The sequence below is a fragment of the Micromonospora sp. D93 genome, assembly GCF_018070365.1.
GTDB lineage: Bacteria > Actinomycetota > Actinomycetes > Mycobacteriales > Micromonosporaceae > Micromonospora > Micromonospora ureilytica.
In genome coordinates, this window is sequence record NZ_JAGPXW010000041.1 from 1 (window position 1) to 56,017 (window position 56,017).

General features: G+C 71.6%; 55 protein-coding genes and 2 pseudogenes (1 of these 57 cut by a window edge). 28 read left to right on the forward strand and 29 right to left on the reverse strand.

Going from position 1 to position 56,017, the window contains the following annotated elements; genetic code table 11:
* A pseudogene (locus KBX71_RS30765) lies at positions 1–589 on the forward strand (serine/threonine protein kinase); the annotation flags it as partial.
* 33 nt (positions 590–622) lie between these two features.
* Positions 623–1,264, forward strand: a complete 642-nt coding sequence (locus tag KBX71_RS30770) for a histidine phosphatase family protein (protein WP_210821249.1) — start codon at positions 623–625, stop codon at positions 1,262–1,264.
* On the opposite strand, the gene KBX71_RS30775 is transcribed toward KBX71_RS30770, so the two are convergent.
* The 4 genes and pseudogenes from KBX71_RS30775 to KBX71_RS30790 all read right to left on the reverse strand — a co-directional run.
* Positions 1,254–1,778, reverse strand: a complete 525-nt coding sequence (locus KBX71_RS30775) for a GNAT family N-acetyltransferase (protein WP_210821250.1) — start codon at positions 1,776–1,778, stop codon at positions 1,254–1,256. The genes KBX71_RS30770 and KBX71_RS30775 overlap by 11 nt on opposite strands.
* 9 nt (positions 1,779–1,787) lie before the next feature.
* Entirely contained in the window at positions 1,788–2,288 is a 501-nt protein-coding gene (locus KBX71_RS30780; protein WP_210821251.1) for a DinB family protein, read from the reverse strand.
* Between the two features lie 44 nt (positions 2,289–2,332).
* On the reverse strand, positions 2,333–2,692 hold the full coding sequence (locus KBX71_RS30785) for a VOC family protein (protein ID WP_247684394.1): 360 nt from the start codon (positions 2,690–2,692) through the stop codon (positions 2,333–2,335).
* Between the two features lie 250 nt (positions 2,693–2,942).
* A pseudogene (locus tag KBX71_RS30790) lies at positions 2,943–3,554 on the reverse strand (nitrilase-related carbon-nitrogen hydrolase); the annotation flags it as partial.
* Between the two features lie 100 nt (positions 3,555–3,654).
* On the opposite strand from KBX71_RS30790, the gene KBX71_RS30795 reads away from it, so the two are divergent.
* The 5 genes from KBX71_RS30795 to KBX71_RS30815 all read left to right on the forward strand — a co-directional run bounded on the left by KBX71_RS30795 (position 3,655) and on the right by KBX71_RS30815 (position 8,518).
* Complete coding sequence (locus KBX71_RS30795) at positions 3,655–4,437, forward strand: DedA family protein (protein WP_210821253.1); 783 nt, start codon at positions 3,655–3,657, stop codon at positions 4,435–4,437.
* A gap of 87 nt (positions 4,438–4,524) precedes the next feature.
* Positions 4,525–5,706, forward strand: coding sequence for a sensor histidine kinase (locus KBX71_RS30800; protein ID WP_247684395.1), 1,182 nt, complete (start codon positions 4,525–4,527; stop codon positions 5,704–5,706).
* Complete coding sequence (locus KBX71_RS30805; protein ID WP_210821254.1) at positions 5,697–6,341, forward strand: response regulator transcription factor; 645 nt, start codon at positions 5,697–5,699, stop codon at positions 6,339–6,341. The genes KBX71_RS30800 and KBX71_RS30805 overlap by 10 nt, the downstream gene beginning before the upstream one ends.
* 657 nt (positions 6,342–6,998) lie before the next feature.
* Positions 6,999–7,553, forward strand: coding sequence for a hypothetical protein (locus KBX71_RS30810; RefSeq protein WP_210821255.1), 555 nt, complete (start codon positions 6,999–7,001; stop codon positions 7,551–7,553).
* A 545-nt stretch (positions 7,554–8,098) separates the two neighbouring features.
* Positions 8,099–8,518 (forward strand): protein-tyrosine phosphatase family protein, encoded by a 420-nt coding sequence (locus KBX71_RS30815; RefSeq protein WP_210821256.1) that lies wholly within the window; start codon positions 8,099–8,101, stop codon positions 8,516–8,518.
* A gap of 125 nt (positions 8,519–8,643) precedes the next feature.
* Here the strand turns inward: KBX71_RS30815 and KBX71_RS30820 are convergent, their stop codons facing one another.
* Positions 8,644–10,926 carry an excinuclease ABC subunit UvrA gene (locus tag KBX71_RS30820; RefSeq protein ID WP_210821257.1) on the reverse strand — a complete coding sequence of 761 codons (2,283 nt, stop codon included), beginning with the start codon at positions 10,924–10,926 and terminating at the stop codon, positions 8,644–8,646.
* A 167-nt stretch (positions 10,927–11,093) separates the two neighbouring features.
* Between KBX71_RS30820 and KBX71_RS30825 the strand changes: the two genes are divergently transcribed.
* From KBX71_RS30825 to KBX71_RS30835, 3 genes are all read left to right on the forward strand, one after another.
* A complete protein-coding gene (locus KBX71_RS30825) occupies positions 11,094–11,822 on the forward strand; it encodes a MerR family transcriptional regulator (protein WP_210821258.1) in 729 nt (242 codons plus the stop codon).
* A gap of 47 nt (positions 11,823–11,869) precedes the next feature.
* Complete coding sequence (locus KBX71_RS30830; protein ID WP_210821259.1) at positions 11,870–13,078, forward strand: D-alanyl-D-alanine carboxypeptidase family protein; 1,209 nt, start codon at positions 11,870–11,872, stop codon at positions 13,076–13,078.
* A 70-nt stretch (positions 13,079–13,148) separates the two neighbouring features.
* Complete coding sequence (locus tag KBX71_RS30835) at positions 13,149–13,994, forward strand: peptidylprolyl isomerase (protein WP_374102669.1); 846 nt, start codon at positions 13,149–13,151, stop codon at positions 13,992–13,994.
* Between the two features lie 120 nt (positions 13,995–14,114).
* Here KBX71_RS30835 and KBX71_RS30840 read toward each other — a convergent pair whose 3' ends face one another.
* Entirely contained in the window at positions 14,115–15,152 is a 1,038-nt protein-coding gene (locus tag KBX71_RS30840; protein WP_196926983.1) for a LacI family DNA-binding transcriptional regulator, read from the reverse strand.
* 240 nt (positions 15,153–15,392) lie between these two features.
* On the opposite strand from KBX71_RS30840, the gene KBX71_RS30845 reads away from it, so the two are divergent.
* A complete protein-coding gene (locus KBX71_RS30845; RefSeq protein WP_307847403.1) occupies positions 15,393–16,241 on the forward strand; it encodes a M15 family metallopeptidase in 849 nt (282 codons plus the stop codon).
* On the opposite strand, the gene KBX71_RS34100 is transcribed toward KBX71_RS30845, so the two are convergent.
* Both KBX71_RS34100 and KBX71_RS34105 read right to left on the reverse strand, forming a co-directional pair.
* On the reverse strand, positions 16,242–16,634 hold the full coding sequence (locus tag KBX71_RS34100) for a spore photoproduct lyase family protein (protein WP_247684397.1): 393 nt from the start codon (positions 16,632–16,634) through the stop codon (positions 16,242–16,244). It abuts the gene before it with no gap.
* Entirely contained in the window at positions 16,631–17,230 is a 600-nt protein-coding gene (locus tag KBX71_RS34105; protein WP_247684398.1) for a spore photoproduct lyase family protein, read from the reverse strand. Before KBX71_RS34105 ends, KBX71_RS34100 begins: the two co-directional genes overlap by 4 nt.
* Positions 17,231–17,388: 158 nt before the next feature.
* On the opposite strand from KBX71_RS34105, the gene KBX71_RS30855 reads away from it, so the two are divergent.
* Positions 17,389–18,696 (forward strand): RICIN domain-containing protein, encoded by a 1,308-nt coding sequence (locus tag KBX71_RS30855; protein ID WP_307847404.1) that lies wholly within the window; start codon positions 17,389–17,391, stop codon positions 18,694–18,696.
* A gap of 5 nt (positions 18,697–18,701) precedes the next feature.
* Here KBX71_RS30855 and KBX71_RS30860 read toward each other — a convergent pair whose 3' ends face one another.
* Complete coding sequence (locus KBX71_RS30860) at positions 18,702–18,842, reverse strand: hypothetical protein (RefSeq protein WP_210821301.1); 141 nt, start codon at positions 18,840–18,842, stop codon at positions 18,702–18,704.
* A gap of 365 nt (positions 18,843–19,207) precedes the next feature.
* Here KBX71_RS30860 and KBX71_RS30865 point away from each other — a divergent pair, with 365 nt between their 5' ends.
* A complete protein-coding gene (locus KBX71_RS30865; protein ID WP_210821260.1) occupies positions 19,208–20,407 on the forward strand; it encodes an RtcB family protein in 1,200 nt (399 codons plus the stop codon).
* 41 nt (positions 20,408–20,448) lie between these two features.
* Here KBX71_RS30865 and KBX71_RS30870 read toward each other — a convergent pair whose 3' ends face one another.
* The 6 genes from KBX71_RS30870 to KBX71_RS30895 form a co-directional block, all read right to left on the reverse strand.
* Positions 20,449–21,237 carry a maleylpyruvate isomerase family mycothiol-dependent enzyme gene (locus KBX71_RS30870; protein WP_210821261.1) on the reverse strand — a complete coding sequence of 263 codons (789 nt, stop codon included), beginning with the start codon at positions 21,235–21,237 and terminating at the stop codon, positions 20,449–20,451.
* A 110-nt stretch (positions 21,238–21,347) separates the two neighbouring features.
* Positions 21,348–22,841: an MFS transporter gene (locus tag KBX71_RS30875; protein WP_210821262.1), complete on the reverse strand. Its 1,494-nt coding sequence runs from the start codon at positions 22,839–22,841 to the stop codon at positions 21,348–21,350.
* 34 nt (positions 22,842–22,875) lie between these two features.
* Positions 22,876–23,505 carry a TetR/AcrR family transcriptional regulator gene (locus tag KBX71_RS30880; protein ID WP_124821018.1) on the reverse strand — a complete coding sequence of 210 codons (630 nt, stop codon included), beginning with the start codon at positions 23,503–23,505 and terminating at the stop codon, positions 22,876–22,878.
* A 137-nt stretch (positions 23,506–23,642) separates the two neighbouring features.
* On the reverse strand, positions 23,643–24,542 hold the full coding sequence (locus KBX71_RS30885; RefSeq protein ID WP_247684399.1) for a Gmad2 immunoglobulin-like domain-containing protein: 900 nt from the start codon (positions 24,540–24,542) through the stop codon (positions 23,643–23,645).
* On the reverse strand, positions 24,539–25,942 hold the full coding sequence (locus KBX71_RS30890; RefSeq protein WP_210821263.1) for a cell wall metabolism sensor histidine kinase WalK: 1,404 nt from the start codon (positions 25,940–25,942) through the stop codon (positions 24,539–24,541). The genes KBX71_RS30885 and KBX71_RS30890 overlap by 4 nt, the downstream gene beginning before the upstream one ends.
* 12 nt (positions 25,943–25,954) lie before the next feature.
* Complete coding sequence (locus KBX71_RS30895) at positions 25,955–26,635, reverse strand: response regulator transcription factor (protein ID WP_210821264.1); 681 nt, start codon at positions 26,633–26,635, stop codon at positions 25,955–25,957.
* A gap of 164 nt (positions 26,636–26,799) precedes the next feature.
* Here KBX71_RS30895 and KBX71_RS30900 point away from each other — a divergent pair, with 164 nt between their 5' ends.
* The 4 genes from KBX71_RS30900 (at position 26,800) to KBX71_RS30915 (ending at position 29,295) form a co-directional block, all read left to right on the forward strand.
* On the forward strand, positions 26,800–27,114 hold the full coding sequence (locus KBX71_RS30900; RefSeq protein ID WP_225855080.1) for an L-rhamnose mutarotase: 315 nt from the start codon (positions 26,800–26,802) through the stop codon (positions 27,112–27,114).
* Between the two features lie 148 nt (positions 27,115–27,262).
* Entirely contained in the window at positions 27,263–27,682 is a 420-nt protein-coding gene (locus tag KBX71_RS30905; RefSeq protein WP_210821265.1) for a DUF6069 family protein, read from the forward strand.
* 39 nt (positions 27,683–27,721) lie between these two features.
* Complete coding sequence (locus KBX71_RS30910; protein ID WP_210821266.1) at positions 27,722–28,075, forward strand: YciI family protein; 354 nt, start codon at positions 27,722–27,724, stop codon at positions 28,073–28,075.
* 20 nt (positions 28,076–28,095) lie between these two features.
* On the forward strand, positions 28,096–29,295 hold the full coding sequence (locus tag KBX71_RS30915; protein WP_210821267.1) for an RNA polymerase sigma factor: 1,200 nt from the start codon (positions 28,096–28,098) through the stop codon (positions 29,293–29,295).
* Positions 29,296–29,302: 7 nt separating this feature from the next.
* Here the strand turns inward: KBX71_RS30915 and KBX71_RS30920 are convergent, their stop codons facing one another.
* From KBX71_RS30920 to KBX71_RS30930, 3 genes are all read right to left on the reverse strand, one after another.
* The gene (locus tag KBX71_RS30920; RefSeq protein WP_210821268.1) at positions 29,303–30,037 is read right to left on the reverse strand and encodes a VOC family protein; all 735 of its coding nucleotides are present in this window, start codon (positions 30,035–30,037) and stop codon (positions 29,303–29,305) included.
* A 101-nt stretch (positions 30,038–30,138) separates the two neighbouring features.
* Entirely contained in the window at positions 30,139–30,702 is a 564-nt protein-coding gene (locus tag KBX71_RS30925; protein WP_210821269.1) for a hypothetical protein, read from the reverse strand.
* Between the two features lie 130 nt (positions 30,703–30,832).
* Entirely contained in the window at positions 30,833–32,095 is a 1,263-nt protein-coding gene (locus tag KBX71_RS30930; RefSeq protein ID WP_247684400.1) for an MFS transporter, read from the reverse strand.
* Between the two features lie 109 nt (positions 32,096–32,204).
* Here KBX71_RS30930 and KBX71_RS30935 point away from each other — a divergent pair, with 109 nt between their 5' ends.
* From KBX71_RS30935 to KBX71_RS30945, 3 genes are all read left to right on the forward strand, one after another.
* Positions 32,205–33,152, forward strand: coding sequence for a helix-turn-helix transcriptional regulator (locus KBX71_RS30935; protein ID WP_210821270.1), 948 nt, complete (start codon positions 32,205–32,207; stop codon positions 33,150–33,152).
* A gap of 216 nt (positions 33,153–33,368) precedes the next feature.
* A complete protein-coding gene (locus KBX71_RS34900; RefSeq protein WP_374102670.1) occupies positions 33,369–34,484 on the forward strand; it encodes a snapalysin family zinc-dependent metalloprotease in 1,116 nt (371 codons plus the stop codon).
* Positions 34,485–34,611: 127 nt separating this feature from the next.
* Positions 34,612–35,265 (forward strand): hypothetical protein, encoded by a 654-nt coding sequence (locus KBX71_RS30945; protein ID WP_210821272.1) that lies wholly within the window; start codon positions 34,612–34,614, stop codon positions 35,263–35,265.
* A gap of 17 nt (positions 35,266–35,282) precedes the next feature.
* Here KBX71_RS30945 and KBX71_RS30950 read toward each other — a convergent pair whose 3' ends face one another.
* On the reverse strand, positions 35,283–36,113 hold the full coding sequence (locus tag KBX71_RS30950) for a DUF3152 domain-containing protein (protein ID WP_307847406.1): 831 nt from the start codon (positions 36,111–36,113) through the stop codon (positions 35,283–35,285).
* 138 nt (positions 36,114–36,251) lie between these two features.
* On the opposite strand from KBX71_RS30950, the gene KBX71_RS30955 reads away from it, so the two are divergent.
* Together KBX71_RS30955 and KBX71_RS30960 are read left to right on the forward strand one after the other, a co-directional pair.
* Entirely contained in the window at positions 36,252–36,752 is a 501-nt protein-coding gene (locus tag KBX71_RS30955) for a SigE family RNA polymerase sigma factor (RefSeq protein WP_210821273.1), read from the forward strand.
* Positions 36,749–37,507: a hypothetical protein gene (locus KBX71_RS30960; RefSeq protein ID WP_210821274.1), complete on the forward strand. Its 759-nt coding sequence runs from the start codon at positions 36,749–36,751 to the stop codon at positions 37,505–37,507. The genes KBX71_RS30955 and KBX71_RS30960 overlap by 4 nt, the downstream gene beginning before the upstream one ends.
* Before the next feature lie 14 nt (positions 37,508–37,521).
* On the opposite strand, the gene KBX71_RS30965 is transcribed toward KBX71_RS30960, so the two are convergent.
* Complete coding sequence (locus KBX71_RS30965) at positions 37,522–40,299, reverse strand: ATP-binding protein (protein ID WP_307847407.1); 2,778 nt, start codon at positions 40,297–40,299, stop codon at positions 37,522–37,524.
* Between the two features lie 202 nt (positions 40,300–40,501).
* On the opposite strand from KBX71_RS30965, the gene KBX71_RS30970 reads away from it, so the two are divergent.
* Entirely contained in the window at positions 40,502–41,953 is a 1,452-nt protein-coding gene (locus KBX71_RS30970; protein WP_210821275.1) for a M28 family metallopeptidase, read from the forward strand.
* Between the two features lie 60 nt (positions 41,954–42,013).
* Here the strand turns inward: KBX71_RS30970 and KBX71_RS30975 are convergent, their stop codons facing one another.
* Positions 42,014–42,712 carry an SDR family oxidoreductase gene (locus KBX71_RS30975; RefSeq protein WP_196926964.1) on the reverse strand — a complete coding sequence of 233 codons (699 nt, stop codon included), beginning with the start codon at positions 42,710–42,712 and terminating at the stop codon, positions 42,014–42,016.
* 149 nt (positions 42,713–42,861) lie between these two features.
* On the opposite strand from KBX71_RS30975, the gene htpG reads away from it, so the two are divergent.
* Positions 42,862–44,790, forward strand: coding sequence for a molecular chaperone HtpG (htpG, locus tag KBX71_RS30980; protein WP_210821276.1), 1,929 nt, complete (start codon positions 42,862–42,864; stop codon positions 44,788–44,790).
* Here htpG and KBX71_RS30985 read toward each other — a convergent pair.
* Positions 44,750–45,454: a response regulator transcription factor gene (locus tag KBX71_RS30985; RefSeq protein ID WP_210821277.1), complete on the reverse strand. Its 705-nt coding sequence runs from the start codon at positions 45,452–45,454 to the stop codon at positions 44,750–44,752. The two genes, htpG and KBX71_RS30985, sit on opposite strands and share 41 nt — an antisense overlap.
* Positions 45,454–46,557: a sensor histidine kinase gene (locus KBX71_RS30990; RefSeq protein WP_307847409.1), complete on the reverse strand. Its 1,104-nt coding sequence runs from the start codon at positions 46,555–46,557 to the stop codon at positions 45,454–45,456. Before KBX71_RS30990 ends, KBX71_RS30985 begins: the two co-directional genes overlap by 1 nt.
* 109 nt (positions 46,558–46,666) lie before the next feature.
* Here KBX71_RS30990 and KBX71_RS30995 point away from each other — a divergent pair, with 109 nt between their 5' ends.
* A complete protein-coding gene (locus KBX71_RS30995) occupies positions 46,667–48,082 on the forward strand; it encodes a nitrilase-related carbon-nitrogen hydrolase (protein WP_210821279.1) in 1,416 nt (471 codons plus the stop codon).
* Positions 48,083–48,148: 66 nt separating this feature from the next.
* On the opposite strand, the gene KBX71_RS31000 is transcribed toward KBX71_RS30995, so the two are convergent.
* From KBX71_RS31000 to KBX71_RS31010, 3 genes are all read right to left on the reverse strand, one after another.
* A complete protein-coding gene (locus KBX71_RS31000) occupies positions 48,149–48,514 on the reverse strand; it encodes a hypothetical protein (RefSeq protein ID WP_210821280.1) in 366 nt (121 codons plus the stop codon).
* Between the two features lie 122 nt (positions 48,515–48,636).
* The gene (gene dinB / locus KBX71_RS31005) at positions 48,637–49,824 is read right to left on the reverse strand and encodes a DNA polymerase IV (protein WP_210821281.1); all 1,188 of its coding nucleotides are present in this window, start codon (positions 49,822–49,824) and stop codon (positions 48,637–48,639) included.
* Positions 49,825–49,881: 57 nt separating this feature from the next.
* Positions 49,882–50,352: a VOC family protein gene (locus KBX71_RS31010; protein WP_210821282.1), complete on the reverse strand. Its 471-nt coding sequence runs from the start codon at positions 50,350–50,352 to the stop codon at positions 49,882–49,884.
* Between the two features lie 61 nt (positions 50,353–50,413).
* Here KBX71_RS31010 and KBX71_RS31015 point away from each other — a divergent pair, with 61 nt between their 5' ends.
* A complete protein-coding gene (locus tag KBX71_RS31015; protein WP_210821283.1) occupies positions 50,414–51,391 on the forward strand; it encodes a YafY family protein in 978 nt (325 codons plus the stop codon).
* Here KBX71_RS31015 and KBX71_RS31020 read toward each other — a convergent pair.
* The 3 genes from KBX71_RS31020 to KBX71_RS31030 all read right to left on the reverse strand — a co-directional run bounded on the left by KBX71_RS31020 (position 51,283) and on the right by KBX71_RS31030 (position 53,972).
* A complete protein-coding gene (locus tag KBX71_RS31020; protein ID WP_210821284.1) occupies positions 51,283–51,870 on the reverse strand; it encodes a GNAT family N-acetyltransferase in 588 nt (195 codons plus the stop codon). The genes KBX71_RS31015 and KBX71_RS31020 overlap by 109 nt on opposite strands.
* Positions 51,867–52,391, reverse strand: a complete 525-nt coding sequence (locus KBX71_RS31025; RefSeq protein WP_210821285.1) for a GNAT family N-acetyltransferase — start codon at positions 52,389–52,391, stop codon at positions 51,867–51,869. Before KBX71_RS31025 ends, KBX71_RS31020 begins: the two co-directional genes overlap by 4 nt.
* A gap of 450 nt (positions 52,392–52,841) precedes the next feature.
* Positions 52,842–53,972, reverse strand: a complete 1,131-nt coding sequence (locus KBX71_RS31030) for an N-acetylmuramoyl-L-alanine amidase (protein ID WP_210821286.1) — start codon at positions 53,970–53,972, stop codon at positions 52,842–52,844.
* Positions 53,973–54,168: 196 nt separating this feature from the next.
* Between KBX71_RS31030 and KBX71_RS31035 the strand changes: the two genes are divergently transcribed.
* Together KBX71_RS31035 and KBX71_RS31040 are read left to right on the forward strand one after the other, a co-directional pair.
* Positions 54,169–55,251 carry a hypothetical protein gene (locus KBX71_RS31035; RefSeq protein ID WP_210821287.1) on the forward strand — a complete coding sequence of 361 codons (1,083 nt, stop codon included), beginning with the start codon at positions 54,169–54,171 and terminating at the stop codon, positions 55,249–55,251.
* 227 nt (positions 55,252–55,478) lie between these two features.
* On the forward strand, positions 55,479–56,017 hold the 5' end (the start) of the coding sequence (locus tag KBX71_RS31040; RefSeq protein ID WP_210821288.1) for an MFS transporter. Its footprint extends 790 nt past the window's final position; only the first 539 of its 1,329 coding nucleotides appear in the window; the start codon lies at positions 55,479–55,481; its stop codon lies off the right edge, out of view.

The window sequence follows — 56,017 nt, forward strand, 5'->3', positions numbered from 1 at the left end:
CCCGCCCACCCTGATCGACCGGTCGGTGGTGGCCCGCCCCGTCCCGGCAACCGCCGCACCGGCCCGACGCCGGTCGCGTCGGCCCCTCGCCGTGCTCGTCGCGGCCGTGCTCGCCGTGCTGATCGGCGTCGGCGTCCTGTTCGTGGAGAATCCGCTCGGCAACCCGGGCGCACCCGACCCGGCCGAGATCGCCGACGCGCCATCGACGTCCGCCCCGGCCCCCGCACCCACGACGCACTCGCCGACGCCGGCCGCACCGTCCCCAACACGTCCCACCGCCAGCACCGCGCCCCCGACCGTCGGGCAGCAGCTACCGGTCAGCTTCCGGGTGGTGAGCAGCGAGTTCGCGGCCGTCCTCGCCACCGCGGTCGCCCGCGGCGACGTCGAGCGAGAGACCGCCGAAGATCTGCGTGACGACCTCGCCGACCTCAACCGCCGCAGCAGGGACCGCGCCAAGCGCGTCGGCGACCTACGGGACCACATCGCCGAGCTGGTGCGGCGGGACCGCCTACCAGCGCAGACGGGCGCGAAACTGGACGCTCTGCTCACCCAGGCCGGCAGCTCTTCTACCAGCCGTACGGACGACTGATACCTCCGTCGATACCGCTGGCATGATGTCCCGATGCGGACACGTCTGATCTTCGTGCGACACGGCGAGTCGGTCCACCAGTTGGAGGGAATCGTCGGTGGGCCACGTGGCTGTCGGGGCCTCACCGCCCTCGGCCACGAGCAGGCACACGACCTGGCAAACCGGCTCACCAGTGATGTCGCCGCCGACGGGCCGGTGGCGGTCTACTCGTCCGTGCTGCGCAGGGCCGTCGAGACCGCCCAACCGATCGGGGCGGCGTTCGGCGTCCGGCCGGTGGCCGACTGTGGTCTCTGCACCTGGCACACGCCCCCGTACGCCGACGGCCTGCCGACCGCCCGCTTCCGCACCGAACACGCGGTGCCGGGTGGCGGCGTGTTCCGACCGTTCGAGGAGGGCAACGAGAGCTGGGCCGAACTGGTGGTCCGCGTCAGCCGCGCGATCATGGAGATCGCCCACCGGCACCGGGGCTCCACAGTGGTCCTGGTCGGCCACAGCGAAACCGTCGAGGGCGCGTTCCACGCGCTCGCCGCGCAGCCGGTCTTCCGGGCGTTCGACCTGGACGTGCCGCCGGCTTCGATCACCGAGTGGACCACCGACCACGACCCCGGCGGTTGGCCTCCGGCCCGCTGGACGCTGCGTCGCTTCGCCGACACCGGGGGGTGGGCTAGAGCGTGATCCAGTACCGCCGGGCCAGGCCGAGCTCGGTGTCGCGGATGTCCTCAAGGACGCCGCCGAGGCGTTCGATCGTCTTCGCCGACGCGGTGTTGTCCGCCTCGCAGGCGAGCAGCACCCGATCCAACCCGAGCGCTCGGGCCTCGCCGAGCATCCGGTCCAGTGCCCAGGTCGCCAGCCCGCGGCGGCGGGCGGACGGGCGGATGCCGTATCCGATGTGGCCGCCAACCCGCAACAGGTAGTCGTCGAGTTCGTGTCGCAGCGCGATTCCGCCGAGTACCCGGTCGTCCTCGACGATCCATCGGTACGTGCACCGCACCCGAGTATGCCCCAGCGGCCCGTCTGCACCCGACCGGTCGGCCAGCCGGCTAACCCAGGCCGCGAACCCGTCCGGCGAGCGCACCTCATCGGTCGACTGCAGACCGAAACCGTCCTCGTGGCGCCCGGGACCCCACTCGTCGTGCGCCTCCAGCCAGGAGGAGTGCAGACGGACGGTGGGTGCGACCAGCTTGGGCATGCGGCGACGCTATTCGGCGGCCAGGATCTGCTCGCGCAGGATCTCCGCGTGCCCGCAGTGCTGGGCAAGCTCGCGCAGCACGTGCAGGTAGACCCAGCGCAGCGGCAGCGGGCCGCGCCGGTTGCCACGAAGCAGGTCGTCGAGGCCCAGGGTGGACGCGGCGCGGCGGGAGGCTTCGCAGGCTTCCCGGTGCGCGCGCTGGATGGTGGCGATCGTGTCGCCGTCGTCGAGGATGAACGACTCGTCCGGCGTCGCCGGGATGCCGATCTCGGCGCGGGACCGACACGTGACGGCCTCGTCGAACCAGACCTTCTCCACGAACGTGGCGTGCTTCACCAGACCCAGCAGCGTGGTCCGGGACGGCACCAACGACCGGCGTGCCTGCTCCTCGGTCAGCCCGTCCAGGTGCTCGTTGAGCGCTCTGCGGTGTTCGTCGATGAACGCCTCGAACTGCGCGTGGGCTGGCTGGCCGACGACGTCATCGGCGAAGGTCCCCGGAAAGGAGGTCATTCCCGAAGCATTTCAAGGTCATCGCCGGCGCGCAAACAGCACACTCAGCCAAAGGAGAGGAGAGCGCCGCGCTCGTCGAAGCGGGCGGTGCCCGCCCAGGCGATCTCCCAGCGGTTGCCCTCCGGGTCGGCGATGTAGCCGGAGCGCCCACCCCAGGACCGGTCGGTCGGCTCCGCCACCACCGTCGCGCCCGCCGCGACGGCCGCTTCGAATGCCGTGTCGACCTCGTCCCGGCTGTCGACGTTGCAGGCCAGGGTGACTCCGGACCAACCACCGGCCGGCGGGGGGACGCCCGGCGCCGCCTCCGCGGCCAACTCCGGCAGCGGGTAGAGCGCCAACAGCACACCACCGAGCAGGAAGGCCGACCAGCCGTCGTCACTTGCCGGCAGCTCGGGCCACCCCAACGACCGGTAGAACGACCGCAGCGCGGCGATATCGCGTGTTCCCAGGGTGATCACGGACAGCCGAGAGGGGACAATGCTCATCGGCTGACCGTAACCCGATCGCCGTCAGCCACTCGGCCAGGACGGACCACAGTGGCGTACGCGCCGACACACGGCTGGGTACCCATTCCGGGTAGCGGTTCGATCCGATTGAGCTGGGCGGGCACCCGCAGCGCCCCGGTCTCGCGGGGCAGCGGACCGTGCGCGAGCGTGTCCAGACACCCGACCGGCCCGCCGCCTCGGTGTAGCCACCGCCGGTCGACCCGGCGAAGCTGGCCACCGCCACCCAGACCCGGTGGGCGGTGGCGATCCGGTGCGCCCGCCGGTCCGTCACGGTGGTGTCGCGGGCCGATTCCAGGACGCCCGCCGCGTACACGTCGATCCCGAGCGCGGCGGTCTGCTCCGCGTGCGCGGCCACGCCGGTGTCCTTGCAGATCGCCAACCCCACCCGCCAACCGTCCACATCGAGCACGACCGGCGCGTCGCCGGGTCGGAACCGGCGGGCCTCCGCGTCCCCCAGCCACATCTTCCGGTACGCCACAGTCGCACCGCCGCCGGTCACCGCCAGCATCCCGATGTGGTCGCCCGCGACCGGCGCACCGACCAGGGCCAGCGCGTTCGCCTCGGCGCACGCCTCGACCAGCGGCGCCAACCGCGGGTCGTCGACAGACACGACCGGCGCGTCCAACTCGTACCCGGTCAGCGACAGCTCCGGAAAGACCACCACCCGGGCGCGCGCCGCGCGGACCGCGGCGGCGTGCGCCCGCGCGTTCTCCGCGACATCAAGGGGTACGCACGGTGGCTGCGCCACCGCGAGCCGCAACGGGGTGCGGTTTTCCGCACCCCCGCCGGTGTGGTCGGCCCGCGCGGTCGGGTGGTCGGCCTCATGGTCGACTCTCAGGATGACTTCGTAACGTGGGCGCATGATTCGAACGTCCCACGCCGTGTTCGCCACCGGAACCCCCTCCGCCGCAGCGGAACCACCGCAGGACGGGATGGTCGGCTACGTCACTGACCTGGTGGAACGACTCGGCGGACCGGGTGCCGGCCTGGCGGTGGCGTTGGAGAACCTCTTCCCGCCGATCCCCAGCGAGGTGATCCTGCCGCTGGCCGGGTTCGTCGCCGCGCAGGGACGGATGAGTCTGGTCGGTGCGATCTTCTGGACCACGCTGGGCTCGGTGCTGGGCGCGCTCGCGCTCTACCTGATCGGCGCGGCGCTGGGGCGCGACCGGATGCGCGCCATCGTGGCCCGACTCCCACTGGTGAAGCTCAGCGACGTGGACCGGACCGAGGCGTGGTTCCTGCGGCACGGTGTGAAGGCCGTCTTCTTCGGTCGGATGATCCCGATCTTCCGGAGCCTGATCTCGATTCCAGCCGGCGTGGAGCGGATGCCGGTGGCCACGTTCCTGCTCTACACCACGCTGGGCAGCCTGATCTGGAACACCACGTTCGTGCTCGCCGGCTATCTGCTCGGCGACAACTGGCACCTCGTCGAGGGCTACGTCGGCACACTCCAGAAGGTGGTGATCGTGGTCTGCGTGGCGGCGGTCGCCTGGTTCGTCGGGTCCCGGGTGCTGAAAGCCCGCCGCGCCGCGCGGAACCCCGAGCCGACCGAACCCGAGCAGAGCGTGCTGAACGGGATGCCCGACCCGGCTGGTCGCGGCACCCTCTACCGAAGCGGATCGTGGGCCTCGGACGAGCGCTAGCCAGCCCTCTTCTTCAACGTCACCCCACGCGCTACCCCGGGGTCGCCTGCGGGCGGGTCAGTTGACGCAGAGCAAGGGGGAACAGGCATGGTGTGCAAGGCGGGCGAGGTGATGGCGGAACGGCGAACCGGCAGGTGGTGGCTTCGGCTCCGGCTGCCGCTCGGCGTCGCCGTCGGCATCGCGACGGCCGCCGTCGAACTCGCCTTCCTCGCCGTCGCGGCCGCCGCATCCAGCGTCCGCGCGGTTGCGCCTGCCGCCGGCCGTCGCGTCGCTGACCGGACCGACAGGTACGGGGCAGGGCTGGTGCGGATGGAACATCGCCGCCTCGCCGGGCTGCTCGCCGCAGAGGATCTGCCCGCGCCGACCACCGTGGCGACCCGGCGGCAGCTCGGCTACCTGGCCGCCCGGCTGCTACCCGGCACGCTCGGCCTGCTGGCGTACGCCGTGCTCGGTGTCGGCGTGGTGCTGGCCGGGATCGTGCTGCGCGCGGCGGTGCGCGGAGAGCTGACAGTTCTCGACGCCCTGTCCCAGATCGCCGTCGGGGCGGTGCTGCTACTGCTCAACGTTCAGGCCGTTGCCAGCATCGCCGCGCTGGACATCCGGCTGGCGCGACGACTCCTCGGCCCGGGAAGTCGGGCGGAGCTGACGCGGCGCGTCCACGAGCTGACCGCCAGTCGAGCCGGGGTCATCGCCGCCGTCGACGCCGAACGGCAACGCATCGAACGCGATCTGCATGACGGCCTCCAACAGCGGCTGGTCGCCCTCGGCATGCTGCTCGGCAGGGCCCGGCGCGCCCGCGACACCGACCGCACACACGCACTGCTCGCGCAGGCACACGAGGATGTGCAGCGGGCCATCGAGGAGTTACGCGAGGTGGCGTGGCGGGTCTACCCGTCAGCGCTGGACGACAGCGATCTGGGCGAGGTCCTGGCCATCGTCGCCCGTGCATCCGAGGTGCCGGTGCGGATCCGCTGCGAGCTGCCCGTCCGCCCCGAGCGGCAGGTCGAGACGGTGCTGTACTTCGTGGCCTGCGAGGCGCTCACCAACGCCGCCAAACACGCCGCCGCTACCCTGGTCACTGTCGAAATCGGAGTACGGGATGGGTGGATCCGGATGCGCGTACACGACGACGGCGTCGGCGGGGCCGACCCGACCGGACGCGGGTTGTCCGGGCTTGCGCGACGGGTCGCCGCGCTGGACGGCCGGCTGCTGGTGAACAGCCCGGCCGGCGGTCCGACGACAGTGCTGGCGCAGCTTCCGTGCGACTAGTCCTCGCCGAAGACTCCACGCTGCTCCGGGAGGGCCTGACGCGGCTGCTCGACGACGAGGACCACCAGGTACTCGCGGCGGTCGGGACCGCCGACCAGCTTGTCGAGGCGGTCGGGCGATCCCGTCCCGACGTTGTCGTCACCGATGTCCGGATGCCACCCACACACACCGATGACGGCCTGCGGGCCGCCCTGGAGATCCGTCGTCGCTGGCCCGACACCGGCGTGCTCGTGCTCTCCCAGTACGTGGAGCGGCGTTACGCCGGGCGGCTGCTCGCGGACCGCCCCGAGGGGGTCGGCTACCTGCTCAAGGACCGGGTCGCCCAGGTCGACGACTTCCTCGACGCACTCGACCGGGTCGCCGCCGGAGGCACCGCCCTCGACCCGGAGGTGGTCCGTCAGGTGGTGGCCGGCTCGGACCGGCCCGACCCGTTCGGTCGGCTCACACCGCGGGAACGGGACGTGTTGCACGAGATGGCCCAGGGGCACACGAACCTCGCCATCGCCCAGCGGCTGCATGTTTCGCAGAGTGCGGTCGAGAAGCATGTCAACGCCATCTTCGACAAACTTGACCTCGCTCACACGACCGGCTACAGCCGGAGAATCCTGGCCATCCTGCGCTACCTGGACACCTGACACGCCTAGCGACCAGAGGCCGGTTCCGTGCGGCGGGTTCCGTGCGGCCGGTTCCGTGCGGTTGGTCCCGCGTGGTTGGTCGCGCGGGCGGGGCCGGGGCCGGCATGATCGACTCGGGTTTCAGGAAGTCGCGGTGTCCGGGCGTCCGGGACACCCCGACTTCCGTGAACCCGAGTGGATCATGGGGGTATGGGGCATTCGAGGCGCCGCAGGCCCGGCGCTGGTGGGTGGTTTGTCCGTTCGTGGGGGTTGTGGGTGGTGACCGGTCGCACCCGTGGGCCGGAATCATGGCCGGGCCGGGGTCGTTACATACCCTGACGATCGCAGCACCACCGACCCGCCGCCCGGCCCTGCGGGGCTGGTAGCGCAGGTGGGAATGCCAGCCTCCACCCGGTCGTTACAGTCCCCACGAACGACCACCGGGCACCGCCACGATGCGAGTGCCAACGGATGGGCCAACCCCGGAATGACCCCGGCCCCCGGTCGTTACACACGGACCCGGCGCCACGAGCCCCCCGCCCGTAGGCCGCCGACCCCGACGCCCGGTAGGCGTCACCCCCCAAAGACTTTTTGTGCAGCGCCGGACGAGGTGCTCACACCCTGCCGCCGCCCCCCTTTGGCGGTTGGGGTGTCCTACCCCCGAAGGAGCTACCCCTCATGAACACGATCTTCCGTAAGAGCATGCTGTCCGTTGCCGGTCTCGCGTTCGCCGGCGGTGTCTTCGCCGGCCCGATCGCCGCCCACGCCAACCCCGTGGACGCCAAGCCCGCCGCCGTGGCCGTCCAGGCGTCGAAGCCGCAGGGCGACCAGTCCCGGATCAGCCTGAACGACGAGCAGACCGCCAACGTCAAGGCGATCATCGCCGCGACGAAGAAGGCGGGTCTGCCCGAGCGGGCCGCGGTCATCTCCATCGCCACGAGCCTGCAGGAGTCGAAGTTGGAGAACCTGGGTCACCTCGGCGACATCAACGACCACGACTCGCTGGGCCTGTTCCAGCAGCGCCCGTCCAGCGGTTGGGGTACGCCGGAGCAGATCACCGACCCCGCCTACTCGACGACCGCGTTCCTGAAGGGCCTCAAGCAGGTCGACGGTTGGCAGGACATGCCGCTGACCGACGCCGCGCAGACCGTCCAGGTCTCCGCCTACCCGGACGCGTACGCCCAGTGGGAGCAGCAGGCCACCGACCTCGTCACCCAGCACTGGAACAGCTGACCCGCACCACCACGCACGCAGCACCACCGCACGGCAACACCACAGCAGGACACCTGCCGCTGGCCGGCACCCGCAACCCCGGGGTGCCGGCCAGCGGCATCTCCGTCTCCGCGCGGCGGGCACACAATCGCTGGTCGCTGGTCGCTGGTCGCTGGTCGCTGGTCGCGGATGCCGCGCCGCCGGAAGCGGATGCCGCGGTCCAGTCGATGGCTGCCAGCAGATCTTGGACACTTTCCGTTCCGCGCGAACGGAAAGTGTCCAAGATCTCCCGAGGGTGCGAGGGCGCGGCCGGCAGTGGGGAAGCGCGGCGAGGCTGGTCCGGGAACAACGTCGGGCCAGGGCTGGTTGTGGACAGTGTCGGTGTGACTCAGTGTCCCCGGGCCTCACCTAATATCGCCCTCGCGGAATACCGTTCGGCTGGAGCCGCGTCGTGCCACTCGCCGAGAGGCGACCTGCACACCGACACCAGCGTCGCCCCCGGCCCACAAGGCCGGGGGCGGCGCTGTCTGTGCTCATCCGTCGGTGGACAGCGGCACAATGTTCGGGTGACTGATGCGCAGCCCTGGTCCGAGCAGTCGGGCGTACTCGTACTGCCCAGTGGGGCGAGGGTGCGCGGACGCCGCGTCGCTGCCGCGACCTCGCCGGCCGACTTCGCCGTGCTGCTGGCACCTGGTCCGGAGCCGACGTGGCCGCACCGTCGGATCCGGTGGCCCGACTTCTGGGTGCCGCTCGACCGAGCCGAAGCCCTCGACGCCCTGCGGGAGGCGCTGCGGCGGGCGCACGACGGTGAACGCGTCGAGGTGGCTTGTCGCGGTGGGGTGGGGCGCACCGGAACGGCCTTGGCCGCGCTGGCGATCCTTGACGGTCTGCCGGTCGAGCGGGCGGTGCCGTGGGTTCGGGCCGGCTACCACCCGAAGGCGGTGGAAACCCCCTGGCAGCGGCGCTGGCTGCGTCGCGTCAGCTGACCGCCGCCGGAACCGCCGGACCGCCGCCGCTCGGGCCGGCCGGCCGTGGCATCGCGCCCCGTGCTCCGGCCGGGCCGGGGTGGCGGTGTCAGCCGTGGCCGACGACGCGGCCCCGGGGGTGGCGGTCAGCCGTGGCCGATCACCGCCGGGTCGTTGACGTAATCGCGGAGGTGCTTGGCGGTGAGGGTGTCGCCGGTGGCGACCAGCTCGGCCGGTGTGCCGGTGAAGACGATGTGGCCGCCGTCGTGGCCGGCGCCGGGGCCGAGGTCGATGAGCCAGTCGGCGTGTGCCATGACCGCCTGGTGGTGCTCGATGACGATCACCGTGTTTCCTGCGTCGACCATGCGGTCGAGCAGGGCCAGTAGTTGGTCCACGTCGGCCAGGTGCAGGCCCGTGGTCGGCTCGTCCAGCACGTACGTGGTGGTCTTCTCGGCCAGGTGAATGGCGAGCTTGAGTCGTTGCCGTTCCCCGCCGGACAGGGTGGTCAGTGGCTGGCCGAGGCTGAGGTAGCCCAGCCCGACGTCGACCAGCCGACCGAGGATGAGGTGCGGGAAGAACGCGTACGCCTCGGTGACGGACATGCTGAGGACCTGGTGGATGTTCTTGCCGCGCAGCGTGTACGTGAGCACCTCGTCGGTGAAGCGTCGTCCCTCGCACCGTTCGCAGACGCTGGCGACGCCGGCCATCATCGCCAGGTCGGTGTAGATGAGCCCGATTCCCTTGCAGGTCGGGCAGGCGCCCTCGGAGTTGGCGCTGAACAGCGCGGCCTTGACCCCGTTGGCCTTGGCGAAGGCGGTGCGGATCGGGTCGAGCAGTCCGCTGTAGGTGGCCGGGTTGCTGCGTCGTGAGCCGCGGATCGGGGACTGGTCGACGATGACGACCCCGGACCGGCCGCGCAGCGACCCGTGGATCAGTGAGCTCTTGCCGGAGCCGGCCACGCCGGTGACCACGGTGAGGACCCCGAGTGGGATGTCGACGTCCACGTCTTGCAGGTTGTGCAGGTCGGCTTGGCGGATGGCGAGTTGCCCGGTGGGTTGGCGTACGGCGTCGCGCACTGTCACCCGGTGGTCCAGGTGCCGACCGGTGAGCGTGTCGGAGCGACGCAGGCCGGGGACGTCGCCGGTGAAGCAGATCCGACCGCCGTCGCCGCCGGCGCCCGGCCCGAGGTCGATCACGTGGTCGGCGATGGCGATGGTCTCCGGTTTGTGTTCCACCACCAGCACGGTGTTGCCCTTGTCGCGTAGCCGCAGCAGCAGGTCGTTCATCCGGGCGATGTCGTGCGGGTGCAGGCCGACTGTGGGTTCGTCGAAGACGTACGTGACGTCGGAGAGGCTGGAGCCGAGGTGCCGGACCATCTTCACCCGTTGCGCCTCACCGCCGGAGAGGGTCGCCGACTCACGGTCCAGGCTGAGGTAGCCGAGACCGATCTCGACCAGGGAGTCGAGCAGGTCGCGGAGGTTGGCGACGAGTGGCGCGGCCCCCGGGTCGTCGACGGTGCGGACGAACGCGGCCAGGTCGCTGATCTGCATGGCCGAGCAGTCGGCGATGGTGTGCCCGGCGATCCGCGACGACCGGGCCGCCGCGTTGAGTCGGGTGCCGCCGCAGTCGCCGCAGTTGGTGAAGGTGACCGCACGGTCGACGAAGGCGCGGATGTGCGGTTGCATCGACTCGCGGTCCTTGCTCAGGAGGAGCCGCTTGACCTTGACCGCCAGACCCTCGTAGGTCCAGTTGTTGCTGCCGACCTTGATCTTGGTGGCCGGCTTGTGCAGGAAGTCGTCCCACTGTTGCGGGGTGAAGTCCTGGAGTTTGACGTCCGGGTCGAACAGGCCGGAGCCGACGATGGTCTGCCAGTACCAGGAGTCGACAGCGAAGTTGGGCGCGGTGATCGCGCCGTCGTTGAGGGAGCGCTCGACGTCGACCAACTCGTTGATGTGGAGGTCGGAGACTCGGCCGAGTCCTTCGCAGGTGGGGCACATGCCCTCGGGCAGGTTGAAGCTGAACGCTCCGGCGCCGCCGATGGACGGCTGGCCGAGGCGGCTGTAGAGGATCCGCAGCATGGCGTACGCGTCGGTGGCGGTGCCGACGGTGGAGCGGGAGTTGACGCCCATCCGTTCCTGGTCGACGACGATGGCGGCGCTGAGGTTGCGGAGCGAGTCGACGTCCGGCCGGTTGAGGTTCGGCATGAACGACTGGAGGAACGCGCTGTAGGTCTCGTTGATCATGCGCTGGGACTCGGCGGCGATGGTGCCGAAGACCAGTGACGACTTGCCCGACCCGGAGACACCTGTGAAGACGGTCAGCCGGCGTTTGGGGATGTCGACCGAGACGCTGGCGAGGTTGTTCTCCCGCGCTCCGCGTACCTCGATCATGTCGTGGCTGTCGGCGGCGGACCATGCTGGCTGCGACATGCGAACCCTTCACGGAGTTGTGGCGGGACTTTGGCCCCGCCGGGCACTGGCGGGTTCCATTGTCTCATTCATCCCCATGTAGATACTTCTGGCGAACTCCGAGCGCACACGAAAGCACTGCGCCCCGTAAAGTCTCAAATCACGTCGTAAGCGGTACGGTGGCTCGCGTGGACGTCGCCTCGAAGGATCGGCTGCGCGCCGTGGACCTGGCGGCCACCGTCGGGATCTCGGTGCAGCAGGTGCGCAACTACGTCGAGTTGGGGGTGCTGCCGCCGGTGCGCCGCACCGCGAGCGGCTACCGGATCTTCACCACCGAGCACGCACGGGCGCTGACCGTGGCGCGGCGGTTGGCCGAGGGGCACGGCTGGAGCCGTACCCGGGAGATCCTGGCGGCGGTGCACGGGGGTGACCTGCCGGCGGCCCTGGCGGCGCTCGACGGCGGCCACGCCGAGCTGGACCGGGAGCGCGCCGAGATCCGCCGAGTGCTCGGCGCGTTCGAGACCGTGCTGGCCGGTCCACCGGCGGCCCGACCCGCACCACGCCACGGCGCCCGCATCGGCGAGGTCGCCGCCCTGGTCGGGGTCCGGACCTCGCAGCTGCGTCTGTGGGAGGAGCGCGAGCTGCTGCGGCCGGGCCGCACCCCGGGCACCAACTACCGGGTGTACGACGAGGCGGAGCTGCGCGCGGCGCAGGTCATCGCGTTGCTGCGCCGAGGCGCGTACCCGTTCGAGATCATCGCGGCGGTGCTGGGCGAACTGCGGACCACCGGCAGCGCTCAGCGGGTCCGCGCCGAACTGGGCCGCCGCGAGCAGGAGCTGCACAGCCGTAGCCTGCGTCGACTGCGGGGCAGCGCCGCCCTGCACGACTACCTGCGCGGTCGCGGCGACGTGGGTTGACCGCCATCCCGTCCCGTCGGGCGATCGTCCTGACTAGGGTCGGGCACATGAGAGCTGCGCTGCTGGCGGCCACGACGTCCGCCGTCCTGCTCGCTCCCGTGCCGGTGGGTGCGGCGGGAGCGTCCGCCGCGCCGACGGTGCGCTGCCCCCGGGTCCCGGCGTCGGCGGCGTCCCGCCCGCCCCGGCCGTCGCCCCCGCCCGCCGTCCCCGCGCAACGGGTGGTCGGCGGCTCGGCGCTCGACACGGCCGGCCTGGTCGTGCCGGCGGGCGCCACCGCGCCGCCGCGGGTCACCGCCACGTCGTGGCTGGTCGCCGACCTGGACAGCGGCCAGGTGCTCGGCGGCTGCGGCCCCCACGAGTACGGCACGCCGGCGAGCGTGCAGAAGCTCCTGTTGGCGGCCACGATGCTGCCCAGGCTCGACCCGAAGCAGATGGTCACCGTCACCGACGCGGACATGAACATCGAACCCGGCTCCTCGGCCGTGGGCCTGGTCGCGGGCGGCCGGTACACCATCGAGACCATCTGGCTCGGGTTGCTGCTCAACTCCGGCAACGAGGCCGCCAACGCGCTGGCCCGGCTCGGCAGCGGGACGGACAGCGCCGCCGGCGTACGCGCCATGAACGAGCGGGCGCACCACCTCGGCGCGCTCCAGACGCACGCGGTCACCCCGTCCGGGCTGGACGGCAAGGGCCAGTTCACCAGCGCGTACGACCTGGCGCTGATCGCGCGGGCCTGCTTCGCCGAGCCGACCTTCCGCCGGTACGCGCTGACCGAGCAGACGTCGATTCCGGCCCAGCCGGCGCAACGCACCAAGGGCTTCGAGATCCAGAACGAGAACCAGCTCATCTACCGGTACCCGGGGGCGCTCGGCGGCAAGACCGGCTTCACCGACCTGGCCCGGCACACCTACGTGGGGGCGGCGGAACGCGGCGGGCGGCGGCTGGTGGTGACAGTGCTGGGCGCCGAATCGGCACCGGTACGCGGCTGGGAGCAGGGCGCAGCCCTCCTGGACTGGGGCTTCACGCTGCCCCGGGACGCCGCGGTGGGCCGGCTGGTCGAGCCCGGCGAGCTGACCGCCACCCCGTCGGCGGCACCGTCCGCGCTGGCGGCACCCGGCGCGCCCCGGCCGGCGGCGGCCAGCGGACCCGCGCGTACCGGCTCGGGGTGGCTCTGGTCGGTGATCGTGGTCAGCGGCGCGACGGTGCTGGCGTTGTGGGGCGGCCTGCTGTGGCGGCGCCGCCGTCGGATGCCCTGACGGATCGACATCGGGCGCTGCCCTCCATAGACTCCGGTCTTTCTGGCACCACCAGTCCAGGAGGATCCCTGTGTCGAGTGAACTCGAACCGCGCCCCGCAGTGGCGGCACCCCGCCGGCCGGTGCGCGCCCTGACCCGCCTCGCGGGGGTGACAGTGCTCGCCGGGGCGCTGGTCGTCGGCGCGTCCGCCACCGCGCTCGCCGCGCCGGGCCCGTCGACCGACGCCGAGCACATGTCCGCCGCGCCGCTGGCCGCTGTCGACACCGCCGCCCGGCCGCCGCGCACCACCCACGGCCCGTGCGCGTACACCGAGACCCCGGACGAACCCGCGGCCCGGCCGGTGCCGCTGCCGCCCGACCCGCGACGGACCCCGGCCCGGGGCAGTGTCCGGGTGACAGTGGCGACCAACCACGGGCCGATCGGGTTGACACTGGACCGGGCCGCCGCGCCGTGCACGGTGCAGAGCTTCCTGCACCTGGTGAGCAAGCGCTTCTACGACCGCACCCCGTGCCACCGGCTCACCGCGTACCCGACGCTGAGCGTGCTGCAGTGCGGTGACCCGTCCGGCACCGGTGAGGGCGGTCCGGGCTACCGGTACCGCGACGAGTTGCCGACCGACCTGCCGCCCGCGCCCACCGACCCGACCGGGGAGCGCCGGGTGTACGCCCGGGGCGTGTTGGCCATGGCCAACGCCGGGCCGGACACCAACGGCAGCCAGTTCTTCCTGGTCTACGCCAACTCCGCGCTGCGCCCCAACTACACGATCTTCGGCGAGGTCGACGGGGCTGGCCTGGCCACCCTGGACCGGATCGCCGCCGGGGGAGTGGCACCGACCGCCGAGGACCCGGCACCTGTCGACGGCGCGCCAGCGCTGCCGGTGACCATCCGCAAGGCCGTCCGCTGGCACCACCACTGACCGTACGGCGCGGTGGGTGACCGTCGGGCGCTCACCGCGCCACCGGCCGGGCGATGCCGGCCGGAATTATCGGGAACGGACCGGAACGAGTCCACCCGGTTTCCGATGCGGTTCCGCCCGTCACGTCGAGGCGGGCGACCCGGTCGTCGGGGCGGCGGTGCTGTCGCGAACGACCATCTCGGTGGCGAGTTCCACCCGGGGCGAGTCGATGCCCTCGCCCTGGGCCAGGCGCAGCACGGTCCGGGCGGCCAACCGTCCCATCTCGACCAACGGTTGGCGCACGGTGGTCAGCGGCGGTGAGGCCCAGCGGGCTTCCGGCAGGTCGTCGAAACCGACAACGCTCACGTCGTCCGGGACGCGAAGCCCGCGGCGCCGGATGGCCTCGTAGACACCGAAGGCCATCTGGTCGCTGGAGGCGAAGATGCCGGTCGGCGGGTCGGCGAGGTCGAGCAGCGCGGTCCCGCCGGAGAACCCGGAGGCGTGGTAGAAGTCGCCCGGGTAGATCAACTTGTCGTCCACCGGGACCCCGGCGGCCTCCAGCCCGGCCCGGTAACCGTCGAGCCGCGCACGGCTGCACAGCAGGTGCGTCGGCCCGGCCACGAAACCGATGCGCCGGTGCCCGATCGCGAGCAGGTGTTCGGTCGCGGCGAGCCCGCCGGCCCAGTTGGTGGCGCCGATCGTCGGCACGTCCATGGCCGGCACCCCGGCCGGGTCGACGACCACCACCGGCACGTTGAGGCGACGCAGTTGCGCGTGCAGCGGCGGGCTCAGGTGCGACGTCACGAAGATGACGCCGTCGGTGGCCCGGGTGCGCAGGTTCTGCAACCACTGCCGGGCCGCTGTGGGCTGCCGGTGGATCGCGGAGACCACGGTGCCGACGCCCGCGCCGTGCCCGACATCCTCCACGCCCCTGATGATTTCCACGGCCCAGGGGCTGTCCAGGTCGTTGAAGACCAGGTCGACGAGGCCGGCACGGCGAACGCTGCGGCTGGTGCGACGCCGGTAGCCGTGGTGGCGCAACAACTCCTCGACCCGCTCGCGGGTGTCCGGGGCCACATCGGAGCGGCCGTTGAGCACCCGTGACACGGTCGGCACCGACACCCCGGCCTCCCGTGCGATCGCGGTGATGGTCACCCTGCGTCCGTCGTCCGCGCCCACCCGCGTCTCCTTCACCGAGCCGGAGGGACGACCACAAGACGGTCGCCCACCGTGTGTCCCGAAACGGCGTGCCCGCTCCACGGGTCATCTTGCCTCACGGACGGGGGTCGACGACATGCCAGGTCGACTGAAGCTTCGTTAGATTTGCGGAAAAGTTCCGGAGCTTTTCCGGCTACTTTCGGCCGATGGGCCGATTGGATCCTGGGATGGTGACCCCAGCTGGGCTGATAGACAGGAATCGTGCGCTACCGCCTGGCCGTCGTGCTCGTGCTCGCGCTCGCCGCGCTGCTCGGCGGCTGCTCGCGGCCGGAGCCCCGACCCGCGCCGGCCGCGTCGCAGCCGACGTCGGCGAGCCCCACACCCGCGCCGACCCCGTCCACCTCCGCCGCGGCACCGCTGCCGGGGTTCGTGGTGCTGACCGACCTCGACCCGCGCATCCACGCCGACATCCGCTACGCGACACCGCACAACTTCGTCGGCCGGCCGATCGCCGGTTACCGCGAGCCGCTGTGCCTGCTCACCCGGCAGGCGGCCGAGGCGTTGCGCCGCGTACAGGACGCCGCGCTGGCCGGTGGGCACAGCCTCAAGGTGTACGACTGCTACCGCCCGCAGCCGGCGGTGGACGACTTCGTCGCCTGGTCGAAGCGCCCCGCTGAGCAGCAGACCAAGGCCGAGTTCTACCCGGACCTCGCCAAGAACCGGCTCTTCGCCGACGGCTACATCGGCGCGCCCACCGCGCACAGCCGCGGCAGCACCCTGGACCTGACAGTGGTCGACGAGCCCGCCGCCAGCCAACCTCCGTACCGGGTCGGGCAACCGCTGGTCGCCTGCACCGCGCCGCGCGGGCAGCGCTTCGCGGACAACAGCATCGACATGGGTACGGGCTTCGACTGCTTCGACTCCCGGGCGCACACCGCCGACCCCCGCATCACCGGGCCGGCGCGGGACAACCGTCGGCTGTTGCAGCGGCTGATGACCGATGCCGGGTTCGTCAACTACGACCGTGAGTGGTGGCACTACAGCCTGCGCGACGAGCCGTACCCGGACACGTTCTTCGCCGCCCCGGTCGCCCGGTCCTCGGTCGGGTGATCAGGTCCAGTAGAGGATCCGGCAGGCTGGCACGCGAGCGGTCAGCTCGGCGGTGAACCAGTCGCGCAGCTCGGTCATCTGCTCGCGGGGGTAGACGTACTTCACCGCGCCGAACTTGCCGTGCTTGCGGGTGCGGGACTCCTCGTCCATCTCCAGCCGGGTCCGCGGGTACCAGCCGAGCAGCACCTCCTTGCTGCCAGGCGTGAACCGGTGGGTGATCAGCTCGGCGGTCAGGTCCAGGCCCGGCACCCCGTCGACCGCCGCGCGGACCTGGTCGAGCAACTCGCCGTAGTGCTCCCGCCAGTCGGGCAGCGCGATGATCGGCGCGATGGTCAGCCCGACCGGGTAGCCGTCGAGGGCGAGCCGGCGCAGCGCGGCCAGCCGGTCCGTCACCCGAGCGGGTCGGTGTAGCAGGACGCCTCGAAGGTGGTGCCCTCGTCGGCGCGCCGCGCGTTGCGGCTGGTCACCGTCCCGCGCCCGGCGTACGCGGCCAGCCCGGCGAGGATGTCGTCGAGGTCCGCGTACACCCGGGTCACCGGTGGGCCGGACAGGGATCCGGCGAGGTAGCAGTACTGGCAGTGCGCGGGGCAGCCCTCGGCCAGGTCGACCCGCCAGTCGGCGCTGGGCGCGATGGGTTGCAGGACACGCCGCGAGGGTGGGCTCACCACGATCGCCATCGTCGACTTGGCTCGGGCGTACGTCTCCCGGTCGGTCTGCCCGCGTACCCCGGTGAGCCGGTTGGCGCGCAGCTGTTCCACCTCAATGCCGAGTGCCCGTACCCGCTCGACGATCCGTTGGCCGTGCGGGTGGTCGAGCGCGGCGGGGGTGGACACCACCCGGCCCGGGGTCCAGCGGCGCGCCGACCGGGCCGGCGGCGCGAGGCCGGCCAGGTCGCGGGTCGGCACCCGCTCGCCGCTGGCGTCGTGCGGCGCGGCGGGCACGTCAACGGCGAGCGGCTGGTCGACGTCGACGGCGTCCGGGCTGGTCATCCGGCCGGGGTACCCGTTGCCGCAGGAATCCCACCCGATCGGCGGCCCCGCGATTGACGCCGCCCAACGGGAGCGCATAACCTCTCATCTATCTGTAAACCTTGTGAACAGATGCACATCGACGCGGCGGCGCGCGTCCCGACCGAAGGGACGATCAGGTGATCGCAGAACTCTCCTCCCGTACCAGACAGATCTTGTCGTTGTTCGTCGCCCTGGTCGTCGCGATGACCGCCGGCCTCGCGGTCAACGCCTCGCGTAGCGCCCAGGCCGCGCCGACGTTCAAGGTCCTGGCCTTCTACAACGGCACCTGGGACGCCGCGCACATCGACTTCGTCAAGGACGCCCGCGCCTGGTTCCCGCAGGCCGCCGCCCAGCACGGCTTCTCCTGGGAGGCCACCAACAACTGGGGCCTGCTCAACACCGCAAACCTGGCCCAGTACAAGGTGGTCATGTTCCTGGACGACGCCCCGCCGACCGCGCAGCGGGCCGCGTTCCAGCAGTACATGCAGAACGGCGGGGCGTGGCTGGGCTTCCACGTCAGCGCGTTCACCACCAACCCGTCGAGCTGGAGCTGGTACTACAACACCTTCCTCGGCACCGGCTCGTTCCAGACGAACACCTGGGGACCGACCCGGGTCACCATGCGTGCCGACAACCGCACCCACGCCGCCACCCGGAACCTCCCGGCGACCTTCCCGTCGTCGATCAGCGAGTGGTACTCCTGGAGCAACGACCTGCGGCAGAACCCCAACATCGACATCCTGGCCTCGGTCGACCCGTCCAGCTTCCCGGTCGGCACGGACCCCAACCAGTCCTGGTACGGCGGCTACTACCCGCTGGTCTGGAGCAATCGGCAGTACAAGATGCTCTACGCCAACTTCGGCCACAACGCGATGAACTACAGCACCAACACCGGGCTGTCCTCCACCTTCGACAGCGCGCAACAGAACCAACTGCTGATCGACGGGCTGCACTGGCTCGCCGGCGTGGGCAGCGTCCCGCCGACCACGCCCCCGCCGTCCGACGGCATCTCGCCGACCGCCTGGCACACGGCTGTCAACCGTGCCAGCGGCAAGTGCGTGGACGCCCGCGCCGCCGCCAGTGCGAACGGCACGGCCATCCAGCAGTACGCCTGCAACAGCAGCACCGCGCAGCAGTACCAGTTCGTGCCGACAAGCGGCGGGTACCTGCGGGTCAACAACCGCAACAACAGCGCCCAGGTGATCGACGTGACCGACCGGTCGACCGCCGACTCGGCGAAAATCCAGCTCTGGTCCTACAGCGGCGGCAACAACCAGCAGTGGCGGGCCGAGTCCGAGGGCGGCGGCTACTACCGCCTGGTCAACCGCTCCAGCGGTAAGTGCCTCGACGTGCCGGGAGCGTCCACGGCGGACAGCGTCCAGCTCATCCAGTACACCTGCAACGGCACCGCGGCCCAGTCCTTCCGGCTGGTGCCGCAGGCATAGCTGCACTACCGCGTCCCGCGCCGGGGTGAACCACTACTCACCCCGGCGCGGGCCGCGAGCCGTTCGGCCAGCTCGGCGCCGGACCAGTCCCGGCGCACCTGTAGGAGAGTCAGCAGCCGCAGCAGGCGCACGGAGGTCTCCACCATGTCCGCGAGTCTGCCCAACGCCCGACTGACGGCAATATCCATTGCGGACGCGCGGTGGCCCTCCTACTCTCTGCGGTGCACCGTCAACCGCTCAACCCGGAGGGAGTACGCCATGTCGCGACGCGTCCGCACCGATGCCCGCCGGTGCCTGCTCCCGGCCGGCACCCCTTTGCAGATCACCGCCAAAACCCGTGCCTGCTGCCCATCGCGGCGCAACGAGCCGGGGTGGCGCGACTGACGCCGACGCTGACGCGTCCGCCGGCCGCCCATCCCATCGGGATCGGGCGGCCCTTTCGTATCCGCGCACCGCCGCTGGCCGCCAAGTCTGATCATTAACTGTCACCGCACGACAGAAGGAGTCCATCATGGGATTCACCCCCCTCGCCGGTACCCGGGCACCGGTCCGGGTCTGGACCGACCCGTACGTCATCGAGCCGCAGGCCGCCAAGCAGCTGCGCAACATCGGCGCGCTGCCCTGGGTGCAGGGTGTCGCCGTCATGCCCGACGTGCACTTCGGCAAGGGCGCCACGGTCGGCTCGGTGATCGCGATGCGGCAGGCCGTCTCGCCCGCCGCGGTCGGCGTCGACATCGGCTGCGGGATGTCGGCGGTACGTACCTCGCTGACCGCCGCCGACCTGCCGGACGACCTGGCCGGGCTGCGTTCCGCGATCGAGGCCACCATCCCGGTCGGCTTCGCCCAGCGCAAGGACTCGGTCGACACCCGTCGGATCCGGGGCCTGGAGCAGGCCGGCTGGGACGACTTCTGGAACCGGTTCGCCGGCCTGGACCGGCGGGTTGCGCAGCTGGAGACGCGGGCGCAGCGGCAGATCGGCACCCTCGGCGGGGGCAACCACTTCATCGAGGTCTGCCTGGAGCAGGGCGGCGCCGACGAGGGACGGGTCTGGCTGATGCTGCACTCCGGATCCCGCAACATCGGCAAGGAGCTGGCCGAGCGGCACATCGGGGTGGCCCGGGGGCTGCCGCACAACGTCGACCTTCCGGACCGGGACCTGGCCGTGTTCCTCGCCGGGACGCCGGAGATGGACGCGTACCGGCGGGATCTGTGGTGGGCGCAGGAGTACGCGCGGCGCAACCGGGCGGTCATGCTGGCCCTGCTCTGCGGCGTGGTGCGTGAGCACTTCCCGCAGGTCGGCTACGACGAGCCCACGTCGTGCCACCACAACTACGTCTCAGAGGAGAACTACGGCGGGGTGGACGTGCTGGTGACCCGCAAGGGCGCCATCCGGGCCGGCCGGGGTGACCTGGGCATCATCCCCGGGTCGATGGGCACCGGGTCGTACATCGTGCGGGGGCGGGGAAACCCGGACGCGTACTGCTCGGCGTCGCACGGGGCGGGGCGTCGGATGTCTCGGGCACAGGCCAAGCGGACGTTCAGCACCGAGGACCTGGCCGCGCAGACCGCCGGGGTGGAGTGCCGCAAGGACGCCGGGGTGGTCGACGAGATCCCCGGCGCGTACAAGGACATCACCGAAGTGATGGCCCAGCAGGAGGACCTGGTCGAGGTGGTCGCGCACCTCAAGCAGGTGGTCTGCGTGAAGGGCTGAGAGGCCGCGCGGGCCGGGTCACCGGCCCGCGCGGCGCGATCTCAGAAGCCGACGAAGACCCGGCGCAGGTCGTCGACTGTCACCGAGCCGGTCACCCGCACCCCGTCGGGGGTGTACTGGGGGCCCAGCCGTCCGGTGGCCAGCCGCAACCACGCCTCGGCCGGGGCCACCAGCTCCCCGTCGGGACGCTCCGGCGCGTCGACGACCTCGACCTTCTCGCCCAGCCGCAGCCCGAACGTCCGCTCCGGCGCGTGCAGGCGGACCAGCAGGGTGGCTTCCCCGGCCAACTCCTGCGGCCGGCTGGTCCAGGCCAGCATGCCGCCGACCTGGTCGAGCAGCAGCGTCACCGCCCCCGGCGTCACCGCCGCGAACCTGTTGAACGCCACCTCGGCGTCCCACTGGTGCAGGGCGAACTCGCTGAGCCGGAACCGGGCCGCGGTGGCCACGTCGACCGGCTCCGGCAGGAAGCCGAGGTCGATCCGCATCGAGGCCCGGGTCTCGGCGTCCAGCGCCTCGTACGCCTCGACCAGCCGCTCGTTGGTGGCGAGGAACCCGGCGGCGTGCTCGGCCGGGGACATGGCGTCCCAGCGTGCCCAGACGCCACGGTTGAAGTCCCCGTCCGGGCCGGGCGCGCCGGTGCGGGCGGCGTCCAGCGTCGCCAGGTTGATCTCGGCGCCGCTGCCCAGGTGGCTCAGCACCTGGGACACCTGCCACTCGCTGGCCCCTGACGGCTGGAGCAGGTCGTCTTCCTTGAGGTCCCGTACGAGGGCGGCGAGCTCCTCGTGGCCCGCTCGAAGAGCTGTGATGATCTGGTCAGCTACTGTCGACATGAATCTCCTCAAACGGATTTTCAGCTTTGATCGGGACGTTACCGGACGTTACCGCCGGCCAGCCCATTCCACTGTCGGGGCGCACCGGCCGGTGGCCGCGTTCGGTCAGCTCAGCCCATGTGCACGGTGTTGCCGGTCGGGATGTCCTCCTTGCGGACCTTCACCAGGACCAGGGTGGCCAGTCCGGCGAGCACGATCAGCGCCGCGCCCCAGGCGAAGGCCACCCGGTAGCCGTGCACCAGCGCGTCCACCTGGTTGACCGGGTTCGGCGCCTTGCCGACCAGGTAGGCGGCGACAGCGCTGGTGTAGAAGGTGTTCAGCAGCGCGGTGCCGAGCGAACCACCGATCTGCTGGGTGGCGTTGAGCGTCGCGCTGGCCGCGCCGGCGTCGTGCTCCGGCACCCCGACCAGGGCGAGGCTGGACAGCGGGACGAAGGTGAAGCCCAGCCCCAGGCCCAGGATGACCTGCGCGGGCAGCAGGTGGGTGAGGAACGAGGTGTCCACGTCGATCTGGGTCAGCACCAGCATGCCCAGGGCGGCGAGCACCGCACCGGCGACCATCAACGGCTTGGCACCCACGCGGGGCATCAGCTGGCTGGCGCCACCCGCGGCGATCAGCACACCGGCGGTGACCGGCAGTGACGCGAGACCGGCTTCGAGGGGCTTGTACTGCAGCACCACCTGGAAGTAGAAGGTGAGGAAGAGGAACGCCCCGAACAGGCCGGCGCCGATCAGCGTCGAGGTGAGGAACGCACCGCCCCGGTTGCGGTCCAGGATGATCCGCAGCGGCAGCAGCGGGTGGCTGGAGCGCAGCTCGATCACCACGAAGGCGGCGAGCAGCACCACGCCCGCGGCGATGAAACCGAGCGTCGCGGTGGCGTCCCAGCCGTCCTCGGCGGCCTTGGTGAAGCCGTAGACCAGGGAGACGAGGCCGGCGGTCACCACGATCGCACCGGGTACGTCGTAGCGGGTGTTGCCGTGGGCCCGGCTCTCCGGCACCAGTGGGAGCGCGAAGGCGATGGCGATGGCGGCGACCGGGATGTTGACCAGCAGGCACCAGCGCCAGTCGGCGTACTCGGTGAGTACCCCGCCGAGCAGCAGGCCGACCGCGGATCCACCGCCGGCGATCGCGCCGTACACCGCGAAGGCCTTGGCCCGCTCGGTCGCCTCGGTGAAGAGAACGGTGAGCAGCGCCAGCGCGGCCGGGGCGAGCAGCGCGCCGAAGGCGCCCTGCAACGCGCGAGCGGCGAAGAGCATCTCACCGGTGGTGGCCAGACCGCCCAGGGCGGAGGCGAGCGCGAAACCGGTCATGCCGACCAGGAAGGTGCGCTTGCGCCCCCAGTAGTCGGCGATGCGACCGCCGAGCAGCAGCAGACCACCGAAGGCCAGCGTGTAGGCGGTGATCACCCACTGCCGGTTCGCGTCGGTGATTCCCAGGTCGGCCTGGGCCTGCGGCAGCGCGATGTTCACGATCGTGGCGTCCAGGACGACCATCAGCTGTGAGACCGCGATGACCGCCAGCGCGATCCAGCGCCGCGGGTGCGGTGCGCCAGTCGACGGCCCGGCGTTGGGCGCGCCGGGCGCGGTCGAGGTGGTTCCGGGCATGGTGAAGCCTTCCGTGTTGCGAATATTCGGTGAGTCAGGCCGGAGACGGACGGTGGTGCTGATAGCGGAGCACCGGGATCAGCACCTGGTCGACGACCTGGGTGAGGAACGCGTCATCGGCGGGTAGGCCGTGCGCGACGATGCGGGACATGGTGAGCGCGGGCGCCAGATCGTGGAACAACTCCCGCTCCCCGGCCTCCGGCGGGATCTCCCCGCGGGCGGCGGCGCGGACCAGGATGGCGGTGCTGGCCACCCGCCCGGCCGGTAGCACCTGGTGACGCACCAGGCGTTCCAGCTCGGGGTTGGTCCGCATGGCGAAGGTCAACGCCTGCATCAGGTCGCAGTCGGCCGTGCAGATCGCGGCCGTGGCCCGCAGCAACTCGATCAGGTCCCCGCGGAGCGAGCCGGTGTCGGGCGGGTTGTGCACACCCACGTGCCTGTCGCGCAGGGCGGCGACGACCAGCTCGGCCTTGCCGTCCCAGCGCCGGTAGATGGTGGCCTTGCTGACGTGTGCGCGGGCGGCGACGGCGTCGATGGTCATCCGGTCGTAGCCGACCTCCCGCAGGGTGTCGATGACGACGGTGAACAGGTCGCTGTCGGTGCACCGCGGGCCCCGGGCCGCTGGCACCCCGGCGCCCGCGCCCACCTGCTGACCACCCAGCATCCGACCTCCCCGCGAAACGATGTCGTACTGACCCTAGTTCGCGGTTGGCTGATCGTGCAGGGTTTCGTGAGTTGCCTCGCACTGAGTCCACGAAACGATTGCGTTTCCAGCCGGAGTCCGGCAGGTGAACGGGGTGGTCAGCCACCGGGGGCGAGGACCACCGGCACGGCCATCGTGTTGATCCGCGCGCCGTCCCGGGCGGACACCTCGTACACCTCGATCGTGCCCTTCTGTTCGCGGACCGTGCGCCAGTCGACCACCACCCGGTAGCCACCGCGGCAACCGCTGCCGCAACTGGCGGTGCCGAAACCGGTGGCCACCTCCCGGCCGGCGGCGTCCAGGACCCGGACGCTCACAGTCGCCTCGAACACGGTGGCGGTGCCCGCGACGACGAGCGGGGCGGAGACGCGCGCACCGGGGATCGGGGCGGTGACCACGATCGGTGGCAGCAGGTCCGCATAGTCCGCCCGTTCGACAGGGGCCGCGCCGTCGAGGCGGACCTGCCGCACGCTGGGGAACTGGGTGAGCGTCCACACCACCTGCGCCTCACGCAGTCGGCGGGTGGCCGGGTCGCCGACGGACGGTACCCGCAGCGTCGCCACGCCGTCGGCGATGCGGGTGACCTCGACGCCGGCCGGAAGCAGGGTTGTCATCCCGGTGGCGGCCTCGGCCGCGGTCGGCCCGGCGGCCAGTTCGGTGAGCGCCAGCCGGGACGTCGCGACAGTGGCCGGCCGGGCGCGTCGGGTCGGCACGAGCAGCCCGGCGCGGACGTACCACAGCTCGATGGTCACCGGGTCGGGCCGGCGCGTGCCGACGGACGCCGCCGCCGACGGACCCGGTGGTCGGTCGGCGGGTGGCGGCGTCGGCTCCACGGCCGGGGTCCCTGTGGGTTCCGGACGGTCGGTGGGCGCGGCGCTCGTCGGCGGCGCGGTGGGCGCCGGGCCGAGATCGCCGGAGCGGGGAGTGCCGCAGCCGCCGAGCAGGAGGGCCGCGACGAGCACCGGTACGCCCAGCCCGGCCGTTCCGCGGCGGCTCATCCCACACCGTCCGCCGTGCCGGCGGGAGCGTCAGTGGGCAACTCCAGCCGGAACCGGGTGCCCTCGCCCGGTTCGCTGCGCACACCCAGCGCGCCGCCGAGCAGATCGGCGTGCTCCCGTGCGATGGCCAGCCCGAGCCCGGTGCCCGGCGCGGAGCGGGACCTGTCGACCTGGTGGAACCTGTCGAACACGCGGGGTAGATGCTCGGCCGGGATGCCGGGCCCCTGGTCGCTGACCTCGAAGACGACCAGGGGGCCGGCGCCCGCCACGCTGGCCGTGATCTCCCCACCGCCGTGCTCGACCGCGTTGGCGACCAGGTTGGCCAGCACGCGCTCCAACCGCCGCCTGTCGGTGCGCAACACGACCGGGTCGCCGGTGATCCGCACCCGCGGCGACCAGCCACGCGCCACGACGATGCCGTGCAGCAGCGCCAACGCGTCGACCGGCCCGACGACCAGCTGCTCCCGCCCGGCGTCCAGCCGGGAGATCTCCATCAGGTCCTCGACCAACCGGCGTAGCCGGACCACGTCGCCGACCAGCAGCCGGGCGGCCGGCCGGGCGTCGTCGGGCAACTGGTCGAGGTGCTCGCGCAGCAGCGACGCCGCGGCCACCAACGCGGTCACCGGGGTACGCAGCTCGTGCGCGACATCCGCGGTGAACCGCCGCTCGCGGGTCTGCGCTGCCGACAGCGCCGCGATCTTCGATTCCAGTGCCTCGGCCATCTCGTTGAACGTCGCCGCCCAGACGCTGAACTCGTCGCGCCCGCGTACCGGCAGGCGGGTGGCGAGTAGGCCCTCGGTGAGGGCTCGCGCGGCCCGGCTGGCCCGGCCCACCGGCTCCAACGTGCGGCGGGCCAGCGCGTGACCCACCGCGGCGGCGAGCAACACCACGAGCACCCAGCCGGCCACCAGCGCGCTGCGCAGCTGACCCAGGTCGGTGGCGACGTCGTCCTCCACGGTGAGGACGTACAGCTCGGCGGTCGAGCCGGGAATGCGCCCGCCGACCACCAGCAGCCGCGGACGTTCCGCCGGCGCGGAGCGCTGATAGCCGAGCCGGCCGGCCCCGACGACGGCCCGCAACGGGCTGCCCAGCACCGGGGCGTACGCGGGGTGCGAGGCACGGGTCGGGCCGTCGACGAGCACCACGTGCCGACCGCTGGCCTCGAAGCTGCTGAGCAGTTCGGTGCTGCGCTGCTCGGTCAGCGGAAGGAACTGCCCGGCGAGAACGAGGTGGTAGCGGGCGTCGGCGGCGGCCTCGTGCAGCGAGGCGTCCAACCAGGACTGCCGCAGCAGCAGCCCGGTCCCGCCGGCGAGCAGGCCGGCCGAGACGCCGGCGACCAGGACGAACGCGATCGTCAGCCGGCGCCGCAGGCGGCCGGGGAGCACCCCGCGTCCGGCCATCGCCGACCCCCGTCAGCCCGGAGACAACTTGTAGCCGGCGCCGCGCACGGTCCGGATCAGCCGTGGCTGCGCCGGGTCGTCCTCGATCTTGGCGCGGAGCCGCTGCACGGCCACGTCGACCAGTCGGGAGTCGCCGAGGAAGTCGTGGTTCCAGACCAGGTCCAACAGCAGTTGCCGGGTGAAGACCTGGCCGGGTCGGCGGGCCAGCTCCAGTAACAGGCGGAACTCGGTGGAGGTCAACGCCACCTCCCGGCCGTGCTGGCGGACCACGAAGGCGCCCGGGTCGATCTCCAAGCCGTCGACCTTGATGACTGTCGACGGGGCCGGCACGTTCACCCGGCGCAGCACCGAGCGGACCCGGGCCACCAACTCGGGCAGGTCGAAGGGCTTGCGCAGATAGTCGTCCGCGCCGCACTCCAGCCCGACCACCACGTCGATGGTGTCGGTGCGCGCGGTCAGCATCAGGATCGGCACCTGACTGGTCCGCCGGATCTCCCGGCAGACCTCCAGACCGTCCACGCCCGGCAGCATGACGTCGAGCACGATGAGGTCGACCGGGTGAGCGCGGAACGCGGCCAGGGCCTGCCGCCCGTCGACCGCGGTGTCGACCCGGAAACCGGCGCGGTGCAGACCGAGGGCGGTGACCTCCCGGATCGAGAAGTCGTCTTCGACCACCAACACGCGGCCCTCCATCACCCGAGGGTAGACCCGGCGCCACAGTGCGTAGTCCTGGCGAAACGGTCGACATCGACGGCCGGCTGGCCTCTGCCCGACGCCGTCCAACCGCTACGGTCAGTGCCTTCGGCACCCCTGAACCAGCTCAGACGAAAGGGCACGACGTGAAACGTCATGGCTGCGTGATCCGACTCCGCCCCGAGCAGCGGGAGACCTACCTGCGGTTGCACGCCGCCGTCTGGCCGAGCGTGGAGAAGACGCTGCGCGAGGCGAACTTCCGCAACTACACCATCTTCCTCCACGACGATCTGCTCTTCGGCTACTACGAGTACGTGGGCGACGACTACGAGGCCGACCTGCGGCTGATCGCGGCGGACCCACAGACGCAGGAGTGGTGGAAGCTGACCGACCCGTGTCAGGAGTCGATCGCCGAGCCCGGCTCGGGGGACTGGTGGGCCCCGATGCGAGAGGTCTGGCACCTGGCCGACGAGGCCTAGCCCCGGGGCGTTCGACGGGGGCCCGAGACGCCGAGGTCAAAAATCGTCGACAAAAGTTTTGGGCGTGCTGTCGATTGGGAGCGGTTCAGTTCGTAGCCCTGGTGAGAGCCCGGCATCGCAACGGGCCGCACACCCACTGGAGGGCACGATGACCGCCACTGCGAACACGACAGGCACCACCACGTCGACCGTCGGTGCGCTGATCCGGGCCGGCGCCGTCGCCACGGTAGCCGCGAGCGCCGCCACCATGGCCGTCGCCGTCGCCGCCGTCGGCCAACTGGCCGGGGTCAGCCTCGACGTGGGCGGCGCTCCGATCCCCGTCACGGGGTTCGGCGTGCTGACCGCCGCCTTCTCGCTGATCGGCCTGATCATCGCCGCGCTGCTGGCGCGTTTCGCCCGGCGCCCGCGGCGCACGTTCGTCCGTACGACTGTGGTGCTGACGGTCCTGTCCCTGGTGCCGGACCTGATCGCCGACGCCTCGACGGCCACCAAGGCGCTGCTGATGCTCACCCACCTGGTCGCGGCCACGATCGTGATCCCCGCTGTCGCGCGCCGCCTGGCCGCCTGACCTGTCGCCATCCCACAATCGAGCTACCGGAGGATCATCATGAAGCAGTACCTGCTGTCCGTGCACGTCGTCGAGGGGGCGCCGACGCCGTCCGACGACGAGATGCAGACCATGTTCAGGGAGACCGGTCGGATCAACGACGACATGCAGGCGGCGGGCGCCTGGGTCTTCGGCGGAGGGCTCACGTCACCCGACAGCGCCACAGTCGTCCGGGTCGAGAACGGCGCCACTGCCATGTGCGATGGGCCGTTCGCCGAGACGAAGGAGCACATCGCCGGGTTCTGGGTCATCAAGTGCGCGGACCTGGACGCGGCGCTGGCGTGGGCCGAGAGGTGCGCGGCGGCCTGCGGGCCGGTCGAGGTGCGCCCCTTCGACGACCTGTCCCAGGCCTGACCAGGAGCCGGTCACCCGACATGGACCTGGCGAGCATCTACCGCGCGGAGTACGGCCGCTGCGTCGCCACGCTGGCCCGCCTTCTCGGTGACATCAACCTCGCCGAGGAGGCGGTCCAGGACGCCTTCACCACCGCGCTGCAGAAGTGGCAGATCCTGCCGCCGAACCCGGGCGCCTGGATCGTGACCACCGCCCGCAACCGGGCCGTCGACCGGCTTCGCCGGGAGTCGACCCGCGAGGCCCGGCACGCCCAGGCCCTGCTGCTGCATCACCAGGACGAGCCCCGGGAGGTGGGACCGGTGAGGGACGACCAGCTACGACTCATCTTCACCTGCTGTCACCCGGCGCTCGCCCCGGACGCGCGGACCGCCCTCACGCTGCGCCTGCTCGGCGGCCTCGACGTGCCGGAGATCGCCCGTGCCTATCTGGTCCAGGAGGCGACCGTCGCCCAGCGGATCGTGCGCGCCAAGAAGAAGATCCGCGACGCCGCCATCCCCTACCGGGTGCCCGCCGAACACGAGCTGCCGGACCGGCTGCCGCCCGTGCTCACCGTGCTCTACCTGATGTTCAACGAGGGCTACGCGTCCACCGCCGGTCCGCTGATCAGAACGGACCTGTGCGCCGAGGCGATCCGGCTCGCCCGCGAACTCGCCGCGTTGATGCCCGACGAGCCCGAGGTCCTGGGCCTGCTCGCCCTGCTGTTGCTGACCGAGGCGCGCCGCCCGGCCCGGCTCGACCCGGACGGCGACCTGGTGCTGCTGGCCGACCAGGACCGGTCACTGTGGAACCGGCCGCTCATCGCCGAGGGCCACGACCTGGTCCGCCGTTGCCTGCGCCGCAACCGCCCCGGCCCGTACCAGATCCAGGCCGCGATCAGCGCTGTGCACACCGACGGCGCCGCCACCGACTGGCCACAGGTCCTGGCACTGTACGACCAGCTCCTCGCACTCTCACCAACCCCGGTCGTGGCGCTCAACCGTGCGGTTGCCGTCGCCGAGGTGCACGGACCGGCGGTGGCCCTCGCCGCGTTGGAGGGCGTCGACCTGCCGGGCTACCACCGGCTGCCCGCCACCCGGGCCGAACTGTTCGCTCGGCTCGGACGGGACGACGAGGCCCGAGCCGCCTACGACCAGGCCGCGGCCCTGGCCACCAACGAGACCGAGCGGGCCTACCTGGAGACCCGTCGCAACGAACTCACCCGTGAACGGAGAGCACCATGACCGCCACCTACACCGTCGACGTGGGTGCGCAGGAACTCAAGAGGTCGGCCGCGGCTTCGAACGTCGGTGCCGCCCGCTGGGTCTCGTCGGCACTGAGCACGACGGCGTTCGCGCGGGCCAGCATCTCCCGTGCGCTTTCCTCGTCCCGCAGGACCAGTGCCAGTTCGGCGCGGTAGACGAGGACCTCTACCAGTGCGACCGGGTCGTCACCGGATTGCGGGCGGGCGAGTGCGCTGTCGAGGATTCGGATGGCCTGCCCGACGTCACCCTTGGAGTCGCCCTGCACGACGGCGTTCGCGAGGGCTTTCGCCAGCCGCCCGGAGGGAGCCGCCGCCACGGCGGGGGTCGTGGCGGCGTTCTGGACGACGCGGATCCAGTTGCCACCCGGATCGATGAGGCTGAACCCGCCCAGCCCGTCGTAGTTCCGTCGCACCCGGGGACGCGTCATCCGTGGCGTTCCGGACACCAGCACCTTGCCGTACGCGGCCCGCATGCCCGCAGCGAAGGCCCGGTGCAACTCCGCGATGTCCGAGGTGAGGACGAGGCAGGAGCCGTAGGACTGCTCGGGGTCGAAACCGGCCATCTCGAAGAAGTGCAGATGCAGATCCTCGCGGCGCAACGCCACGTACGGGTTGGGCTTGCGCTGCTTGTACGTGGTCTGGAAGCCGAGCACCTCGTAGAAGGTGCCGATGTCGTCGATGGACGCGCAGGGCAGCAGGGGAACGGTCACCTCGTTGGTCATGGCTCCTTCCTAGGCGTAACGAGGTGCCCGTCGCACATGGAAATGGCCGATCGCCGTTCCAGTCCATCCAATCGGCCGATGACGGCCGAGTTCCCGTCAGGTCACCACTGGTGGGCCACGTCGAGCACGATCCGACTGTGGGTGCCCGGCCCGGCCAGCACGAACGTGCGGAACGGCAACCGCGCCCGTACGCCGACAGCGAAGGTGCTGTAACCCTCGAAGCTGCCGCCGAAGACGACGTCGCGCAGTGTCGGGTAGCGCAACAGGTTCGCCACGTGCTCGCCGACCGCGTACGGCAGAGTGCCCAGGTGGTCGTCGTCGTACGCCGGGGCCCGCAGCGAGACCCGTAGCAGCGCGCCACCGGCGGTGTACGGCGACAACGCCAACCCCTCGCCCTCGGTCCACGTCTCGCCGTAGCCGACGGCGTATCCGTCGACCGGGCCGGCGAACTCGAACACCACCCGGTCGTAGCAGTCGTGCCGGCCGGTCCGTACGTCGACGAGCGGGGCGTCGCTGAGCGCGCCGGCCGTTTTCTCCGCGCTGCCCCAGGTGATCCCGCAGTACGCCGTTCCGGTCGTGGTGCCGGCTGCGGGGCTGCTGCCCGCGCCGACGACCAAGCCGGCGAGGACGACCACCACCGCTGTCAGTGCGCTCTTGATCCTCATCGTGGTTCTCCGTTCGAGACTCGGGGCCACGTGGTGGCGGCGCTGCCGGTGACCCTCTGCCGCCACAGTTGTCTCTTCTCGACGCGGGAACTTCGCTGCCGGGTAACCGCTGAGTAACAGTGGTCGATGTTCAGTCGACTGTGGGCGGCCGGTGGAGCGTGCGTAGCGGGGAGCAGAACACCGGAAGCCATGTCACCGCGTTCGCGAGCGCGCCGACCACCAGCGCGGTGCGGACGCCTCCGTACTGTCCGAGTACTCCGGCGAGCACTGCGCCGATGGTGAGCGCCCCGGTGAGCAGAAACCGGAAGGTGGCGTTCATCCGCCCGAGCAACGCGTCTGGGGTGGCGCCCTGGCGCAGGCTGACCCCGATCACGTTGCCTACTCCCGTCCGCCAGGCCAAAGCCAGCCAACCGACAGCCGCCACCCAGAGCATCGGCCCGGTGTCGATCAGCGTGACCAACCCGCCGAGCGGCGCAACGAGCAGCCCGGGCAGCCAGAGGGCGCGACCATGGCCTATCCGCTCGGCGAGCGGGCGCGCGGTCACTGCTCCGAGCAAGGCGCCGATCCCGCCCACGCCGAGGAACAGGCCGAGGGCAGCGGCGCCCAGCCCCAACTCGCGTAGGAACACCACCGGAAGCAGAGTGGTGGTGAGCTGCATGCTCAGGTTGATGCTCGCGGTCGAGAGGGCCAGCGGGCGGAGCAGGGGGTTGCCGGTCACGTGCCTGACCCCCGCGCCGAGCTGCTGGACGAAACCGCCCGGCACCCGCGGCGGACGTCGGCGGGGTGCTTCGGCACGGATCCGGGTCAGAATCACACCGGACACCACGAAGGTCACCGCGTCCAGCACGATCGCGACCGGCGCAGTGAGCACCTGTACGAGGATCCCGCCCAGCCCGCGACCTGCAATCTGCACGGTCGCATTGGTGCTCATCATCAGTGCGTTCGCCGCCACCAACCGGCCCCGGCCGACCAGTTCCGGCAGATAGCTCTGCGCAGCGACGTCAGCGAAGACGGTGCCGACTCCGGTCAGCAGTACCACCAGGTACAGCTGCGGGATGGTCAGCCACCCGGCCCACCACGCCACCGGCACCGAGGCCACCAGCGCAGCCCGGGTGAGATCGGCGGTGAGCAGGACGGCGCGACGCGGCAGCCGGTCGACCCAGACTCCGGCCGGCAGACCGATCAGTAAAAACGCGGCGGTGCTCAGCGCACCGAGCAGCCCAACCTCGCCGGGGCTTGCCGAGAGTAGGGACACCGCCAACACCGGCACGGCCAACTGGCCGATGTGGAAGCCGACGCCATCGATGAGGGCGGCGGCGTAGAGCAGTCGGAAGGAACGCGGCCAGGGGTTGGGCTGGCCCTTGGATCCGGTCGTCATCGAGGCGGTGGTCATGCCGCCCACGCTGCCGGCGGCAGCGCCTCGAACCGATAGATTTGACTCTCGCCGAATCCGTCGGGGGCGTCCAATGATGCTGGTCGGTCTGAACGCGCGGGACCTGGCGATGACCCGATTCGCGGTGTCACCGCTGTGGGAAGCTGTGGCGAGCGTCCGGATCATCAAGCGGCCGCATCAGTTTCCGGAGCATCTGGCCTGGTACGAGCGGGTCCAGCCACGCTTGGCCGGCGTGCGGTGGCAGCTCCTTGCCGATCTGGTGCAGATGCCGACGCCGATCATCCCGACCTTCGTCTGTCCGCCGCCGGCCACCTCACAGCCCACCCTTGAGATCGAGCTGGCGTCCCTCGTTGCCACACCTGCCGAAGCGGTGCGGGCCAGCCTCGACGCGCTGTCCGGCCCACGGTCGTCGCTCCTGGTGGCGCTCTATGCCGACCCGCCGGGTCACCTGACTCGGCTGGCCGAGGCGGTCCGGGCGTATGTCGACGCGGTCATCGCACCCTACTGGCCCCGGATGCACACTCTGCTGGAGCGGGAAGTGCTCCTCGGCGCACAGCGCACGGCCACCGACGGAGTTCATGGCTTGCTCAATCACCTTGATCCCTTCGTCCAATTGAAAGCCGACACGCTGTCGGTGGAGCACCTGACCCGGAGCGGCACGGTGCGACTCGACGGGCGGGGCCTGCTGCTCGTGCCGTCCGTATTCATCGGCCGCCGGGTCTGGTCGAATTTTGGCTCTCCTGGACAACCGGTGCTGCGGTTTCCGGCACGGGCAGTGGCCGCGCTGTGGGAGCGGGATCGGACCCCGAACGGGCATGCGCTCGCCCGGGTACTGGGTCGGACCCGCGCGGCGCTGCTGCACGAGTTGGCCGTACCGACGTCGACACTGGAACTCGCCGAGCGGTGCCGGCTCACCCCGGGCACCGTGTCCCAGCACCTCGGCGCGCTGCGTGACGTCGGCCTCGTCGGCACACACCGGGTCGGACGTTTCGTCCTCTACGCCCGCACAGCCGCGGCCGAGGCGCTGCTCGCCGCCAGTGGTACGGCTGTCACCTGAGACCTGTCGACGGGACCCACCAGGACGCTGGCGAGTCTCGGCGGTATGACGCTTCCGCTATGCCGAACACCGCTCGCCGTCACACTAATATCTACGTGTATCGATGAGCCGGTGGCCGACGGCCGCCGGACGACCGCAGGGGAGTACCCGATGTTCCGAGGACAACTGAGACGCGCGGCGCTGGCCGTGCTGGTGGCCGTGCTGGCGGCGGCCGGGATGCAGCTCGCCACCGGTGCGCCGGCCGCCGCTGTCCGGACCGTCTACTACGACGCGAGCCGGACCGGCGAGTTCCGTACCAACTTCGACCAGGCGGCGCAGATCTGGAACAGCCGGGTCAGCACCGTGCGGCTCCTGGCCGGCACCCCGGCCAGCATCACCATCTACGTCGACGACGGCTGGCCCCGCGCGCAGCCGACCGGTCTCGGCTCGGGCCGGATCTGGATGGGCCGCACGGCCGTCAACCAGGGCTACGACCGCACCCGCATCGCCACCCACGAAGTCGGCCACATCCTGGGCCTGCCGGACCGGCGCACCGGCCTCTGCTCCGACCTGATGTCCGGCAGCAGCGCTCCGGTGTCCTGTCGCAACGCGAACCCCAGCGCGGCCGAGGCGACCCGGGTGAACTCGCTGTTCGCCGGCGCCCTGGCCGCGCCGGCCAGCACGACGTACACCTGGGATGGCGCCTCGGACATCGGCCCGCTGGTGGTCGGCGGCCGGCCGGCCACCGAGAACTATCCCTTCATGGTGTACGTCTCCGGCTGCACCGGCACCCTGATCAAGGGCAACTGGGCGGTCACCGCCAAGCACTGTTCGACGCCGTCCTCGGTACGGGTGGGCAGCGTCAACCGTTCCAGCGGCGGGATCGTGGTGCGGGTGACCCGTGCGGTCAACCACCCGAGCGTCGACGTCAAGCTGCTGCAACTGGCCAGCTCGGTCGCGTACGCGCCGGCCCCGATCCCGAGCACCTCCGGTGCGGTCGGCACCGCCACCCGGATCATCGGCTGGGGCCAGACCTGTGCCCCGCGGGGTTGCGGATCGGCTCCGGCCGTGGCCAACGAACTGGACACGTCCATCGTGGCCGACAGCCGGTGCTCCGGCATCAACGGCACGTACGAGATCTGCACCAACAACACCAACGGCAACTCCGGCGCCTGCTACGGCGACTCGGGCGGGCCGCAGGTGCGCCAGGTCAACGGAGTGTGGAACCTGATCGGCGCGACAAGTCGTGCCGGCAACAACAACTCCACCTGCGCCACCGGCCCGTCCATCTACGTCGACCTGCCGTCGATCCGATCGTGGATCTCCACTCAGGTCGGTGGCCTGCCCGTCTGACCACCAGTGACATCGCGGGCGGGGGCGAGCGGCAGACGCGCCCCCGCCCCGGTGTGTGCCGGTGTCACCCACGCCATCCCACGATGCGGTACGGTGCGTGCATATTCGGCACATCGGAGGTGGCTTCATGCCTACCGTCGTCGTCCTCGCGCTGACCCTCGCCCTCGCGCCCGCGCCGTCCCCGTCGGTCACCTCGGATCCGCTCGGCGACATCATCGGTGGCGTCGGCCAGATCGTCGACGAGCTGCTCGGCGGCGACACGCCGAGTGCCGCTCCCGCGCCGAGCGTCACACCCACCCGGCCGTCCACGCCGAGTCGGCCACCTGTCGCCGGTCAGCCGAGCCCGGTGGAGCCCGCGGCGATCCCCGTGCCCGCCGCCTCGGCGGGCGGCGTCCCCGCACCCGCCGCCCCCGATCCGCGCACCGCTGACGAGGGCACCGGCACCCGCAAGGCCGCCGTGCCGCAGCTCGACGGCGACGCCCCCGCACCGACCGCCGCGCCGGCGCTCGCCAGCCCCAACCGCAACGCCTGGCCACCCGTGTCGTACCTGCTGGTGGTGGCGGTCCTCGCGGTGCTGGCACTGCTGCTCCTGCGTCGCCGGGCCCCGGTCCCCGCCGTCACGCGGACGCCCGACCCCGGTCCCGTGCCGGATTCCGGCCCGCCGCCGGACCTCGGGTCGGTGCCGGACAACGTCAGTCGGTTGCCGACCAGCCTCAACGCCATCTACGAGATGGGCCGGCTGGACGAGCGACTCGAACAGGAGCGCCGTCGGCGAACCTGAGGGCCCCGGCGTCGGTCTCAGTGCGCCGAGTAGGCGCCCTCACGCCGGGGGATCGCGTCGTCGTACGCCCCGACCGGTCCGCTGTAGCGGACCTTGCCCTTCGGGTACGGCCAGGTGTTCGCGGCGCAGCCGTGCAGCCCCAGCGTCTGCTGCTGCATCACCGGCGCCGGCCGGCCCCGCCCGGGGCACCGCTCGTGGCCGTACCCGAGTTTGTGCCCCACCTCGTGGTTGACCATGTACTGCCGATAGGTCTCAAGTGTCGCGCCGTAACGCGGCACCCCCTTGACCCAACGCGCCACGTTGAGCACCACCCGGCCACCGTTGCGGCAGGAGGTGTAGGCGTCCGGCACGTCCTGGCAGAGGGTGTCGCGGGTGCCGGGGGTCGCCAGGTAGATGGTGAAGTCGGTCGGTTCGCCGGCGCCGACCCGGCGCAGCCGCCATGCCCCGCCCGCCGTCCACCCGCGCCTGTCGTTCAACGTCGTGGTGATCGCCGTGGCGATGTCGGTCGCCGGCAGGCCCCGGATGTCGCGCTCCACGGCGACCCGGTAGCGCAGCAACCGGCCGGCCGTCGCGCGTCCGGGCGTTGCCTCGCCGGGCGCCACCGACCAGCGGTTACCGCCGGTGGCGGGGTAGCTGACGGGGGTGACGGGCGCGGAACTGGGTCGGACCGCGCTGGTTCCGGCCGGCCGGCCGGTGGGTGTCGCCGGTGCGCTGGGCAGCGGTCCGGCGACGACCGGGTCGGTGGTGGGTTGCCCGGCGGCTGGTAGGCCGCATCCGGTGAGCAGCGCCACCACCAGCAGCGACGCCATCGAAGCGGGACCCCAGCGGTGGGTAACCTTCGTCGACACGTATCTCCCCTCGCGCGTCGCTCGGCGGCGGCGCGGAGGAGAAGACGGGTGACAGTGGCGAAAAGTTGATGTGACCCAGGGCTCAACCTTTTCCCGGCCTCACCCGTCTGTAGCTCTGTGGCACGGGGAGGGTTCGCGGTGGCGCGGGGTGACGCGGATTTCGTCGAGTTCGCGCGGGCGGCGTCCGCGCGACTGGTGCATGCCGCGTTCCTGATGACCGGCGACCACCACCAGGCCGAGGACGCCGCGCAGACGGCACTCGTGCGTACCTACGCGTCGTGGTCGCGGATCCACGACGACGACGCCTACGGGTACGCCCGCCGCACGCTTGTCAACCATCTGGTCGACGGGTGGCGACGGCCGATGCGGGAGTACCCGACCGAGGAGGTGCCGGAGCAGCGACGTGGCGATGTGGCCGACGATGTGGCCACCCGGCGCTGGTTGATCACCATTCTCGGTGCGCTCAGCCCCCGGGAGCGCGCCATCGTCGTCCTGCGCTACTACTTCGACCTGCCGGAGGCGCAGGTGGCCCGGGAACTCTCCGTATCCGTCGGCACGGTCAAGAGCACCAGTTCGCGAGCCCTGGAGAAGTTACGCACCGCCGCGCCCCGCACGGCCGACGAGGAGGCGCGCCGATGAGCGAGCTGGAACGACTCCGCCACGCCATGCGGGCGACCGAGCGCCCCGACGCGGTGCTCGATCTGGACACCGTGCTGCGCGAGGGACGTCGGTTGCGTACCCGTCGGCGCGTCGCTGGAGCCGGGGCGGCGACGCTCGCGACCGGCCTGGCCGCCGTGGTCGTCGTGGTGGCGGTCGGCGCGTCCGGGCCGGGCGATCCGGTGCCGACCGAGCACCCGCCGCCGGTCGCCGTCGCTCCACCGTCGGTCGGTGTCTCGCCCTGGGCGGAGAAGTCGCTGGGCTCCACGCCACCGCCGACGGTGGGCCGCGACGAGCCGCCACCGAAGCCCCTGGGCCAGATCGTGGACAGCGGGGTGCGGCACGGCGCCGAGCGTCGGGTCTACTACTTCGTCCCGGTGTCCCTGCCCGGTGAGCCCAGGGTGTCCATCGGACTGGCCGCCGGTCGCGAGGCTCCGGACGGCTCGTTGAGCACCGACATCCTGGTCAACGACGTCTACGGCAGCGACCGCAGCGCCGGGTTCCACCAGATCGGCTACGACGAGGGCTTTGCCGCGCCGGTGCCCACCTTCGGCTATTTCGTCGGCCCCGCCAAGCGGATCATCGGCACCGTCGACGGTCGGCAGGTCGATGCCCGAGTGGTGCCATGGAGTGGCGACAAGCAGGTGCTGGTTTTCTGGTTCGACCCGGGGCGGCTCACTCCGGGGGAGCGGCTGGACGGCATCATCGCCCGCGACGCCAGCGGCCGCCGACTCTGACGCGCCGCCGGTGCTCAGGCCAGTCGACGTTCGATGGTCACCGTCGTCCCCTCGGCGGTGGAGACCAGCCGCACGTCGCCGTAGGCGTTCATCAGCAGCGCGCCGCGCCCCCGGTCCATCGCCGGCCGGCGGTCGCGCCAGGTGCCGAAGTCGCGTACCGAGATTCGGATCAGGTCGCCACCCACCTGGACGCGCACACGCACCTCCGGACGGCTGGGCCGCTGCGCGTGCTCGACGGCGTTGTTCATGGCCTCGGAGCCGGCGAGCAGGAGATCTTCCAGCACGTCCGGGTCGACGTCCAGGTCGCCCAGGGCGCCGCGGACGTCCCGACGCATGGCCGCCGCCGAGGTGGGTGCGGACGGGTACGCCCACCCGACGTCCAGGAGGTCGCCCAGCCCGTCCGGGTCGACCGGTGTCTCCGCGACCACTGACGCGTCGTGGACGGGGTCGACCGCAGGGGCCGACGGGATCGGGCCGACCGGGGCCCGTCGCGCCGACGGGGCTGGGGTGGCGACCGTCGCCGGGCCGCCGCCGCCGGCCGCCGCAGGGGTACGGCCGCGGGCTCGGCGGATGCTGGCCCGGATCCGGGCGATCAACTCGGCCGCGGCGAACGGTTTCACCAGGTAGTCGTCGGCGCCCAGGCTCAAGCCCTCCACGCTGGCCTCTCCACCGGCACGGGCGGAGAGCACCAGCACCGGCAGCGCCCGGGTCGTCGGGTCCGCCCGTAGCCGGCGCACCAGGTCGAAGCCGTCCAGCACCGGCATCATCACGTCGGTCAGGACCAGGTCGGGCAGGTCGCTGTGGATCTCGTCGAGGGCCTGCCGGCCGTCGGTGACGGCCCGCACCCGCCAGCCCTGCCCGGTGAGCAGCCGGATGAGGTACGCCCGCATGTCGGCGTTGTCGTCGGCGAGCAGGATCCGGGCTCCGGCCAGCTCGTCCGTGGCCGGCCCGGACGCGGGATCGGGCTCGGTCACCGCGTCGCCCGGCTCGGTGAGCCAGCCCATCGCCTCCTCGACGGCGGCGCGGGCCGCGTCACCCCGCTCATCCACCGCCGGCCCGCTGACCGCGGTGCGGTGCGTCGCCGACCAGGGCAGCGTCACGGTGAACCTGCTGCCGACGCCCACCTGGCTGGTCGCTCGAACGTCGCCGCCCTCCAGCCGGGCCAACTCGTGCACCAGGGCCAGGCCGATGCCGGTGCCCTCGTGACTGCGCGAGCGGGCGCCCCGCACCCGGTGGAAGCGTTCGAAGAGTTTCGGCAGGTCCCGTTCCGCGATGCCGATGCCGGTGTCGGTGACGGTGAGCCGCACCTCCTCGTCGTCGGCGTCGAGGGTGACCCGGATGCGGCCGATGAACGTGTACTTCAGGGCGTTGGAGAGCAGGTTCGTGACGATGCGTTCCCAGTTGACCGGGTCGACCGCGACCGGCCGGGGCAGCGGCGGGCAGCTCACCTCGAGAGTCAGCCCGGCCCGCTCGACGGCGGCCCGGAACACCCCGGCGAGTTCGGCGGTCAGCGCGGCCAGGTCGACCAGGCGGGCGTCGCTGCGTGCGCGCCCGGCCTCCAGGCTGGAGAAGGTGAGCAGGCTGTTGACGAGCGTCAACAGTCGGGTGGCGTTACGCCAGCCGGTCTCCACCCTTTCCCGCTGCACCGCCGCCAGCGGCGCCGTGGCGTCGGTGAGGGCGTCGGTCAGCGGGCCGAGGATGAGGGTCAACGGGGTGCGGAACTCGTGGCTGACGTTGGCGAAGAAGTCGGTCTTGACCCGGTCCAGTTCCGCCATCGCCTCGACCCGGCGTCGCTCCTCCTCGTACTCCTGGGCGTTGCGCAACGCCACCGAGATCTGCTGGGCGAGGAGCTGATGGAAGGAGCGGTACGCCTCGTCGAGCCCCCGGCTGGGGCTGACCCCCACGAGCAGGACGCCGAGCGGCTGATCCTCGTCGGCGGAGGGCAGCGGCAACGCCAGCGCGCTGCGGACCGGGTCGTCCCAGGGGCCGGCGGGCAGCGGCAGCCGGTCGGCGACGTCGGTCACCTGGGTCGTACGGCCCTCGACGGCGTCCGTCAGCCCCCAGGCGTAAGCGGGCGGCCCCGGGTCGGTCAGCTCGACGGCGTCCGGCAGGGCTCCGGCGTGCCCCCGGTCGCCGCCGGTGCAGGCGACCCGTCGCAGCGCCGTGCCGTCGCTCAGGTAGATGGCGGCGAACGGCACGTCCAGGGGATGGCCGTCGATCACGTCGATCAGCCGGGCGCCGGTGGCGTCCACGTCGACGGTGCGCCCGTCGCCGAGCACGGACAGGTCGCGCAGGAGGCGGAGCCGGCGTTCGCCGACCACCTGTTGGGTGACCTCGCTGCACACGGTCAGCACACCGACGGTACGGCCGTCGTCGTCGCGGGCCGGGGCGTGCGAGACGCTGAAGTACGCCTCCTCGCGGTAGCCGGCCCGCTCCAGCAGCAGTTGCAGCGCGGGGACCCAGCTGGCCACCCCGGTCGCCATGGCCTCCTCGATCAGCGGGGCGAGCACGTCCCAGCCCTCGGCCAGGGTCACCCGCACGTCGTCGCCGAGCGCGGCGGGGTGCTTGTCGCCGATCAGCGCGGAGTACGCGTCGTTGTAGAGCTGGGAGAAGTCGTCACCCCAGAGCAGCAGCATGGGGTAGCGGGAGGAGAGCACCATCCGAACGGCGGCGCGCAGGCTCTGTGGCCATCCGCTGACCGGGCCGAGTGGCGTGTGGGCCCAGTCCAGCTCCGCCATCAGCCGACCGGTGTCACCGCCGCCGCTGAACAGGTCACTGCTGGGTCGTGTCACGCTCGATCCGACCCCATCGCAAGCCCCCGTTCCGGGCCCGACGACCCGTGCCGCATTACCTACCCATCCTGACACCTCTACTCATCTGTGCTGACGCCGGTACCCACCGTCGAACCGGCGGCGGTTCGGGACGAACGACCGATGCTCAAGAAATAGATATCTGTAAGTGTCTCGGGTATCTCTCCAACCCCGAGGAGCCCCCATGAGAGGCAGAACGCTGAGCGCGGGAATCGCGCTTGCCGTGTTCGCCGGGATGACGGTGACGCTGGCCGCCCAGCCGGTAGCCGCGTCGCCTACGACCACGATGACGGAGGCCCGGCCGATCGCCGCGACCGCCGCCGCGTTGGCAGCACCGGACATCTCCGTCAGCAACGTCCAGGCCCACCTCACCCAGTTCAACAGCATCGCCACCAGCAACGGCGGTAACCGCAGAGCCGGCTCGGCGGGCTACACCGCCTCGCTCAGCTACGTCAAGACCAGGCTCCAGTCGGCCGGCTACACCGTCAGCGAGCAGTACTGCTCCAGCTGCACGTACCCCTCGAACAACCTGATCGCCGAGTGGCCCGGCGGACCGACCGACCAGGTGGTCATGTTCGGCGCCCACCTCGACGGCGTCTCGGCCGGCCCCGGCATCAACGACAACGCCACCGGCTCGTCCACCCTGCTGGAGAACGCGCTGGTCCTGGCCGCGCAGAACCCGACCATGACCAAGCGGGTCCGGTTCGCCTGGTGGACCGACGAGGAGCAGGGGCTCAACGGATCCCGGTTCTACGTCAACTCGCTCAACAGCACCCAGCGCGGCTACATCAAGGGTTACTACAACTTCGACATGGTCGGCTCGACGAACGGTGGCTACTTCATCAACCGGGTCACCTCGACCACGGCCGCGCCGCTGAAGGCGTACTGGGACTCGTTGGGTCTGCAACCGGAGGAGAACGTCGAGGGTCAGGGCCGCTCCGACGACTACTACTTCCAGCAGGCCGGCATCCCCACCTCGGGTTACGCCGCCGGCGCCAGCGCCCGCAAGACCAGCTCCCAGGCCGCCAAGTGGGGCGGCACCGCCAACTCGGCGTACGACCCGTGCTACCACCGCTCCTGTGACACCACCGCCAACGTCAGCGCCACAGTGCTGAATCGGGCTGCCGACGGCGTCGCGTACGCGCTGTGGCAGCTCGCCCTGAGCGGCGGCGCCCCAACCTGCGTCGGCGGTCAGGTGGTCGGGAACGGTGGCTTCGAGAGCGGCAACACGACGTGGACCGCGTCCTCCGGCGTGGTCACCAACGCCAGCGGCCAGCCGGCCCGGACCGGGTCGTACAAGGCGTGGCTCAACGGGTACGGCAGCACCCGTACCGAGAGCCTGTACCAGTCGGTGACTGTGCCGGCCGGTTGCGCCACCTACACGCTGTCGTTCTGGCTGCACATCGACACCGCCGAGACCACCGGCTCCACGGCATACGACCGGCTCGCAGTGCAGCTGGGTTCGACCACGCTGGCAACGTACTCGAATCTCCACGCCGCTACCGGTTACGTGCAGCGCAGCTTCAACGTGGCCGGGTTCGCCGGGCAGACGGTGACGCTGCGGTTCACCGGCACCGAGGACTCGTCCCTGCAGACCAGCTTCGTGATCGACGACGTGACGTTGCAGGCGAGCTGACCGCGTACCCGAAAACGGGCCGCCACCGGTCTTCCCGGTGGCGGCCCGGCGCGTCGTGGGTCAGGGGAGCTGGGGGTAGAGCGCGGCGACGCCGCCGGCCAGCCCGGCCTGCACCTGCCGGCTGAGGTCGTCGGCGAGAATCTCGTACGCGTCGGCCTCGATGCCGTCCACGCCGATCCGGGCGATCGCCGCCGGGTCGGACTTCGGGCCGGTGATGTCCGCGGCCATGTCGGTGTCCAGGTAGCCGACGTGCAGGCCGGCGACCCGGACGCCCCGGTCGGCCAGTTGGACGCGCAGCACGTTTGTCATCGCCCACTCGGCGGACTTGGCGGCGCTGTAGGCCGCGTGGGTCGGGGAGCCGAACCAGGACAGCACGGAGAGCACGTTGAGGATGCTTCCGCCGCCGTTGCCGGCGATGACCGGCGCGAACGCCCGGATCGTCGACAGGGTCCCGATGTAGTGGGTCTCCAACTCCAGCCGGACGAGGTCCAGGTCGCCGTCGAGGAGGTCGGTCCGGGTGTCGATGCCCGCGTTGTTGATCAGCAGGTTCACGCCGCCGGCCAACTCGGCGGCCGCGGCCACCGAGGCGGGATCGGTGATGTCCAGCCGCACCGGTGTCACGCCGGGCAGGTCGACACTGTCGGGGTTGCGGGCGCCGGCGTAGACGGTGGCGCCCCGGGCGAGGAGTTCGGCGGCCAGGTGTCGGCCGAGGCCACGGTTGGCGCCGGTGACGAGGGCGGTGCTTCCAGCGATCTTCATGGCCGCCACGCTATCCGCCTGACTTCTGTTGAGCAAAGTCAGCTATCTCACCGAGGTGGGCCGACCGGATCGGGAATACGACCCGGACGCGCCCACACCCGGACCGGTGACGACTCGTATCCTTTCCGCGAACCTCCGTACGAGCCGAAATGGGAGACGGTGTGAGCAACCAGGCCGAAACGTTGGAGTTCCAGGCCGAGGCGCGTCAGCTCCTCCAGTTGGTGGTCCACTCGATCTATTCGAACAAGGACGTCTTCCTGCGGGAACTCATCTCCAACGCGTCCGACGCACTGGACAAGCTCCGACTGGCCACCCTCGTCGACAAGGACCTCGTCGCCGACACCGACGACCTGCACGTCGCCCTGGAGATCGACCGCGACGCCCGCACCCTCACCGTGCGGGACAACGGCGTCGGGATGACCCGCGACGAGGTCGTCCAGCTGATCGGCACGATCGCCAAGTCGGGCACCGCCGAGCTGCTGCGCCAACTGCGCGAGTCCGCCGACGCCCACGCCTCGCAGGACCTCATCGGCCAGTTCGGCGTCGGCTTCTACGCCGCCTTCATGGTGGCCGACCGGGTCACCCTGCTGACCCGCAAGGCCGGCGAGACCGGCGGCACCCGCTGGGAGTCCACCGGCGAGGGCACCTACTCGATCGAGGCGGTCGACGAGGCGCCACAGGGCACCACCGTGACCCTGCACCTCAAGCCGGTCGACGCCGAGGACAACCTGCACGACTACACCGCCGAGTGGACCGTCCGCGAGATCGTCAAGCGCTACTCCGACTTCATCGCCTGGCCGATCCGGATGAGCGTCGAACGGCCCGGCGCCGACGGCGAGGCCGCCACCAGCGAGGTGCAGACCCTCAACTCGATGAAGGCGCTCTGGGCGCGGCCCCGCGACGAGGTCGACGCCGCCGAGTACAACGAGTTCTACAAGCACGTCAGTCACGACTGGGCCGACCCGCTCGAGGTCGTGCACATGAAGGGCGAGGGCACCTTCGAGTACGAGGCGCTGCTGTTCCTGCCCAGCCACGCCCCACTGGACCTGTTCTCCCCGCAGGGCCGCCGTGGCGTCCAGCTCTACGTCAAGCGCGTCTTCATCATGGACGACTGCGAGGCGTTGATCCCGACCTACCTGCGCTTCGTCAAGGGCGTGGTCGACGCGCACGACCTGTCGCTGAACATCTCCCGGGAGATCCTCCAGCAGGACCGGCAGATCCAGATCGTCCGCCGCCGCCTGGTCAAGAAGATCCTCGCCACGGTGAAGGACCTCAAGGCCAACCACGCCGAGCGTTACCGCACCTTCTGGACCGAGTTCGGCGCGGTGGTCAAGGAAGGGCTGATCGACGACACCGACAACCGGGACACCCTGCTGGACATCCTGTCGGTGGCCTCCACCAACGACCCGGCCGAGCCCACCGACCTGGCCGGCTACGTGTCCCGGATGAAGGACGGCCAGAGCGACATCTGGTACGCCACCGGCGAGTCCCGGGCCGCCATCGAGAACTCTCCGCACCTGGAGGCGTTCCGGGCCAAGGGGCACGAGGTGCTGCTGCTCACCGACCAGGTCGACGAGGTGTGGGTCGAGCGGGTCGGCACGTACGACGGTCGGCCGCTGCGCTCGATCGCCAAGGGCGAGATCGACCTGGACACCGACGAGGAGAAGCAGCAGGCCGAGGCCGAGCGCGAGCAGCAGCGACAGGAGTTCGCCGCGCTGCTCGACTGGCTGGGGACCACCCTCACGGACAGCGTCCGGGAGGTCCGCCTGTCGTCGCGGCTGACCACCTCACCGGCCTGTGTCGTCGGCGACGCCCACGACCTCACCCCGACCCTGGAGAAGATGTACCGGGCGATGGGGCACGAGGTCCCCACCACCAAGCGGATCCTGGAAATCAACCCCGGTCACCCGCTGGTGTCCGGCCTGCGCAAGGCCCACGAGCAGGGCAGCGACTCCGCCGCCCTGACCGAGACCGCCGAGCTGCTCTACGGCCTGGCGGTGCTCGCCGAGGGCGGTGAGCTGACCGACCCGGCCCGCTTCACCCGGACGCTCGCCGACCGGCTGGCGCGCACCCTGTAATCGCCGTACCCCTCCGGCCGGGGATCACCAGACCCGACTCGTAGGCGATCATCACCGCCTGGGCGCGGTCGCGTAGGTGCAGCTTGGTGAGCAGGTTGCCGACATGGGTCTTCACAGTGTGCTCGCTGAGGTGGTGGTGGGCGGCGATCTCGGCATTGGACAGACCGGCCGCGATCAGGCGCAGCACGTCCGTCTCACGGGCGGTCAGGGCGGTCACCGCGGCGGCCAGGGCGGGGTCCGGATGGCCGCGCCGGTGCAGCTCGCCGATCACGCGGGCGGTGACGGCGGGGGCGAGCAGCGCGTCCCCGGCGGCGACCACCCGGACCGCGTTCACCAGGTCGGCTCGGGGCGCGTCCTTGAGCAGGAAGCCACTGGCGCCGGCACGTAGGGCCGCGTACAGGTAGTCGTCGGTGTCGAACATGGTCAGGGCGAGAACCCGGCTCGGTGTGAGCGCGCAGACCTGGCGGGTCGCTGCGACACCGTCGAGGACAGGCATCCGCATGTCCATCAGGACGACGTCGGGACGGTGCTCGCGGGCGGCCCGCACGGCGGCCGCGCCGTCGGGGGCCTCGGCGACCACCTCGATGTCCGGCTCGGCGCCGAGGATGGTGGCGAACCCCGCCCGGAACAGGTCCTGATCATCGGCGAGCACGACACGCAGCATCAGACCACCGCCGGCGCCGACAGCGGCAGGGTGGCGGTGACCGTGAAGCCGTGACCGTCGGAGGACGCGCCGGTATGCAGCGTCCCGCCGCAGGCGTGGGCGCGCTCACGCATGCCGACGATGCCGTATCCGGGTGGGCCGGCGTCGGATGCCCGCTCGCCGCGGCCGTCATCGGTGACCGACACGGTCAGCGAGTTCGCCGTGTGGACCAGCCGGACGCGGACCGATCGTGCCCCGGCATGCCGCACCACGTTGGTCAGGGACTCCTGCACGATCCGGTAGGCGGCGACCCCGACGTCCGTGGGCGGCGCGAGCGGCGGGTCGGAGTCGACCTCGAGCACGGCGTCGAGACCGGCGGCGCGGACGCGCTCGACGAGGACGGGAAGGTGGTCCAGACCCGGCTGGTCGAGTGGTTCGTCGGCGGGCTCGTACAGGCTGCCGACCGCGCGGCGGAGTTGGACGACCGCGTCCCTGCCGGTGGCGGCGATGGTGGCGAACGCGGCATCGGCGCGATCCGGCTGGTGGCGGACCAGGAGGGGACCCGCCTCCGCCTGCACGATCATGACGCCGACCGCGTGGGTGAGGATGTCGTGCAGGTCGCGGGCGATCCGGGTGCGTTCGCGCAGCACCGCGGCCGCACGCTCACCGGCGATGCGACGATCGCGTTCGGCGAGGACCACGGCCTGGGCTCGCCGGGCCCGGGCGCTGGTGCCCAGCGCGTACGAGAAGAGGTAGGCGACCGACAGGTAACGCAGCACCTCCACGTCCGGGCGGGGATAGAGCAGCGAGACCAGCAGACCGGCGGCGGTGAGCGCGACGCCGAGCAGGCGGATCGGCGGGGAGGCCCGCGCCGCGAACGTGTAGAGGCAGACCAGCGGGCCAACCGGCAGCAGCGGGGGCGCGCCGAGCGAGGCGGAGACGGTCGTGGCGACACCCACGACGACGGCGACCCGGATCAGCGCCCGGTCCCGCCACAGCACCGGGACCGACGACGCGACCGCGAGCGGCAGCACCCACCACGCACGTGGCCCACCGGCCAGGGCGGGCAGCACGGTCGCGGCGACGGCGGCCACTGTGACGGCGAGATTGACGTACCGCTTCACGTCGGCAGTATCGTCCGGCCCGGGGCTCCGACGCCTCCCTCCACGGGACCAGATCGATCCGGGTTCACACGGCGATCCGCCCCGGTCGCCCGCGCCGCACGCTCGACGCATGATGACGATCCTCGCCACGCTCCTGAGTGGACTGTTCTGGCTCGGCGGCACCGGGCTGCACCCGGTCGCCGCGCTGACCTGGCTCGCCCCGCTCCCGTTGCTCCTCGCCTCGACCCGGGTACGCCCGAGGACCGCACTCGGCGCGACCGCCCTCGCCTGGTCGATCGGTCAGGGCGGCGTGCTCGGCTACTACCTCGGCACCCTGCGACTACCGGTGCCCGTGGTCACCGGTGTGGTCCTGCTCGGCCTCGGCCTGGCGACCGGCACGGTCCTGCTCGCCCGCGCACTGCTGCTGCGCGGACGAACCGTCCTCGCCGTCCTCGCCGTGCCGTCGCTCTGGGTGCTGGGCGAGTACGCCGCGTCCCGCCTGTTGCCACACGGTGCCTGGTGGAGCCTCGCCTACACCCAGGCCGACGTCCGCCCGGTCATCCAGCTGACCTCGCTCACCGGCGTCTGGGGCGTCACCTACCTGCTGCTCGCCGTCCCGATCGCCCTCGCCGCCCTGCGCGGAAGCCCACGACCGGCGCTCACCTGCCTGCTCGCCCTCCTGCTCGGCGCCGGCGGGTGGTCGTTCTGGTCGCTGGGCCGTACCCCCGACCGGGCCGAGCCGCTGACCGTCGGCCTGGTGGCCCTGCGGCAACCCGAGGACGGGCTTCCGATCGACGAGCCGACCGGCCGTGAGCTGCTTGCCCGTTACGCCGCCCGGGTCGAGGGTCTGGTCGCCCGTGGGGCACGGATCGTCGTTCTGCCGGAGAAGGTGTTCGCCGTGACGGACACGACGCTGCCCGTGCTGGTGGCCGCGCTCCGGCGGACCGAGGCTCAGGTCGTCGTCGGTGCGGTGTGGCGAGGGCCCGGCAGGGCGACAAACGTCGCGCTGGTGCTGGCACCCGGTGGCACCGTCACGACCTACGAGAAGCAGCATCTGATCCCGGGCCTGGAGGACTGGCTGACGCCCGGTGCCGACGACGTGCTCGTGGACGGGCGGTTCGGCGTCGCGATCTGCAAGGACCTCGACTATCCGGGCCTGGTCCGACGGTACCGGACGAGGGGCGCCTCGGTGCTGCTCGTCCCCGCCCTGGACTTCACCTCCGACGGCTGGCTGCACGGACGGATGGCGGTGGTCCGGGGCGTCGAGAACGGGCTCGTCGTGGTCCGGGCTGCGGCGTTCGGACGACTGACGGTCACCGACGCGGGCGGCAGGATGGTGGGTGAGGCCACCGCCGGTGACGCGGAGCTGCTGCTCGCCGCTCCGACGACCGGGTGGGGCACCGTCTATTCGCGTACCGGAGACTGGTTTCCGCTGTCGTCAGTGGCCCTGTTGGTCCTGGCCGTGGGTGGGGCGCGGTGGTCGCCGGCTACCAGCGGTTCCAGCGGGCGAACGCGTCCGCGTCGGTCCGCGGACCGGGCTTGCTGAACGCTCGGCCGAATCACCGGCCGAGCGTTCGCCCGTGTGGCGGATCAGCTCACCGTTGGCGTCCCGTCACGCCGCGGAGGCCGCCTTCGATCCTCGGTGCGACGCCACCGGGCCGGCGTTCCAGCCCCAGCGCGGCGCCGGCACGGCAGCCTCGCGGCGCCCGTCCGTGTCGACGTCGTCGCTGTCGGTTCCGTCGATGGTCGGCCCGACCGAGGTGGGCGCGCTGCGGGCCAGTCGCAGTGAGTGCTCGGCACCGGTGCGGGCCGTGCACGGCCAGGACTGCCCGGCGCACTGCAGGTTGCGGCACTGGCCGTCGTCGTCCGGCTCGTGTGCGCTGAGCACGTCGATCGCCAACTGCCAGAGCAGCGGGTCGGTCACGTCGTGTGGTCGTTCGGCGGTGCGGCTCGGTCGGTTGCTGGTGTCCTCGGACATGGTGGGCCCCCCTCGTCAGGCTGTACCCCTCAAGGGTCACCCGTCAGCCGCCGGCTAAACCGCCGACCTGCTGTGATGTGTCTCTGGTCGCAGCTCGATCGCGGACGCCGCACGCGTATCGGTCAATCCGGCAGAAGCGGCATCTCCACACCCGGCTCCCGGCCGAGCAACACCGCCCGGGTGAGTGCCGCTGATCCGAACCGGTCGCGCACCGCGTCCACCGCAGCGTCCAGACTGGAACCCGGGTCCGGCTGGAACGGCAGCTCAGGCTGCACCGGGTTGTCGTCGAGGTTGCCCACGGAGACGCCGATCAACGTGACGCCACGGCGATCGATCTCGGGCAGCGCGGTGCGCAGCAGGGCACGTGCGGCGGCGAGCAGTGGCGTCGTGTCCGCCGTCGCCTTGCCGATCGTGTGCGAGCGGGTCGCCCGGGTGTAGTCGCCGAAGCGCATCCGCAACACCACGGTGCGGCCGGACCGCCCGGCCGCCCGCATCCGCCGGCTGACCCGGTCGACCAGGCCGGCGAGGATGGCGTCCAGCTCCGTCGAGGCGTGCGGGGTGCGACTCAGTGCGTGCTGCGCGCCCATCGAGCCGCGCCGTCGTCCCACCTGCACCGCCCGGGGGTCGCGATTGTGCGCCAACGCGTGCAGGTGCCGGCCGGTGCCCGCCCCGAGCAGCGACACCAGCGCCGCCTCACCGAGGCGGGCCACCTCGCCGACGGTACGGATCCGGCGTTCGCGCAGCTTGGAAGCCGTGACCGGGCCGACGCCCCAGAGCCGCTCCACCGGCAGCGGGTGCAGGAACGCCAGCTCGGCGTCCGGTGCGACCACCAGCAGGCCGTCCGGTTTCGCCACCCCGCTGGCCACCTTGGCCAGGAACTTCGTGCGGGCCACCCCCACCGTGATCGGCAGGTGGACCCGGTCGCTGACCTCCCGCCGCAGTCGTTCGGCGATCTCGGCCGGTGGCCCGACCAGCCGCCCCAGGCCACCCACGTCGAGGAACGCCTCATCGATGGAGAGCCCCTCGACCAGCGGTGTGGTCTGCCGGAAGATCTCGAAGACCGCGCGGCTCGCCGCCGTGTACGCCGACATCCGGGGCGGCACGACGATCGCGTCCGGGCAGAGCCGACGCGCCTGCTGGCCGCCCATCGCGCTGCGGACGCCCCGCGCCTTCGCCTCGTAGCTGGCCGCGAGCACCACACCACCACCGACGATCACCGGCCGCCCACGCAGGCGCGGGTCGTCGCGCTGCTCGACCGACGCGTAGAACGCGTCCAGGTCGGCGTGCAGGATGCTGGCGCCGGGCGACACGTACACATGTTCGCATGACGCCCGGCCAGTGCGGCAGTGAGCTGGGCGAACGGTCGATCAGTCGAGGCAGAACTCGTTGCCCTCGGGGTCGGCCATGATGAGATGACCGGCGCCCAACGGGGGAGTGGGCTCGTGCCGACTGAGCCGCTTGGCGCCGTGCGAGATGAGCCGTTCGGCCTCCGCCTCCAGGGCCGCCATCCGCTCGTCACCCTCCAGCCCGGGGGCCGCGCGGACATCGAGGTGGACGCGATTCTTCACCTGCTTGCGCTCCGGCACCCGCTGGAAGAACAGCCGTGGCCGCGAGCCCTCGGGGTCGACCACCGCCGAGGCGTCGTTGCGGTTCTCCGGCGGCACGCCCATCGCGTCCAGGGCCTGGTCCCAGGACTCGAAGTCCCCGGGTGGGGCCTGCACCTGGTAGCCGAGCGCCTCGGCCCAGAAGGTGGCCAACCCGGCCGGGTCGGCGCAGTCGAACGTGATCTGGACGTCGCGGATCACGGCGGATCCCTGCTTCCTGCTCTGGTCGGTCATGGTCCCAGCCTCTCGCTGATAGCGGACAGGGTCGTTCCGCTATCCGTGCAACGATCGGCGAGTGACAGTCGAGGCGACGACCGAGCGGGTGCTGCGCCTGTTGGCGCTGCTGCAACGACGACTGTCCTGGACGGCTGCGGAACTCGCCGCCGAGCTGGGGGTCACCGGCCGTTGCGTGCGCCGTGACGTGCAGCGTCTGCGTACGCTCGGCTATCCCGTGCACGCGGTGTCGGGCGTCGGCGGTGGCTATCAACTGGGTGCGGGCACCCGGCTGCCGCCGTTGCTCCTCGACGACGAGGAGGCGATCGCCACGGCGGTGTCTCTGCGGCTCGCCTCCGGGGGCACTGTCGCCGGGGCGAGCGAGGCGGCGCTGCGGGCACTCGCGAAGCTCGACCAGGTGATGCCGTCACGGCTACGCGCCGAGGTGCGGGCGGTGCACGGCTCCACCGACACCCTGATCGGCCCGGTCGCCGAGATCGACGCGGAGTTGCTGGTGACACTCGCCCGGGCCTGTCGGGACGGGGTGCGCGTGCGCTTCGACTACCCCGGCCGCGACGGTGGGGCGCAGGAGCGGACGGTCGAGCCGATCCGGATGGTCACGACCGGCCGCCGCTGGTATCTGATGGCCTGGGACGTCGACCGCGACGACTGGCGCACGTTCCGGTTGGACCGGATGTTGGCTGCGGTGGCAACGACCTGGCGGTTTCCGGCGCGCGAGCACCCGGATCCGGTCGCCTTCGTGCAGCGGGCCGTGACCGGGGCGCCGTACCGGTACCTCGCCCGGGTGCGGGTGCACGCCCCGGCCGACCGGGTGCGTGCGGTGGTCCCGCCCCAGGTGGGGAGGGTCGAGGATGACCGCGACGGGTGGTCCGTGCTGGTCGTCGGCGGCGACAACCTGGACTGGCTCGCCGCTCACCTCGCCCGCCTGGATCATGAGATGGAGGTGTTGGAGCCTCCCGAGCTGCGCGAGGCCGCAGGCCGGCTCGCCCGTCGCCTCGCGGTGCTGGCCGGTGCGACGTCGGGGCCTGGCGCGCGGTGACGCAGCGCGTAGTGGCGTAGCGACACCTGGCTGCCGTCGGGAGCGGTCCATGGTGCCGTGCTGGTGCCGACACACCGCCATCCTGCGCGCTCGTACAGCGCAGCGGCCGCGGTGCCATCGCCGGCCAACTCCAGCACCAGGTCCGTTGCGCGTTTGTCCGCCCACTGGCGGGCCCGGTCCAGCAGCGCGCCGCCCAGCGCCAACCCGCGGGCTCTCGGCACCACGAAGAGACGAGCCACCTCCGCTGTCGGCCGTCCGTCCACCTGACCGGGGATCCGATGCACCGCGACGTGTCCGACAATGGCCGCGTCGGCGTCGACGGCGACCCAGGCTCGCGCCGGGTGCGGCTCGCACAGCCAGCGGTGTGGGTCGGCGGGCCAGTTCAGCGGGTACCCGTCGACCCGGTGAACCTCGGCGAGCGCTGCGACGCAGCCGTCCAGGTCGGTGGCGCGCCGCCGACGGATAGCGGGTCGGTTCACAGGTCGTCGAACGGGCCGGCGTAGCGGAACTCGCCCCGGATCGACTCGCGCCACCCGTGCAACGGTCGAGCCATGAAGTACTGCGGCCCCCACGGCTGCGGTGGGGTGACGCCCACCTCGACGGCGGGCCGGAACCCGAAGCGCGGGTAGTAGTCGGGGTGCCCGAGCAGCACCACCAGCGGTTCGTCCCGCGCGTCGGCCGCACCGAGCACCGCGTGCATCAACGCGCTGCCGACCCCGCGCCGCTGCCAGTCGGGCAGCACACCCAGCGGCCCCAGGCCCAACGCCACCGGCGCACCGGCCACCAGGCCGCGGGTGGCCACCACGTGCCCGACCACCCGGCCATCCGAATCGGTCGCCACCAGGGAGTACGCGGGCAGCCAGCCCTCGTCGGCGCGGAGCGCGTCGACAAGGGTCGCCTCAACCGGTACGCCGTCACCACCGTCGGCCTTGGCGAAGGCTGCGGAGTGCACCGCCCGAATGGCGTCGACGTCGGCGGGTGTCTCGCGTCTGATCAGCACCGCGCCACCATAGACGCGGCGTGTTACCAGCTCCACGCGTTTATCGCGGCGCTTCGCAGACATGGCGGGAAGCGCTTGATGTCTGTGAGTCATCAAGATGCCGCACGGTCATCAAGCCGATCCGCGATCGGGGCTTGCGAGCCGAGCGACAGTGGCCCAGCCGCAGCATGCAGGCTGCCCCCGGGCCGGGGACCCCTGTCCGCGCTGGCTGGGCGGCCGTGATCTCCGCCATCGCGCGGTCCCTCAGCCGGTCGAGGCTGAACCGGCCGTGCTCGTCGCGGCAGCCGAAGTACGCGGTGCCGACTTGGAAGACCAGCTCACCCGCCGTTGCGGTGGTACGGCGACAGGCCGCCCTCGCCGGTGCCGGAACTCTTTCCGCCCTGGCCACGGATCAAACCGGTGAGCCGGCTGGTGACGGTGCGGGTGCGCCCCCGCACCGCCACCACGCGCTCAGCGGTGCCGGAACGACTCGCGGACCGAGCCGCCGACGATCGTGCACCACGTGCTCGTGCTGAGCTTGCCGTTGCGCGGCAGCCCGTGCAGCGCCTGCAGGTCCTGCACCGCCCTCCGGGTGGCGTGGTCGTACGCCCCGGTGACGGTGACCGCGTACCCCTTGGTGGCGAGGATTTCCTGCACGGCCGTGACCGGCGCTCCGGCGGCGTGCTGGTCCAGCTCCGGAGCGAGGGTCTCCCAGGTCGGCGTGGTGAGGGTGGCGTCCACGTCCACAGCGATGCCGTTGCGGGCCTGCCAGTCCTGCACCGCAGCGACGGTCGCGGCGTCGAACGTGCCGCTGACGGTCACCGGGTAGCCGCGGTGGGCGAGCAGGTGCTGCACCACCCGGACCGAGGGGGAGTTGACGAAACGCCACAGGTCCGGCCAGCGGCGTGCCGGCACGTCACCGAGCTTGGTGCCCAGGGCGCCGTGCACCCGCCGCCGCAGCTCGGGGAACTGCCGATAGAAGGCCGCGCCCGGGCACTCGGTGGTGCGGAAGTCCCAGTGGCCGAAGATGTCGTGCGCGTGCAGCCCGTACTGGCGGCAGATCGCGACGCAGAGCTTGACCAGCGAGTCGGTCAACGCCTTCGGCGGTGTCTCGGTGACGTAGGTGCCCTCGTTCTCGATGCCGATGGCCCGGCCGTTCTCACCCGGGCAGTGCGCCGAGATCATCTGCCGGTCGCCGGCTTCCAGGCGCTCCAGGCTGCCCCGGCGGCCCTCCAGCACGTGGCCGCCACGGCTCACCGTGAAGTGCTGGCCGGTGTCCGACCAGCCGTTGCCGTCGATGTGCAGGTCCTGGCAGTCGTGGGCCAGCTTGACCGCCTGCTCGCGCGAGTAGTCGGTGACGTTCGGGAACGCCATGTGGTGCACGATGATCTTGTTGGTGGCGATGGCGCTCACCGACAGCGGGTCCGTCGGCGGGCGGGCGGCCCACTCGTCACAGCTGATGATCCAGTCCAGGTCGGTGCCCGGCGCGGCCTGCGCCGCGCCCGGGAAGGCGAGTTCGCTCCCGACGACGGCGACCGTGGCGGCGCCGAGACCGGCCCGCAGCAGCGTCCGGCGATCCACTTCGGAATGGTCGACGTGCATTGCATCTCCTCCTGCGGCCGACGGCGGGGGGATGAAAAGTAGCTCCAGTGGCCGCATGCACTCCGAAGAATATTGCCAATACTCGCTCGTGCGCTAGAGGGCCGGCAGGCCACATGACCACTTGTGTTTCCGCGCGTCGGGTCGGGGGTAGGTCCGGGGCTGACCGTTCCGGCTGCCCCACTTAAGGAATGACCAGATGAGTGACAACGTCAGCGACGCGGTGGGCGACGCTCTCCGCTCGGTGATGCTCTTCCTGCCCAAGGCCGTCGCCTTCCTGGCGATCCTGGTGGCCGGATGGCTGATCGCCAAGGCCGTACTGAAGATCGTGGAGAAGGTCCTCGAACGGGTGGGCTTCGACCGCGCCGTCGAGCGCGGCGGCATCCGCCGCGCGTTGAGCCGCTCCCGGTACGACGCCAGCGACATCGTCGCGAAACTCGTCTACTACGCGGTGCTGCTGTTCACCCTTCAGCTCGCCTTCGGCATCTGGGGGCCGAACCCGATCTCCGACCTGCTCGGCGCGGTGATCTCGTGGCTGCCCCGGGCCTTCGTCGCGATCGTCATCGTCGTGGTCGCCGCCGCCATCGCCAACGCGGTCAAGGACATCATCAGCGGTGCGCTCGGCGGTCTGTCGTACGGCCGGGTGCTGGCCACCATCGCCTCGGTGTTCATCCTCGGCCTCGGTGTCATCGCCGCCCTGAACCAGATCGGCGTGGCCACCGCTGTCACCACCCCCGTGCTGGTCGCCGTGCTGGCCACGATCGGCGGCATCCTCGTCGTCGGCGTCGGCGGCGGGCTGATCCGTCCGATGCAGAGTCGTTGGGAGTCGTGGCTGACCCGCGCCGAACGGGAGTCGCAGCTGATCGCCGAGCACGCCCAGGCGTACCGGGCGGGTCGCCGCGACGCCGAGGCCGAGCTGGCCCGCGCGTCGACCACCACCACCAGCGGCGCGGAGGCCACCCAGGTGGTGACCCGGCCGGCCGACCCGGAGGCCACCCAGGTCGTCCACTTCCCGTCCAGCTCCGACGCCACCCCTGTGGTCGGTCGCGGCGACCTCGACGCCGATCCGACGCCGACGCCGGCTCGCCCCTCCACGACCGACGACACGACCCAGGTGGTCAGCGGTTCGACCGACCCGGACACCACGCAGGTGGTGGGCGTCGGTGCCGACCCCGAGGCAACCCAGGTGGTCACCGGTGGCATCGACCGTCCGGTGCCCGGGCAGCGCGCCAGCGACGACAGCGAGACCACCACTGTCATTCCGCCTGTCGACCGGCGCTGACACCAGCGCTACGGCGCGGGGCGGGATCGATCTGATCCCGCCCCGCCTCGCGTTGCCTGTCCCGCCCCGCTCGCCCGTAGCGCCGAAAGCGCTCGCCGCAGCCGTGCGGGTTGTCTAGCATCGCGGCTATGACCTGGCGACATTGATCCAGCAGCGTAGGCCGATCCCGTGGGCCACCACGGGCACCGCATGTCCGGTGTCCGTCTCCACTCCCACGGGAAGGCCCCATGATCCCCACCGCTTCGCGCGTGCCCGACCCTGCGGTCCGTCGGCTCACGACGACCCTCTACGGGTACGCGTTCCTCAGCGACCTGGTCCTGCTCTACCCGCTGTACGTGGTGTTCTTCGCCGACACCGGGCTGACGGTGGGGCAGATCGCGTCGCTCTTCGTCATCTGGTCGGCCGCCGGCGTCCTTTTCGAGGTGCCCTCCGGCGCCTGGGCCGACGTGCTGTCCCGCCGGCTGCTGCTGTGCCTCGCCCCGCTGGTGGCCGCCGCCGGGTTCGCGCTGTGGGTGCTGGTGCCGTCGTACCCGGCGTTCGCTGTCGGTTTCCTGCTCTGGGGCGCCGGTGGCGCACTGGTCTCCGGTGCCCTGGAGGCGTTGGTCTGGACCGAGCTGGACCGGCTCGGCGCGGTCGGCCGGTACGCCCGGGTGCTCGGGCGGGCGCGGACGGCGGGTGTGCTGGGCGTGGTGGTCTCCGGAGTGCTCGCCGGCCCGGTGCTCGCGGTCGGTGGCTACCCGGCGGTCGGCGCGGCCAGCGTGCTCGC

Excerpts from the sequence above, each read along its gene's own strand:
- KBX71_RS30770 (WP_210821249.1), top strand. The coding sequence starts at position 623 with ATGCGGACACGTCTGATCTTCGTGCGACACGGCGAGTCGGTCCACCAG.
- KBX71_RS30775 (WP_210821250.1), bottom strand. The coding sequence starts at position 1,778 with ATGCCCAAGCTGGTCGCACCCACCGTCCGTCTGCACTCCTCCTGGCTG.
- KBX71_RS30780 (WP_210821251.1), bottom strand. The coding sequence starts at position 2,288 with ATGACCTCCTTTCCGGGGACCTTCGCCGATGACGTCGTCGGCCAGCCA.
- KBX71_RS30795 (WP_210821253.1), top strand. The coding sequence starts at position 3,655 with ATGATTCGAACGTCCCACGCCGTGTTCGCCACCGGAACCCCCTCCGCC.
- KBX71_RS30800 (WP_247684395.1), top strand. The coding sequence starts at position 4,525 with ATGGTGTGCAAGGCGGGCGAGGTGATGGCGGAACGGCGAACCGGCAGG.
- KBX71_RS30810 (WP_210821255.1), top strand. The coding sequence starts at position 6,999 with ATGAACACGATCTTCCGTAAGAGCATGCTGTCCGTTGCCGGTCTCGCG.
- KBX71_RS30820 (WP_210821257.1), bottom strand. The coding sequence starts at position 10,926 with ATGTCGCAGCCAGCATGGTCCGCCGCCGACAGCCACGACATGATCGAG.
- KBX71_RS30830 (WP_210821259.1), top strand. The coding sequence starts at position 11,870 with ATGAGAGCTGCGCTGCTGGCGGCCACGACGTCCGCCGTCCTGCTCGCT.
- KBX71_RS34105 (WP_247684398.1), bottom strand. The coding sequence starts at position 17,230 with ATGACCAGCCCGGACGCCGTCGACGTCGACCAGCCGCTCGCCGTTGAC.
- KBX71_RS30860 (WP_210821301.1), bottom strand. The coding sequence starts at position 18,842 with ATGGTGGAGACCTCCGTGCGCCTGCTGCGGCTGCTGACTCTCCTACAG.
- KBX71_RS30865 (WP_210821260.1), top strand. The coding sequence starts at position 19,208 with ATGGGATTCACCCCCCTCGCCGGTACCCGGGCACCGGTCCGGGTCTGG.
- KBX71_RS30870 (WP_210821261.1), bottom strand. The coding sequence starts at position 21,237 with ATGTCGACAGTAGCTGACCAGATCATCACAGCTCTTCGAGCGGGCCAC.
- KBX71_RS30875 (WP_210821262.1), bottom strand. The coding sequence starts at position 22,841 with ATGCCCGGAACCACCTCGACCGCGCCCGGCGCGCCCAACGCCGGGCCG.
- KBX71_RS30880 (WP_124821018.1), bottom strand. The coding sequence starts at position 23,505 with ATGCTGGGTGGTCAGCAGGTGGGCGCGGGCGCCGGGGTGCCAGCGGCC.
- KBX71_RS30885 (WP_247684399.1), bottom strand. The coding sequence starts at position 24,542 with ATGAGCCGCCGCGGAACGGCCGGGCTGGGCGTACCGGTGCTCGTCGCG.
- KBX71_RS30890 (WP_210821263.1), bottom strand. The coding sequence starts at position 25,942 with ATGGCCGGACGCGGGGTGCTCCCCGGCCGCCTGCGGCGCCGGCTGACG.
- KBX71_RS30895 (WP_210821264.1), bottom strand. The coding sequence starts at position 26,635 with ATGGAGGGCCGCGTGTTGGTGGTCGAAGACGACTTCTCGATCCGGGAG.
- KBX71_RS30905 (WP_210821265.1), top strand. The coding sequence starts at position 27,263 with ATGACCGCCACTGCGAACACGACAGGCACCACCACGTCGACCGTCGGT.
- KBX71_RS30910 (WP_210821266.1), top strand. The coding sequence starts at position 27,722 with ATGAAGCAGTACCTGCTGTCCGTGCACGTCGTCGAGGGGGCGCCGACG.
- KBX71_RS30915 (WP_210821267.1), top strand. The coding sequence starts at position 28,096 with ATGGACCTGGCGAGCATCTACCGCGCGGAGTACGGCCGCTGCGTCGCC.
- KBX71_RS30920 (WP_210821268.1), bottom strand. The coding sequence starts at position 30,037 with ATGACCAACGAGGTGACCGTTCCCCTGCTGCCCTGCGCGTCCATCGAC.
- KBX71_RS30925 (WP_210821269.1), bottom strand. The coding sequence starts at position 30,702 with ATGAGGATCAAGAGCGCACTGACAGCGGTGGTGGTCGTCCTCGCCGGC.
- KBX71_RS30930 (WP_247684400.1), bottom strand. The coding sequence starts at position 32,095 with ATGACCACCGCCTCGATGACGACCGGATCCAAGGGCCAGCCCAACCCC.
- KBX71_RS30935 (WP_210821270.1), top strand. The coding sequence starts at position 32,205 with ATGACCCGATTCGCGGTGTCACCGCTGTGGGAAGCTGTGGCGAGCGTC.
- KBX71_RS34900 (WP_374102670.1), top strand. The coding sequence starts at position 33,369 with ATGCAGCTCGCCACCGGTGCGCCGGCCGCCGCTGTCCGGACCGTCTAC.
- KBX71_RS30945 (WP_210821272.1), top strand. The coding sequence starts at position 34,612 with ATGCCTACCGTCGTCGTCCTCGCGCTGACCCTCGCCCTCGCGCCCGCG.
- KBX71_RS30960 (WP_210821274.1), top strand. The coding sequence starts at position 36,749 with ATGAGCGAGCTGGAACGACTCCGCCACGCCATGCGGGCGACCGAGCGC.
- KBX71_RS30970 (WP_210821275.1), top strand. The coding sequence starts at position 40,502 with ATGAGAGGCAGAACGCTGAGCGCGGGAATCGCGCTTGCCGTGTTCGCC.
- KBX71_RS30975 (WP_196926964.1), bottom strand. The coding sequence starts at position 42,712 with ATGAAGATCGCTGGAAGCACCGCCCTCGTCACCGGCGCCAACCGTGGC.
- htpG (WP_210821276.1), top strand. The coding sequence starts at position 42,862 with ATGGGAGACGGTGTGAGCAACCAGGCCGAAACGTTGGAGTTCCAGGCC.
- KBX71_RS30985 (WP_210821277.1), bottom strand. The coding sequence starts at position 45,454 with ATGCTGCGTGTCGTGCTCGCCGATGATCAGGACCTGTTCCGGGCGGGG.
- KBX71_RS30995 (WP_210821279.1), top strand. The coding sequence starts at position 46,667 with ATGATGACGATCCTCGCCACGCTCCTGAGTGGACTGTTCTGGCTCGGC.
- KBX71_RS31000 (WP_210821280.1), bottom strand. The coding sequence starts at position 48,514 with ATGTCCGAGGACACCAGCAACCGACCGAGCCGCACCGCCGAACGACCA.
- KBX71_RS31010 (WP_210821282.1), bottom strand. The coding sequence starts at position 50,352 with ATGACCGACCAGAGCAGGAAGCAGGGATCCGCCGTGATCCGCGACGTC.
- KBX71_RS31030 (WP_210821286.1), bottom strand. The coding sequence starts at position 53,972 with ATGCACGTCGACCATTCCGAAGTGGATCGCCGGACGCTGCTGCGGGCC.
- KBX71_RS31035 (WP_210821287.1), top strand. The coding sequence starts at position 54,169 with ATGAGTGACAACGTCAGCGACGCGGTGGGCGACGCTCTCCGCTCGGTG.